Origin of the sequence: Halomonas maura (assembly GCF_030409305.1) — a bacterium.
In the GTDB taxonomy this organism is placed as follows: domain Bacteria; phylum Pseudomonadota; class Gammaproteobacteria; order Pseudomonadales; family Halomonadaceae; genus Halomonas; species Halomonas maura.
This window is the reverse complement of the sequence record NZ_JAUFPQ010000012.1, coordinates 111,807-169,477: the sequence shown is the minus strand read 5'-3', so window position 1 is coordinate 169,477 and position 57,671 is coordinate 111,807. Positions and strand designations below refer to the sequence as shown.

Sequence of the window (57,671 nt, the reverse complement as noted above, 5' to 3'; positions counted from 1 at the left end):
CTCACGCCTCGGACTTCTGTTACATGACCGCCCACGACAAGCTGTCGTGCTACACCACCACCTACAGCCGGCATTTCTATGAACGCCGGGGACACTATGCGCGGATCGGCGGCCTGGAGGTGGCCCGGGTCGGCGACGACGCGCGCATGGCGGAACTCGCCCGCAAGGTCGACTCGGGCAAGGCCTTCGGCACCCGGGCCCGGCTGATCGGCCCGGACGAGGCCGCCGAACGCTTCCCGCTGCTGGACAAGACGTGCATCCAGGGCGCCCTCTGGGACCCGGACGCCGGCCTGGTGGTGCCACGCTCCCAGCAGGTCGCCGGCGAGCTGATCGAGCAGGCGAAGGCCTCCGGCAGGCTCACCACCTTCGCCGACACCCCGGCACTGGACATCGATGTGCGCGACGGCCGGGTCTGCGGGGTCGAGACCCCCAAGGGCTACATCGCCACCTCGGTGGTCATCGTCACCAGCGGCATCTGGGGCCCGATCCCGGCGGCGCTGGGTGGCGCCGCCCTGCCGCTGATGCCCGTCGAGCACCCGCTGCTGTTCTTCGGCCCCTTCGACGCCTTTGCCGGCACCGGCAAGGAGATCGGCTACCCGCTGCTGCGCGACCAGGGCAACTCGGCCTACCTGCGCGACACGGGCGACCCCGTCACCACCGAGGGCGGCCAGATCGAATGGGGCTACTACGAGACCACCACCCCCAGGCTGGTGCGCCCCACCGAGATCCTGGAGCGCCATCAGGCGCGGCTCTCGCCCTCCATGCGTGACCTCGAACTCGACCAGGTCATGACCGCCTTCGAGCGAGCCATCGAGCTCACCCCGCTGCTCGGCGAGCTGGGCTGGGACGAGAAGCACTCCTTCAACGGCCTGCTCTCGGTCACCGTGGACGGCGGGGCGCTGGTCGGCGAGTCGCCGGAGACCCGCGGCCTGTGGCTCTGCGAGGCGGTATGGGTCAAGGACGGCCCGGGCATGGGCAAGGTGCTGGCCGACTGGCTGACCACCGGGCGGACGGAACTCGACCCCCACGGCATCGACATCGCCCGCTTCTACCCGGTGCAGACGACCCCGGACTACGTCTACGGCCGCTGCGGGGAGATCGCCCGCAAGATCTACGACCCGGCGGTGCATCCCCGTGAGCCCTTCGAAACCGGCCGCAACCTGCGCCGCGGCCCCTTCTGGCCTCGCGAGGTGGAGCTCGGCGGTCACTTCATGGAGACGGCGGGCTGGGAGCGCGCCCACGGCTATGCCGCCAACGACCACCTGCTGGAACGCTACGGCGACCGCGTGCCGGAGCGCCCGGCCGAGTGGGACGCGCGACACTTCTGGCGAGTCTCCAACGCCGAACACCTGGCGATGAGCGACGACGTGGGCATGATCAACCTGTCCCACTTCGCCATCTACGACCTGCTCGGGCCCGATGCCGAGGCCCTGCTGGAGTACCTGTCGGTGGCCAAGGTCGGCGGCGAGACGCCCGCCGGCAAGGGGATCTATACCCACTTCCTCGACGACGTCGGCGGCGTGCACTCCGACCTGACCATCGTGCGCCTGGCGGCCGACGCCTTCCGGGTGATCTGCGGCGGCGACACCGGCCCCCGCGACCGGGTGTGGATCACCCGCCTGGCCGAGGACCGCGGCCTGACCCGCTGGCGCCTGGAAGACCGCACCGACGGCCTGGCCACCCTGGGCGTCTGGGGACCCAATGCGCGCCAGACCCTGCAACGGGTGGCCGATGACCCCGGCGCGCTCGACGCGGAGGCCTTCCCCTTCGCCACGGCCCGCGAGATCCGCCTGCGCGGCCTGCCGGTGTGGGCCTTCCGCATCTCCTACGTAGGCGAGCAGGGCTGGGAGCTCTACGTGCCCTTCAGCTATGGCCTGGCGCTGTGGGACCTGCTCTTCGCGCAGGGCGTCACACCGGTGGGGATCGAGACCTACGCCAACAGCCGGCGCCTGGAGAAGAGCCTGCGGCTGCAGAACGCCGACCTGCTCACCGAGTACAACCTCTACGAGGCCGGCCTCGCCCGACCCAGGGTCAAGGCCGAGGACTTCCACGGCAAGGCGGCCTACCTCGAGCAGCGCGACCGTGAGCGCCAGCCGGCCTACCTCTGCACCCTGACCCTGGAGGACCACCACGACCCCCGCGGCCTGCCCCGCTATCCGGTGGGCCATGCGCCGATCCTCGACCCGGAGAGCGGCGAGGTGCTGGTGGATGCCCTGGGCCGGCGCTCCTACGTGACCAGCTTCGCCTTCGGCCCCTCGCTGGGCAAGACGATCGCCCTGGGCTATCTGCCGGCGGAGGTCGCCCGGGAAGGCGACCGGGTATTCATGGAGTACTTCGGCGAACGCTACCCGCTGCGCATCGCGGCGGTGGGCTACCAGCCGCTCTTTGATCCCGAGAACCTGCGACCCAAAAGTTAACGAAACGTGGATCCAGTGTTCCTTGAACGACCATGGATGGGCTAGTCCGGCGCCCATCCCGGTGGGGAAGCAGTAATGAGCGACTAGATGCCCAGGCGGTCGCGGGTCGCGTAGTACCAGGCGCCCATGGCCGAGAGCGGCACCCGCAGCATCCGCCCGCCCGGGAACGGCAGGTGCGGCAGGCCGGCGAAGGCGTCGAAGCGGTCCTCGCGGCCGGTCATGGCCTCGGCGATCAGGCGCCCGGCCAGGTGGGTGCAGGTCACGCCGTGGCCGGAATAGCCCTGGGCGTAGTAGACGTTGTCGTTGAGCACCCCGAACTGCGGCAGCCGATTGAGCGTCATCAGGAAGGTGCCGCTCCAGGCGTAGTCGACCCGCACCTCCGCGAGGCCCGGGAAGGTCTTCTCCATCTTGGGCCGGATGACCGCCTCGATGTCGGCGGGGTCCTGGCCGCCGTAGTTGACGCCGCCGCCATAGATCAGGCGGTGGTCGGCGGTCAGCCGGAAGTAGTCCAGCAGGTAGTTGCAGTCCTCGACGGCGAGGTTGTTGGGCAGCAGTGCGCGGGCGCGGTCCTCGCCCAGCGGCTCGGTGGTGATGATCTGGGTGCCGCAGGGCATGGACTTGCCTTCCAGCGCCGGCATGATGCCCTGGTGGTAGGCGTTGCCGGCCATCACCACTCGCTCGGCCCGTACCTCGCCGCGGGGCGTGGCGAGGCGCACCGGCTGGCCGTGCGCGACGGCCGTCACCGGTGTGCGCTCAAAGATCACGCCCCCCAGGGACTCGAGCGCCGCGGCCTGGCCCAGCACCAGGTTGAGCGGATGGAGGTGGCCGCCGGAGTGGTCCACCAGCGCGCCCACGTAGCGGTCGGAGGTCACCTCGCGCTTGACCGCCTCGCCCTCCAGCAGCTCGAGCTCGCGGTGGCCGTAGCGCTCCCAGAGCGCCTGGTGCTCGACCAGCCCCTGCATCTGCCGGGCGTTGCAGGCGGCAAACAGGTTGCCGTCGCGCAGGTCGCAGTCGATGGCGTAGCGCTCGATGCGCTCGCGGATGATGCGATTGCCCTCGAAGGCCATGTCGCCCAGCGCGCGGGCCGTGTCGGCGCCGTACTTGGCCTCGATGACGTCCATGTCGCGGCTGTAGCTGTTGACGATCTGGCCGCCGTTGCGCCCGGAGGCCCCGAAGCCCACCCGGGCCGCCTCCAGCACCACCACCCGGTGGCCCTGCTCGGCCAGGTGCAGGGCCGCGGAGATGCCGGTGAAGCCGGCCCCCACCACGCAGATGTCGCAGCTCACCTCGCCCTCCAGGGCGGGCCGCTCGGGGGTCGGATTGGCGGTGGCGGCGTACCAGGATGCGACGTGCTCCGACTCGTTCGGGACGCTCATGAGGCCTCCTTGATGGTTATTTTATTCAACACACGAACCCCATGATACGGCCAAACCACCGGAATATCCAAGACTTCAGCCATGCTTTTCTTTCCATGCGATTGACAGCCCATACGCAAAAGGGCGCCGGCATGGCCGGCGCCCTTGGCGCGCACGAGGGATGAGTCCGAGAACCGGAGCAGGTGCTCGCGCTCCCGGGAGCCGATCACCGGGAAGCCTAGACCCGGAGCAGCAGCTGCTCGCGCTCCCGGGAGCAGATCACCGGGAAGCCTAGACCCGGAGCAGCAGCTGCTCGCGCTCCCGGGAGCTGATCACCTGGAAGCCTAGACCCGGAGCAGCAGGTGCTCGCGCTCCCAGGAGCTGATCACCTGGAAGTACTCGCGGTGCTCGGCGCGCTTGACGGCCAGGTAGCTGTTGGTGAAGCGCTCGCCGAGGATGTCGCCCAGCGGCTTGCAGTCGTGCAGCAGGTCCAGCGCCGGGCCGATATCGTCGGGCAGCTTGTTGCCGCTCGACCAGGCCGAACCGACCATCGGCGGGCGCGGCTCGAGCTGGCCGAGCATGCCCAGGTAGCCGCAGGCGAGCGAGGCCGCCATCACCAGGTAGGGGTTGGCGTCTGCGCCGGCCAGGCGGTTCTCGACGCGGGTCGCCTCGGCGGACGAGACCGGCACCCGCAGGCCCACGGTGCGGTTGTCGGTGCCCCACTCGACGTTGATCGGCGCCGAGCCGCTGGTCTCGCTGCGCATCAGGCGCCGATAGGAGTTGACGTTGGGCGCCAGCAGCGGCATGGCGGCCGGCAGGTAGCGCTGCAGGCCACCGATGAAGTGGTGGAAGAGCTTGCTCGGCGTGCCGTCCTCGCCGGCGAAGACGTTGCGCCCGCTCTCCACGTCCAGCAGGCTCTGGTGAAGATGCATCGAGCTGCCCGGCTCGCCCGCCATCGGCTTGGCCATGAAGGTGGCGTACATGCCGTGGCGCAGCGCCGTCTCGCGCAGGGTGCGCTTGAACATCACCACCTGGTCGGCCAGCGTGAGCGGGTCGCCATGCTGGAAGTTGACCTCCATCTGGCCGGCCCCCTCCTCGTGGATCAGGGTATCCAGGTCCAGGTTCATGGCCTCGCAGTAGTCGTACATCTCCTCGAACAGCGGGTCGAACTCGTTGACCGCGTCGATGGAGAACGACTGCCGGCTGCTCTCCTGGCGGCCGGTGCGGCCGATCGGCGGCTCCAGGGGATAGTCCGAGTCGGTGTTGGTCTTGACCAGGAAGAACTCGACCTCGGGGGCCACCACCGGCTTCCAGCCGCGCGCCTCGTAGAGCGCCAGCACCCGCTTGAGCACGTGGCGCGGGGCCAGCTCGACCGGCTCGCCGGTCAGGTAGTGGCAGTCGTGGATGATCTGGGCGGTGGGATCCTCCGCCCAGGGCACCAGGTAGATGGCATTGGGATCCGGGACCAGCTCCATGTCGCGCTCGGCGGGGTTCCAGAAGTGGATGTCCTCGTCGTCGGGATAGCCCCCGGTGACGGTCTGGATGAAGATCGAGTCCGGCAGCCGGGGACGCCCCCCGCCCAGGTACTTGCTCGCGGGCATGATCTTGCCCTTGAGGATGCCGGTGAGGTCGGTGACCAGGCACTCGACCTCGGTGATGCCGCGGGTCTGGAACCAGTCATTGAAGAGCGGCTGCTCCTGGCGGTTACTCATGGGATATTCCTTCGCTCTGGGGTGGGGCCCCGGCGATGGCCGGGGCCCTTTGTCTCACCGCGCCTGGACCTCGGCCCACAGCTGCTGGAAGGTCTGCAGCTGCTGGCCTTCCAGGCTGGGGGTGAAGCGCAGACGCTCCATGTCGGCTTCACTGGGCTGCACCGGCGGCTGGGTCAGCACCTCGTCGAGATGCGGCACGGCCGCGGCATTGGGACTGGCGTAGTAGTTGTAGTTGGAGAGCTGGGCGCCGATCTCGGCATCCAGGATGAAGTCGATGAACTTGTGGGCCAGCTCGGGATTAGGCGCCTGGGCGGGGATCATCATGGCGTCCACCCACTTCTCGGCCCCCTCGTCGGGGATCATGAACTCCAGGTTGGCGAAGGAGTCCGGGTTCTCCTCCTTGAAGTAGAGGAAGTCGCCGTTGTAGGAGAGGCCGGCGTGGGTCACTCCGCGGGCCAGCTGCTGCAGCGCCGGGGTGCCGTCGGAGAAGCCGCTGAAGGTGTCGCGGTTCTTGGTCTCGATCAGCAGCCGGGCGGCCTCCTTCCAGGCGTCCATGTCGCTGCAGTCGTAGCCGTTGCCAAGGAAGGCGCAGGCGCCGCCCATGGTCACCTGGCCATCGCCCATCAGCGCGAAGGGATGCTGCGGGTTGACCTCCGGGTCGAACAGCAGCGACCAGCTCTTGGGCGCGTCGGGGAAGGTCTCGGCGTTGTAGATGATGCCGGTGGTGCCCCACTGGTAGGGGGCGCTGTACTGGCCGCCGGGATCGTAGCTCGGGTCCTGGAACTGCTCCATGACATTGCCGAGGTTGTCGAGCCTGGCCTTGTCCAGCGGCTGGACCAGGCCGGTCTCGATCAGCCGCGGGATGTAGTAGTTGGACGGCACGATGATGTCGTACTGGGAGACGCCCCCGGCGTTGAGCTTGGCGAACATCTCGGGCAGCGAATTGAAGTAGTTCTGCACCACCTCGACATCGTACTTGTCCTCGAAGGCCTCGATGATCGCGGGGTCCATGTACTCGGTCCAGTTGAACAGGTAGAGCTTGCCCTCCTCGGCCTGGGCCTGGCCGGCCAGGGCCAGCCCGCCCAGCGACAGAGCCAGTGCGATCTTGTTGATTTTCATGATGCTCTCCTCGATTCCCTTGGGGATGGTGGTGCCGGTCAGGTCAGCCGGCGGCGACTGAATGCAAGACTGATGGTGGCGGCGACGGCCACGGCGCCGATCATCAGCGCGGCGATGGCGTTGATCTCCGGCGAGACCCCCTTCTTGATGGCGCCCCAGATGTAGATCGGCAGGGTCGCGCTCTCCGGTCCCGAGGTGAAGAAGCTGATGACGAAGTCATCGATGGACAGGGTAAAGGAGAGGAAGAAGGCGGAAATCAACGCGGGCTTGATGGTCGGCAGCATGAAGTGCACCACCCGCTTGAGCGGCGTCGCATAGAGGTCCTTGGCGGCCTCGAACAGCGTCGGGTCCAGGCCCACGAAGCGCGAGTAGACGATCAGCGCGACGAAGGGGATCTGGAAGGTCACGTGGGCGATGATCATGGTGCCGAGCCCCGGCTGGAGCAGGCCGGTCCAGTCATGGATCTGCACGAAGAAGGCCATCTCGGAGATGCCGAAGACGATGTCGGGGAGCACGATCGGCAGGTAGATCAGCACGATCAGCCAGCCGAGCTTGCGATGCCGGTGCCGGTACATGCCGTAGCCGATCAGGCAGCCGATGGCCAGCGCGATCACCGAGGAGGTGATGGCCAGTACCATGCTGTTGGCGAAGGCCGAGAGGATCTCCTCGTTGCCCAGCAGCCGGTGGTACCAGCGCCACGAGAAGCCGGAGAAGCTGGCCGCGCTGTTGGAGGCGTTGAAGGAGAACAGCACCACCACCGCCAGCGGCAGGTAGAGGAAGGCCACGGTCAGCCACCAGAAGCCGGTCAGGCCGCGTTGCAGGGTCCGCTTTCTCATATCACCACCTCCTCGCCGCCACCCAGGCGCTTGCCGATGCGACGCATGGCGAACAGCCCCACGAAGGTGGCGATCAGCATCAGGATCGCGCCGGCCGCGCCCAGCGGCCAGTTGGCGCCGCCGGAGAACTGCGTGGCCACCAGGTTGCCGAGCATCATGCCCTTGCCGCCGCCGAGCAGCTCCGGGATCACGTACATGCCGAAGGCCGGGATCGCCACCAGCACGATGCCCGCCAGCAGCCCCGGCAGGGTCTGGGGGAAGACCGCGTGCCAGAAGGCCCGCACCGGCGAGGCATAGAGGTCCTGGGCGGCCTCCACCTGGGCGGTATCGAGCTTCTCGAAGGCCGCGTAGAGCGGCAGCACCATGAACGGCAGGAAGTTGTAGACCAGCCCCAGGGTGACCGCGAAGTTGGAGGGATAGAGCCCCATGTTGGGGGCGATCAGGCCCAGGCTCTCGGCGAGGCCGGACAGCGGCGTGCCCGGGGCCAGCAGGTTCATCCAGCCGAAGGTGCGGATGACCTGGTTGGTCCAGGAGGGCACCACCACCAGCAGCAGCATGATCGGCCGCCACTTCTCGCGACAGGTGGTGATGTAGTAGGCGATCGGATAGGCCACCAGCACCACCAGCCCGGTGGAGATCAGGGTCTGCCACAGCGAGCGGAGCAGGGTGTAGAGGTTGCCCGGGCTCCAGCCCAGGAAGCCGAAGCCGGCCAGCCGCTTGAACGACTCCAGCGACAGCGGCATCTCCGGCAGCCCGTAGGGGCCGTTGCTCATGAAGGCCACGCCCATCAGGTAGGCGCTGGGCAGGACCAGGAAGACGATGATCCAGGACGCCCCGGGGGCCACGGTGAACAGCAGGTGCCGGGCCTCACGGACCATGGCACGACTGCGCGCGGTAGGCGTTACGCCGGTATAGGACATGTCCGCCTCCTCACTCGCCCAGGGTGACCAGGTCTTCCGGCGCCACCACCACCGTGACCCGGTCGCCCACGTCGGGCAGGTGCCGGCCGCGGTTGTTCACCGTGGCCTGCAGGGTGGTCTCGCCGATCTCCAGGCGGAACTCGGCGTGGCTGCCGCGATAGAGGCGCTCGGCCACGACCGCCTGGAGGTGGTTGGCGCCCTCCACCGCGCCCGGCAACAGGTCCAGGGTCTCGGGGCGGATCAGCAGCAACTCGCCCTCGCCGCCTTCCTCGGCGGTCAGCTCGCCCAGCGCCGTGGACAGCCGGTCGCCATGGCGGGCGCTGACCGGGTAGAGGTTGTCGTGGCCCATGAAGCGGGCGACGAAGGCGTTGACCGGCCGCTCGTAGACTTCCCGCGGTGCGCCGACCTGCTGGATGTTGCCGCCGTTGAGCACGGCGATGCGGTCGGACATGACCATCGCCTCCTGCTGGTCATGGGTGACGAAGACGAAGGTCATGCCGAGGCGCTTCTGCACCCGCAGCAGCTCGACCTGAAGCTGGCTGCGCAGGCCGGCATCCAGCGCCGACAGCGGCTCGTCGAGGAGCAGCACGTCGGGCTCGCAGACCAGGGCCCGGGCCAGGGCGATGCGCTGGCGCTGGCCGCCGGAGAGCTGGTCGACGCGCCGCTCGACGAGATCACCGAGCTTGATGAAGCCGGCGATCTCGTCGACCTTGGCGTTGCGCTTCGCCGCCGGGAGGCCCCGCATCTTCAGGCCGAAGGCCAGGTTCTCGCGCACCGAGAGGTGCGGGAAGAGCGCGTAGGACTGAAAGACGGTATTGACGCTGCGACGGTGCGGCGGCACCTCGGTGACCGTCTTGCCACCCACCACCAGCGAGCCGGCATCGGGCTCCTCGAGGCCGGCGAGGATGCGCAGCAGGGTGGTCTTGCCGCAGCCGGACGGCCCCAGCAGGGTGAAGAACTCGCCGGCCTGGATCTCCAGGTCGACCCCATCGAGCGCCACGGTGTCGCGCCCGAACCGCTTGTGCAGTCCCTGCATCTCGATCGATGACGCCTTGCGGGTGGCGGCCTCCTGTTGCCGCTCCGCGGTGGCCGGGGTCGCACCCGGCTGGTCGGCGACATCCGCCGTGATGGTCTCGCTCATGGGGGGCCCTCTTCGGTTGTCGGCGGTATCGGCTCTCAGAGCCGGTCACGCAGTTTGTAGAAATGGGTGGCCAGCACCAACAGTGGCTTGCGCAGGGCGCGGCCACCGGGAAACTGGCGATGCGGCATGGCGGCGAAGGCGTCGAAGCGCTCGCTCTGGCCGGCGATGGCCTCGGCCAGCAGCTTGCCGGCCAGTCCCGCCAGGGCCATGCCGTGGCCGGAGTAGCCCTGGGCATAGAAGAGGTTCGCGCCCAGGCGGCCGAAGTCAGGTGCCCGGTTCAGGGTGATGGCCACGTCGCCACCCCAGCGGTAGTCGATGGGCACTCCCTCGAGCACCGGGAAGAGTCGCGCGATCTTGGCGTCCATGCGGGCCTGCAGACGCGGAGGCTCCCGTCCATCGTAGCTGACCTCTCCCCCGTAGATGAGGCGGCGATCCGCGGACAGGCGGTAGTAGTCGAGCACGAAGTTGGCGTCCGACAGGGCATCGTTGCGCGGCAGTACCCGGGCCGCCTGGTCGGCGCCGAGGGGGGCGGTGGCGATCATGTAGTTGGCGGCGCGCATCACCCGGCCCGACAGCTCCGGCACCAGGCCGCCGTGATAGGCGTTGGTCGCCAGCACCAGGAAGTCCGCGGTGACGCGGCCACCGTCGGTGACCACGGTGGCCGGCGTGCCGCGGCGGATCTCCCGGGCGGCGCTGCGGGCATGCAGCCGCACCCCGGCGCGCTGGGCGGCCCGGGCCAGGCCCAGGGTATAGTTGAGGGGATGCAGGTGGCCGCCCTCCCGATCGCGCAGGGCCGCGGGATAGGCATCGGTGACCACGTGCTGGCGCAGGGCGTCACCCTCCAGCCACTCCAGGGCCGGATAGCCGTAGTCCCGGGCCAGGTGCTCGCGGAACGCCTCGAGCTCCCTGACGTGGCGCGGCTTGACCGCGGCATGCAGGTAGCCCCAGGCCAGCTCGCAGGGAATGGCATGGCGCTCGATCAGCTCGGCGGTGAGGCGAACGGCCTCACGACTCATCTCCCAGATCTCCCGGGCCCGGGTCAGGCCCAGGGCCTGCTCGACGGTGCCGATATCGGTGCCGAGTCCGGGCAGTATCTGGCCGCCGCTGCGGCCGGAGGCCCCGTGCCCCACCTCGCCGGCTTCCAGCAGGACCACCGAGTAGCCGCGCTCGGCCAGGTGCAGGGCGGCCGAACAGCCGGTAACCCCGCCGCCGATCACGCAGACATCGGCGCGGACCTCGCCTTCCAGGGGGCCGCTGGGCTCGAGCTCGACGGCGATGGAATCGCGATACCAGGAGGCCGGGCCGTCGATGGAAGAGCTGCGCATACGTCACTTCCTGTTATTGTTGTTGAATACTTTGACCGCGAATCGTCTGCACGGGGTCCCGCTTCCGACCACGATCCGCTCACCCCTAGTCTGACACCACCTGCCGGCATGATGTCAAGTATTCAACACCTGCCCCGGCAAGAAAAATCGATAAACACCTATTATCATGAACTTATGCAATCCAACAGGAGCATGTCGTCAAGAAAAAGCTGTCGCACCACCCCTTGAATACCGGCCCCGCCGCGGGCGGGGACGGCCCTGCCACGGACGGCGACGAACGTTGAATATACGATAACCCGACACGGCTTGGCCCGGAGCGGCCACGAACCGCTCGACGCAGGCAATTGATTATCTTTGCTGAATCGAGGCCGACCAGGCAGCCACCGGCAAGGCCGGATGCAAGGGGAAACGGCCCGGAAGGGAGTGCCTCACCACCTGGCGAGGGTCGGCGGGGCGGCATCAGGAGGGGCGCCGCACCGGCGGCGCCCCGAGGATCATCGCGGGGATCCCATGCTAGGCGCTGTCGCCCAGTCCCAGGCGTTGCTTGACCCTTCCGAAGGCTTCCAGGGCGGCCTCCAGGTCCTCGCGGGTCAGGGCCGCCGAGACCTGGGTGCGGATGCGCGCCTTGTCCTTGGGCACCACCGGGTAGGAGAAGGCGATCACGTAGACGCCCTCCGCCAGCATCGCCTCGGCGAAACGCGCCGCCAGGGCGGCGTCGTGGAGCATCACCGGCACGATGGGGTGCTCGCCGGGCAGCAGTTCGAAGCCCAGGTCCTCGAGCCCCTGGCGGAAGAAGGCGGTGTTCGCCTTCAGTCGGTCACGCAACTCGCTGGACTCGCCGGCGAGTTCGAGGGCCTTGAGCGCCCCGGCGACCACCGGCGGCGCCACGGTGTTGGAGAACAGGTAGGGCCGCGAGCGCTGGCGCAGCAGCTCGACGATCTCCTGGCGGGCGCTGGTGTAGCCGCCGCTGGCGCCGCCCAGGGCCTTGCCCAGGGTGCCGGTGAGGATATCCACCCGGTCCAGGCAGCCGCGGTACTCGTGGGTGCCGCGGCCGCCCTCCCCCAGAAAGCCGGTGGCGTGGCAGTCGTCGACATGTACCAGGGCCTGGTAGCGCTCGGCCAGGTCGCAGATCTCGTCCAGCCGGGCGATATAGCCGTCCATGGAGAAGACGCCGTCGGTGGTGATCAGCTTGTAGCGCGCGCCCGCGGCATCGGCGGCCTGCAGCTGGGCCTCCAGGTCGGCCATGTCGCTGTTGCGGTAACGGTAGCGCCGGGCCTTGCACAGCCGCACCCCGTCGATGATGCTCGCGTGGTTGAGCTCGTCGGAGATCACCGCATCCTCGGGGCCCAGCAGGGTCTCGAAGAGGCCGCCGTTGGCGTCGAAGCACGACGGGTAGAGGATGGTGTCCTGGGTGCCGAGGAACTCGCTGAGCCTGGCCTCGAGGGTCTTGTGCAGGGTCTGGGTGCCGCAGATGAAGCGCACCGAGGCCAGCCCGTAGCCCCACTCCTCCAGGCCGGCCATGGCGGCCGCCTTGACCTCGGGGTGCTGGGCGAGTCCCAGGTAGTTGTTGGCGCAGAGGTTGAGGACCTCGCGCTCTTGACCTCCCCCAGTCCGCCCAACGCCCACATGGGCGCCCTGGGGCGTGGAAAGCTCGCGCTCGCGCTTGGTCAGGCCGGCCGCGTCGATGGCCGCGAGCTCGTCGCGCAGATGCCGTTGAAAGTCGCCGTACATGATGTCGTGTCCTTCTCGTTCCGTCGGCCCACCCCTAAGGTGGTGTGGTTTCCAGACCAGATGAGCGCCGGGGCAAGGCGAAGCGCGGGTCTTTTGACCATGGGCGAGGCGGAAAGTGAAGAACGTCCAGAGAATGTTCTTCCCGCCGAGCGGGCTGGCCACGGATGGTCAGCCCAGGCCCTGCAAGCGACGCAGGATGCGTTAGCGATGCAGGGCAAAAGTAGCGCCCATGGTGGGGTTTACAGCGCCCTCGCGCAGGCTTGACGCCGGGACAGCTCATCACCTCCCTCGAGCAGAGAAGCCTCTCAGTCCCAGTTCAGGATCACCTTGCTGGCCTCCCCGGCCAGCATGGCCTGGAAGCCCTGCTCGAAGTCGCTGTAGGGCAGTCGGTGGGTGATCACCGGCGAGATGTCCATCCCCGATTCCACCAGCACCGACATCTTGTACCAGGTCTCGTACATCTCCCGGCCATAGACCCCCTTGATCGTCAGCATGTTGAAGATCACGGTATTCCAGTCGATAGCCAGCTCCTCGGTGGGGATGCCGAGCATCGCCACCCGGCCGCCATGGCACATGTTGGCGAGCAGGTCCTGGAAGGCCGCGGGGCTGCCGGACATCTCCAGGCCGACGTCGAAGCCCTCGGTCATGCCCAGCGAGCGCTGCACCTCGGCCAGGCTCTCCTCGGCGACATTGACGGTGCGCGTCGCGCCCAGCGTCTCGGCCAGCGCCAGGCGCCGGGGATTGAGATCGGTGATCACCACATGGCGCGCCCCGGCGTGGCGGCACACGGCCGCGGCCATGGCGCCGATCGGCCCCGCCCCGGTGATCAGCACGTCCTCGCCCAGCACATCGAACTGCAGGGCGGTGTGCACGGCATTGCCCAGCGGATCGAACAGCGCCGCCACGTCCAGGTCGATGCCGGGGCGGTGCTCCCAGACGTTGGACATGGGCAGGACCACGTACTCGGCGAAGGCGCCCGGGCGGTTGACGCCGATTCCCCGGGTATGGGCACACAGGTGGCGGCGACCCGCCAGGCAGTTGCGGCAGCGCCCGCAGACCACGTGCCCCTCTCCCGAGACGATCTGGCCGGGATGGAAGTCGTTGACGTTGGAGCCCACCTCGACGATCTCGCCGACGAACTCGTGGCCGACGACCATGGGCACCGGGATGGTCTGCTGCGCCCAGTGATCCCAGTTGTAGATATGCAGGTCGGTGCCGCAGATGGCCGTGCGCTTGACCCGTACCAGCACGTCGTTGATGCCGACCTCCGGTGCGGGCACGTCCTCGAGCCATAGCCCCGGCGCCGCCTCTCGCTTGACCAGTGCCTTCATTTCACCTCCTCGATGCCGGGAATGAACTTCCTCCCTGGCAATCCTTGCCTGAATGCTTACCATGAAGGAATTAATTCCAGCATAGTGGATGATATCCACTATGCAAGAATTTATTCCTAGATAGTGGATATCCCGGAAGGACTCACGCAGCCATGAAGGAACCGACAACGCCTGACGACGGCGGCCAGCTGCTCGGCGTTCGCGTCAGCGAGCTGCGCAAGCGGCGCGGCCTGACCCTGGACCAGCTGGCCTCCGCCTGCGGGGTCAGCCGCTCGATGCTCAGCCAGATCGAACGCGGCCGCGCCAACCCGACCCTGGCGGTGACCCTGCGCATCGCCCAGGCCTTCGGCCTGAGCATCGGCGACCTGGTCGACCAGCCGTGGACGGCCTCCAGCATCGAGGTGGTGCGCGGCGACGACGCCACCCACCTGTTCCGCGACGACCGGGAGTGCCGTATCCGCACCCTGTCGCCGCTGCATCTCGAGAAGCATGTCGAATTCTACGAGTTGCGCATCGCCCCCCATGCCAGCCTGCGCAGCGCCCCGCATTTCGAGGGCACACGGGAATTATTGACCATTACCCGCGGCAGCGCCCGGGTGGTCGCCGGCGACAACGAGTGCCGGCTGGCCACGGGGGATTCGGCGCACTACCACGCCGACCTGCAGCACATCATCGAGAACGCCAGCGATGAGGAGCTGCTGGCCTTCCTGGTGGTCACCTATGAGTAGGGCCCCGGCCTATGGTGGCCAACGGTGATGGGGCGAGCAGGCGACGACACGGCGAGGGTGCCGCGAAGCAAGGAACCGGGGCCTCAGCCGCCGCACACCGGGCAGGCCGGGTCCCGCGGCACGCGGAAATGCCGCCATTGACCGGTGAGGCCGTCGAAGGTGGAGAGCCCCTGGTGCCCCCGGCCGGCCCCGCTGACCAGCTTGAGTGCCTCGAGGGCCTGGAAGCAGCCGATCAGTCCGACCAGCGGTGCCACCACGCCGTTCTCGGCGCAGCGCAGCTCCTCGTCGGCGCCCTCCCCCGGCGGATACAGGCAGGCGTAGCAGGGTGACTCGGGATCCCGGGGATCGAAGACCGCCAGCTGGCCGGAGAAGCGGATGGCCGCCCCGGAGACCAGTGGCACGCCGGCCTCGCGGCAGGCGGCATTGATGGCATAGCGGCTCTCGAAGCGGTCGGTACAGTCGAGGACCACGTCGGCCTCGGCGGCCGCGGCCGCCAGGGTCTCGGCCTCGAGACGCGCGGTCACCGCCCTGACGTCGCAATCCGGGTTGACCGCCAGGGCCGCCTCCCGGGCCGACTCCGCCTTGGCACGGCCGAGATCGGCCATGCCGTGGGCGATCTGGCGCTGCAGGTTGGACAGCTCCACCCTATCGTCGTCGGCCAGGGTCAGCCGACCCAGGCCCGCCGCGGCGAGATACAGGGCCACCGGCGAGCCGAGGCCGCCGGCGCCCACCACCAGGGCGTGGCCGGCCAGCAGGCGTTCCTGGCCGTCGATGTCGATCTGCTCGAGCATGATCTGACGGCTGTAGCGCAACAGCGCCTCGTCGTTCATCAAGGGACTCACTTCTCGTCGAACTCCTCGATGTCCGGGACATTCAGCGTGAAGTCCTCCTTGACCTCTTCCATGACCACGTAGCTCTTGGACTCCTTGACCCCGGGAAGGGTCAGGACCACGTCGCCGAGCAGCTGGCGATAGGCCGACATCTCGGGGATGCGGCACTTGAGGATATAGTCGAACTGCCCCGACACCAGATGGCATTCCTGGATCTGGGGCAGCTTGGCCACCGCACGGCGGAACTCGTCGAACACCGAGGGCGACTGGGTCTCCAGACTGATCTCGACGAACACCAGCAGGTTGGCGCGCAGCGCTCGGGGATCGAGCAGTGCCTTGTAGCCGCGGATCACCCCGGAGCGCTCCAGGCGCTTGACGCGCTCCAGACAGGGCGTGGTGGAGAGCCCCACCTGGGAGGCGAGGTCCACGTAGGAAATGCGGGCATTCTCCTGCAGGCAACGCAGGATCTTGAGGTCGATACGGTCGAGCGAGCGGGTCTTGGTTTTCATTGTCGTCCTGGCTGGCGCGCCGGAAAGCAGTGAGTCTCCGGCCGCCGCGGCGGAGTCTTCGCCTGAAAATCACCGTAAATCGGATGATTGATGGTATTCACTCACGAAAAGGCGGCGGCCAATGGCGTTTTTTACTGTTATCAGGTGTAACACAGCCACCGGTCCGGCTCCAGCCCCGCCTCAACGAGATCCCAGGCTGACTCGCTCGTGGCCGGCGAGATCGGTGCGGCTGGTCACGGCCGCATAGCCGCCGGCGCACAGCGCCTCGCGCACCGCCGGCCCCTGGGTCGCGCCATGTTCCAACAGCAGCCAGCCCCCCGGGACGAGGTGTCGGCGGGACGCCTCGATCAGGTGATACAGGTCGGCGAGGCCCTCGTCGGCGGCCACCAGGGCGCTGCGCGGCTCGAAGCGCACGTCGCCCTGGCTCAGATGGGGGTCGTCATCGGCCAGGTAGGGCGGATTGGCCACGATCAGCGCGAAGCGTTCGCCGGTGAGGGCCGCGAACCAGTCGCTGGCCCGGAAATCGGCGTTGCCGATCCCCAGGCGCGTGGCGTTGTGCCGGGCCAGGGCCACCGCCTCGCGGCGCAGGTCGACGCCGACCACCGTCCAGGCCGGGCGCTCGGAGGCGAAGGCCAGGGCCACCGCGCCGGTGCCGGTGCCCAGGTCGAGCAGCCGGCCCGAGGCCTCGGGCGCCAGGGCCAGCGCCGCCTCCACCAGCGTCTCGGTATCCGGCCGGGGGATCAGCGTGCTCGGCGAGGTGGCCAGGGACAGCCCCCAGAACTCCCGCTCCCCGGTGAGATGCGCCACCGGCCGGCCGTCCTCCCGCGCCGCGACCAGGGCTTCGAAGCGCACCGCGGCGTCGGCTGCGGCGTCGCGATCCCCCCAGGTATACAGCCAGGTCCGGTCGACCCCCAGCACGTGGCACAGCAACACCTCGGCGTCGAGACGGGCACTGGGAGAGCCGGCGGCCTCGAGCCGGCGGCTGGCGTCACGCAACAGCTCGTCCAGGCGCATCAGGCCTCCTGCTGGAGGGCGGCCAGCTGCTCGGCCTGATACTCGTGGATCAGCGGCTCGATGACCTCGTCGAGCTGCTCGCCGCCGACCACTTCGCCCAGCTTGTAGAGGGTCAGGTTGATGCGGTGGTCGGTGACCCGTCCCTGGGGGAAGTTATAGGTGCGGATGCGCTCGCTGCGATCGCCCGAGCCCACCAGCGAGCGCCGCTCGTCGGCCTGTTGCCGGCGCTGGCTGTCCTGGGCCGCCTGCTTGAGGCGGGCGGCGAGCAGCGACATGGCCTTGGCGCGGTTCTTGTGCTGGCTGCGTTCCTCCTGGCACTCCACCACCACCCCGCTGGGCAGGTGGGTGATGCGGATGGCCGAGTCGGTGGTGTTGACGTGCTGGCCGCCGGCCCCGCTGGACCGGTAGGTGTCGACGCGCAGGTCGCCGGGGTTGATGTCGACCTCGCCGACCTCGGCGGCCTCGGGCATCACCGCCACGGTGCAGGCCGAGGTATGGATGCGGCCCTGGGACTCGGTGGCCGGGACCCGCTGCACCCGGTGGGCGCCGGACTCGAACTTGAGCCGGGCGTAGACCCCCTCGCCCTTGACCCGCGAGATGATTTCCTTGTAGCCGCCCTGGTCGCCGTGGCTGGCACTGATGACCTCGACCTTCCAGCCGTGCTGCTCGGCGTAGCGCGAGTACATGCGGAAGAGGTCGCCGGCGAACAGGGCCGCCTCGTCGCCGCCGGTGCCGGCGCGGATCTCCAGGAAGACGTTGCCGGCATCGTCCGGGTCGCGGGGCACCAGCAGCTGCTTGAGCCGCTCCTCCAGCGCGGCGCGGCGCTCGCGGCCCTCGTCGCGCTCCATCTCGGCCAGCTCGCGCATCTCGGCGTCCGCATCGTCGACCAGCGCCTCGGCGGCCTCGATGTCGCCCTCCACGCGCCGGTACTCGCGCCACGCCTCCACCAGGGCATCGAGCTCGGCGTACTCGCGGGAATAGTCGCGGAAGCGCGCCTGGTCGGTGATCACCTCGGGGTCGGCCAGCAAGGCGGCGAGCTCCTCGAAGCGCTCGGCAAAGGCATCGAGACGCTGACGCAGGGAAGCTTTCATCAACGGAGTCCTATCGGCAAGTATCGGAATCGAAAGGCACGCCCGGCGGGAGCACGGGAGCCATCGGCACGCGCGTCGCCACGCTGACGCAGGAATGCCTTCATCGTCGGGTCCCTAGCGGGACGTCTTGGCGGCGTCATCCAGCAACAGCTCGGCGGCGGCGTCCAACAGCTCCTGGCGCTCGTCGCTGGCGGCCTCGCGCAGTGCCACCGTCGGCCGGTGCAGCAGCCGGTTGGTCAACTGGTGGGCCAGGCGTTCCACCACCCCGGCGGGATCCTCGCCCCGGGCCAGGCGTGCCAGCGCCTGATCGCGGGCCTGGTCGCGCAGCGTCTCGCCCCGGGCACGGACGTCGCGGATCAGCTCGCCGCCACTGCGCAGGCGGCGCTCGTACAGCCAACGGCCGACGCCATGCTCGATCAGCGACTCGGCGTGGTCCGCGGCGACCTGGCGGTGGCGACGGTTCTCCTCGATGACCTCCTCGAGGTCATCGACGGTATAGAGGAAGACATCGGAGAGCTCGCCTACCTCGGGCTCGATGTCCCGGGGCACGGCGATATCGACCATGAACACCGGGCGGTGGCGCCGGCGCTTGAGGGCCCGCTCCACCATGCCCTTGCCGAGGATCGGCAAGGGCGCCGCGGTGGAGGCGATGACGATGTCGGCCTGGACCAGCGCCTCGGGGATCTCGTCCAGGGTGATGGCCCCACCGCCCAGGGGGCCGGCCAGCTGCTCGGCGCGTTCCCGGGTGCGGTTGGCCACCGTCAGTTGCTTCACCCCGGCCTCGTGGAGATGGCGTGCGACCAGCTCGATGGTCTCGCCGGCGCCGATCAACAGCGCCCGGGAGCGCGAGAAGTCGTCGAAGATCCGGCTGGCCAGGCTGACCGCGGCGTAGGCCACCGAGACGGGGTTGCGCCCGATGCCGGTCTCGGTGCGGACCTGCTTGGCCACGGCGAAGGTCTGCTGGAAGAGGCACTCCAGCTCGCCGCCCATCCCCCTGGCGCGCCGCGCCACCTGATAGGCATCCTTGAGCTGACCAAGGATCTGCGGCTCGCCCAGCACCATGGAATCCAGGCCCACGGCCACTCGCATCAGGTGGCGGGCGGCCTCGTTATCCAGGAAGTGGTAGGCACAGCTCGTCAGTGCCTCGACCTCGAGGCCATGGAACCGGCCCAGCCACTCGAGGATCGCCCGCTCGCCGGCCTCGCCGGTGACGCAATACAACTCCGTGCGATTGCAGGTGGAGAGCACGGCGGCCTCCTGCACCCCGGGCAGGACGCGCAGCTCGGCCAGCGCCGACTCCAGCTGGGTCGGCGTGAAGGCAACCTGTTCGCGCACCTCGACGGTCGCGGTCCGGTGGTTGATTCCCAGGGCAAGCAGCGTCATGCGTGTCGGCGTCTTCGGGTAGTGGTCCGGCATCTTCGGGATAGCGGTGGAGAGGTCCCGGGCGGACAGCCGCCTCGTCTCCACGGCGCAACATTCTACCACAGGCCGACCCGGCGCGGCGCCCCGCCGAGGGCGTTGTCCTTTGCCCCACGGAACCAAGCCGTTATGCTGGCGTCTCGGCCTTCACCTCGAGACTCGCATGCCCCGCCGATCCCCCATGACATTCGCACGCCGTCCGCTCGCCGCCCTCGGCCTGAGCCTGTTGCTCGGCGGCTGCCAGAGCCTGTCGCCCCAGCCGGTGACAGCGGATCCCATGGTCGGGGCGCCGCCCATCACCCAGGGCCTGGATGCCCAGGGGCTGTCCTCGCTGCTGGTGGCGGAACTCGCCGGGCAGCGTGGCGACTATCGTCGCGCCACCCGCGGCTACCTCGAGACCGCCGAACGCTACGGGAGCGTCGCCCTGGCCGAGCGCGCCGCCCTGGCCGCCCGCTTCGACGAGGACCCGCAGCTGCTCGAGGAGGCGGCCCGCCGCTGGCAGGCCCTGGCGCCCGAGAGCAGCGCCCCGGCCCGGCTGCTGGCCAGCCTCGCCATGCAGCGTGGCGACTGGACCACGGCGCTGGACCAGCGGCTCGCCGTGGTCGACCGTGGCGGCGAGGGCGAACTGCTGGACTTCGCCGAGAGGGCCCTCGAGGCCGGTACCGACCCGCTCCCGCTACTGGCCCTCCTGAGGCGCCACCTGGCCGATACCACCGCCGCCCCGCCGGATGCCGAACTCGCCACCGCCCTGCTCGAGGCGGCGGCGGGCGAGTATCGGGCGGCACGCCAGCGACTGGAGCGGCTGGCGGCTCGCGCCCCGGAGCTGCCGGCGCTGTGGCGCATCCGTGCGGTGGTGGCCCTGGACAGCGAGGCGCCACAGCAGGCCAAGGCGGCCGCGCGGCGCGGGCTCACGCTGGCCCCCGGCGACCCGCGGCTGATGCTGCTGACGGCCCAGGCGGAGATCCGGCTCGGCAACCTCGCCGCCGCCGAGGCCAACACCGACGCCCTGCTCGAGGACCACGGCGACACCCCGGAGCTGCGCCTGGCCCTGGCCCGGCTCTACCTGGAGGAGGGGCATCCGCGACCGGCGCGCCGCCTGCTGCTGCCGCTGATCGGCGACGATGCCGCGCCGCCCCTGGCCTTCCTGCTGCTGGGCAGCATCGCCGACGAGGAGGGCGAGGTGGACAACGCCCTCCTCTATTATCGCCAGGTCCCGGAGGGCGAACGCTTCCTGCTCTCCCGGGCCCGGGCCGCGCGCATGCTGGTGGAGCACGACCGCCTGCTCGACGCCCGGACCTTCCTGCGCATCGAGCGGCTGCGCCATGAGGCCGTCGCTCCCGAGCTGGTGGCGCTGGAGGTGGAACTGCTCGACGAGGCCGGCGCCCGCGACCAGGCCGATGCCCTGCTCGTACGCAGCATCGACCAGTACCCGGACGCCACCCGGCTGCGCTACCAGCGCGCCATGCGCGCCTACGAGGACGGCGACCTCGCCGCCATGGAGAGCCACCTGCGCGCCATCATCGAGCGGGAGCCCGATAACGCCAATGCCCTCAACGCCCTGGGCTTTACCCTGGCCGACATGAACCTGGCCGGTCGGCTGGACGAGGCCCAGCGCCTCATCGAGCGCGCCCATGAGCTGGCGCCGGACAACCCGGCCATCCTCGACAGCCTCGGCTGGGTGTATTATCGCCGTGGGGATCCCGAGGCCGCCCTGCCCTGGCTGGAACGCGCCTGGACCGCCATGCCCGATCAGGAGGTCGCCGCCCACCTGATCGAGGTGCTCTGGCAGCTGGGCGAGCGCGAGCGTGCCCGGGACCTGCTCGAGACGGCGCGGGACCGCTTCGATCCACGCCCGGCCATCGAGGCCCTGCGCGACCGCCTCCCCGCGCTCACCCCCTGAATCATCCGCGAAGGGAATCGACCATGCGACGCCATCGACCGAGACACCTGTTATGGCTGGCCCTGGGCCTGGCCCTGCTGGCCGGCTGCGCCACCCGCCCTCCCACGGGGGAGATGGAACGCAGCACCGGCCAGTGGGAGGACCAGCGCGAACGTCTGGAGACTCTCCAGGCCTGGCAACTGACCGGCAAGGCCGCGCTGCGCACGCCCGAGGACTCGACCAGCGCCAACCTGGACTGGCGCCAGACCCCCTATCATTACCGTATCCTGCTCAGCGGCCCCTTCGGCAGCGGGCGCAGCGTGCTCGAGGGACGCGAGGGCCGGGTATCGCTGACCACCGGTGAGGGCCGCTTCGAGGCCGACAATCCCGAGGCCCTGATGCAACAGCAGCTGGGCTGGTCGCTGCCGGTCTCGGCACTGACCGACTGGATCCGCGGCCTCCCCGCCACGCAACGTCCCCACCGCCTGGAGCGCGACGCCCGCGGCTTCCCCCAGGCGCTCCATCAGGACGGCTGGAGCATCGTCTACCGGGACTGGACCCGGGCCGAGGACCTGTGGCTACCGCGCCGCATGACCATGACCTACGACGAGCTCCGGGTCACCCTGGTGGTGACCCGCTGGCAGCCGGAGCCCGGCGATGCCTGACACGCGCCTGGTGCTGCCGGCCCCGGCCAAGCTCAACCGCCTGCTGCACATCACCGGACGCCGCGCCGATGGCTACCACGAGTTGCAGACGCTGTTCCAGTTCCTCGACCACGGCGACACCCTGTCGCTTGGCCGCCGCGATGACGACACCCTGCACCTGAGCCCGGCGCTGGCCGGCGTCACCGCCGACGACAACCTGATCGTGCGGGCGGCCCGGCTGCTGCGGGAGGCCACGGGCACCCGCCAGGGCGCCGACCTGCACCTCACCAAGCGCCTGCCGCTGGGCGGCGGGCTGGGCGGCGGCAGCAGCGATGCCGCCACCACCCTGCTGGGACTGGACCGGCTGTGGGGGCTCGATCTCTCGCTCGACACCCTGGCCGAGCTGGGCCTGGCCCTCGGCGCCGACGTGCCGGTCTTCGTCCGCGGTCACGCCGCCTGGGCCGAAGGGGTCGGCGAGCGGCTGACCCCCGTGACGCTGGACATGCCCTGGTTCGTGGTCGTCCATCCCGGCGTCACGGTCGCCACGCCGGCGGTGTTCCGGGCCCCGGAATTGACACGGGATACCCCCCCGATTACCATGGCGCGCGCACTGCAGGGGGGAGCGGCGAGCTGGCGCAACGACTGCGAGCCCACGGTCCGGACACTGTATCCCGAGGTCGCCCGCGTCCTCGACTGGCTACAAGACCGGGCACCGTCGATGCTGACGGGCACCGGGGCCTGTGTCTTTGCCAGCCTGGATCGCGAGGTCGACGCCGATGCGCTGCTGGCCGAGATGCCGGCGGGCTGGCACGCCTTCAAGGCGCACGGCCTGAACCGTTCTCCTCTTCACGATGCCCTGGATCGATGACCGCCCCCTTCCCCTGGGCACGGCGGCACCTGGGTCGATCCGGCATGGTTAAGGTTGCTGGGGTATAGCCAAGCGGTAAGGCAGCGGTTTTTGGTATCGCCATGCGCAGGTTCGAATCCTGCTACCCCAGCCATTTCCACCCCGGAACGGCACCGATCCGACTCCTGAAGACCCAACACTGCAAAGGTGGCTGCGCGTGTCAAAATTGATGGTTTTCGCCGGGAACGCCAATCCCGAACTCGCCCAGAAAGTGGCCGAGAGCCTGGACAACCGGTTGGGCAACGCCACGGTCGGCCAGTTCAGTGACGGCGAAGTCGCGGTCGAGATCAACGAGAACGTGCGCGGCAAGGATGTGTTCATCCTGCAACCCACCTGTGCACCGACCAACGACAACCTGTTGGAAATGATCCTGATGGTGGACGCCCTGCGCCGGGCCTCCGCCAGCCGGGTCACGGCGGTGGTGCCCTACTTCGGCTACGCCCGTCAGGACCGTCGCGTGCGCTCCGCCCGGGTGCCGATCTCCGCCAAGATCGTCGCCGACATGATGGTCAAGGCCGGCGTCGACCGGGTGATGACCATGGATCTGCATGCCGATCAGATCCAGGGCTTCTTCGACGTGCCGGTGGACAACGTCTACGGCTCGCCGATCCTGCTCGACGACATCGAACGCCAGAACTACGACGACCTGGTCGTGGTCTCCCCGGACGTCGGCGGCGTGGTGCGGGCCCGGGCCATCGCCAAGCAGCTCAACGCCGACCTGGCGATCATCGACAAGCGCCGCCCCCAGGCCAACCAGGCCCAGGTGATGCACATCATCGGCGAGATCCAGGACCGCACCTGCGTGGTGGTGGACGACATGATCGATACCGCCGGCACCCTGTGCAAGGCCGGCGAGGCGCTCAAGGAACATGGCGCCCGCCGCGTGGTGGCCTATGCCACCCACCCGATCCTGTCCGGCCCCGCCGTCGACAACATCACCGGCTCGGTGCTCGACGAGGTGGTGGTCACCGACACCATCCCGCTGTCCGAGACCGCTCGGCGCAGCGGACGCATCCGTCAGCTCAGCGTGGCCGGGCTGATCGCCGAGGCGATCCGGCGGGTCAGCAACGAGGAATCCGTCAGCGCCATGTTCCACTGAGACCGACTCAGCGGGACGTGGCGCCGGAACGTGCCCTTCGGGGCGTCCGGAAGCGCCGAGAGGTTGTTCAAGATCTCGCGAGCGAGGGGCAGACAAGGCGAATCGTGTGAAGAAGCGCAGTTTACGTGTTGTAAATGAGCAGTCTGAACACGCTTTCAACGATGTATGCCCGACGCGCAGCAGATCTTGGGCAGGCTCGAAGGGTCTGGTCGCGGACCCCGGCGTCTTTCCTTACTTCTAGCAAGAGGCAATACCATGTCCGATTTCAAACTCAACGCCAGCGTTCGCAACGACCTGGGGAAAGGTGCGAGCCGCCGCCTGCGTCGTGCGAACGAGCAAGTGCCGGCCATCATCTATGGTGGTGAGCAGGCCCCCCAGCCCATCGCCGTCGACAAGACCAGCTTCTACAAGGCGATCGAGGACGAGGCCTTCTTCTCCTCCGTGATCAACCTGACGGTGGACGGCAAGGCCCAGCAGGTAGTGGTGCGTGACCTTCAGCGTCACCCCTACAAGCCGCTGGTGTCCCACGCCGACTTCATGCGCGTCGATGCCACCCACGAGCTGACCCTGAACGTGCCGCTGCACGTGATCGGCGAGGATGCCAGCAAGGCCATCAAGGATCAGGACGGCGAGCTGCACGTCCTGACCTCCGAGGTCGAGATCAGCTGCCTGCCGAAGGACCTGCCGGAGTACCTGGAAATCGACATCAGCAACGTCGAGCTGGGCACCACCCTGCACCTGTCCGACCTCACGGTGCCGGCCGGCGTGACCCTGGTCGCGCTGACCCACGGCGAGGACCACGACAACGCCATCGTGAGCGTCACCAAGGCCAAGGTCCGCGCCGAGGCTGAGGAAGAAGGCGAAGAGGCCGCCGGCGAGGAAGCCAAGGGCGAAGCGCCCAAGGGCGAGGAAGCCAAGGGCGAAGGCGAAGGCGACACCGAGTAATCGGCCGTTGCCGGCGGGCATGCCGATCCCTCGGCATGCCCGTCCCGCCTTCACGGATCAAGCGCCTCGGCGCTTGATTTTTTTTGCCATCACGCCGCACGCGAGGACACCGGCATGAGCCAGTTGAAAGCGATCATCGGCCTGGGCAATCCCGGCGCCGAGTACGACGCCACCCGTCACAACGCCGGCGCCTGGCTGCTCCACGCCCTGGCCCGGGACGCCGGCGGCGAGCTGCGCCCGGACCGGAAGTTCCTGGGGCGCTACGCACGCGTCCACGTGGCCGGCCAGGACCTGCACCTGCTCGAACCCACCACCTTCATGAACCGCAGCGGCGGCGCCGTGGCCGCGCTGATGAAGTTCTTCAAGCTCGCCCCCGACGAGCTGCTGGTGGCCCACGACGAACTGGACATGCCCCCCGGCACGGCCCGTTACAAGCAGGGCGGCGGGCACGGCGGCCACAACGGCCTGCGCGACATCATCCGCGCGCTGGGCAACGACAAGTCCTTTCACCGCCTGCGCATCGGCATCGGCCACCCCGGCCAGGCCCACCAGGTGACCAACTATGTGCTGGGCCGCCCCGGCAAGGCCGAGCGCGCCGCCATCGACGCCGCCATCGACGAGTGCCTGGCCACCCTGCCCCAGGCCGTCGCCGGCGACTGGCCGCGCGCCATGCAGCGGCTGCACAGCTTCAAGCCCTGAGGCGCGTCGCATGGCACGTGCTCCCCGGGCGTGGCGGCGGTAGAATGCCTGCCAGTCGCCATTCATGAATTCGCTTTCCAGGAAGATCCCATGGGTTTCAACTGCGGTATCGTCGGCCTGCCCAACGTCGGCAAGTCCACCCTCTTCAATGCCCTGACCAAGTCGGGCATCGACGCCGAGAACTTCCCCTTCTGCACCATCGAGCCCAACGTCGGCATCGTCCCCATGCCGGACCCGCGCCTCGACCGGCTGGCCGAGATCGTCAAGCCGCAGAAGGTGCTGCCCACCACCATGGAGTTCGTCGACATCGCCGGCCTGGTGGCCGGCGCCTCCAAGGGCGAGGGGCTCGGCAACCAGTTCCTGGCCAATATCCGCGAGACCCAGGCCATCGCCCATGTGGTGCGCTGCTTCGACAACGACAACGTCATCCACGTGGCCAACGAGATCGATCCGCGCGCCGATATCGAGACCATCAACCTGGAGCTGGCGCTGGCCGACCTCGACACCGTCGAGCGCGCCATCCAGCGCCTGGTTCGCGTCGTCAAGGGCGGCGACAAGGAGGCCATCGCCACCAAGGCGATCCTCGACCGCATCCAGCCCCACCTGGCCGAGGGCCAGCCGCTGAGAAGCTTCGGCCTCGACGACGACGAGAAGCGCCAGCTGAAGAGCTTCGGCTTCCTGACCCTCAAGCCGACCATGTACATCGCCAACGTCAACGAGGACGGCTTCGAGGACAACCCCTACCTCGAGGTGGTCAGGGAGATCGCCGCCGCCGAGGAGGCCGTGGTGGTGCCGGTGTGCAACCAGATCGAGGCCGAGATCGCCGAGCTCGACGACGAGGAACGCGCCATGTTCCTCGACGAGATGGGCATGCAAGAGCCCGGCCTGGACCGGGTGATCCGCGCCGGCTACGAGCTGCTGGGCCTGCAGACCTACTTCACCGCCGGGGTGAAGGAAGTCCGCGCCTGGACCGTCAAGATCGGCGCCACGGCGCCCGAGGGCGCCGGCGTGATCCACACCGACTTCCAGAAGGGCTTCATCCGCGCCGAAGTGATCGCCTACGAGGACTTCGTGGCGCTGGGCGGCGAGCAGGGCGCCAAGGACGCCGGCAAGTGGCGCCTGGAAGGCAAGGACTACGTGCTCAAGGACGGCGACGTGGTGCACTTCCGCTTCAACGTCTAGGGCCACGCGCCTTGACGCCACGGTCCGACCCGGGTAGTATTCGCCCCCGTCGCACGGCTACGTAGCTCAGCTGGTTAGAGCACATCACTCATAATGATGGGGTCCCCTGTTCGAATCAGGGCGTAGCCACCAGATACCGAAAAGCCCGCCTGGTTCGCCAGGCGGGCTTTTTCGTTCGGCTTCGGGCTTCGGTGAACGCTCGAGGGCGGCTTCGGGGTCGGGGCGCGCGGGCGGCCAGCCGATCTCTTGCCGCTGGTCGCCCGTGGCCCGTGGCCCGTGGCCCGTGGCCCAGCGTCAGGGCAGCTCGGCGCGGTCGAAGAAGGCGGTGAGCACCCGGGTCAGCTGGGCCACGTCCTGGCTACCCGCCGTCTCGCGGATCGAGTGCATGGCCCACTGGGGCACGCCCACGTCCAGCGTCGGCACGCCGAGTTCGGTGGCGGTGATCGGCCCGATGGTGCTGCCGCAGCCCATGTCGGCCCGGGTGACGAAGGTCTGCACCGGCACCTCGGCCTCGCGACACAGCTCCCGGAACAGCGCCGCGGTGGCACTGTTGGTGGCGTAGCGCTGGCTGGCGTTGACCTTGATCACCGGCCCGGCATTGAGCGCCGGCCCGTGGGCCGCATCGTGCCTGTCCTGGAAGTTGGGGTGCAGGGCATGGGCGTTGTCGCAGGAGATCATCCGCGAGGCCTGGATCAGGCGGATCCACCCTTCCTCGCCGCCCTCCCCCAGCTGGGCGTTGACCCGCCGCAGCACGTCGCCCAGGAAGGGGCCCTGGGCGCCGCAGGCACTGGCGCTGCCGACCTCCTCGTGATCGTTGGCCACCAGCAGGGCGCCTTGCGTCCCATCGCATGCCAGGAGGGCCTCGAGGCCGATGAAGCACGACAGCAGGTTGTCGAGCCGCGCGCCGGCGATCAGCTCGCCCGCGACGCCGACCCGGGCCGGCGGCTGCACGTCGTAGAGGGCCAGTTCGAAGTCGAGCACCTCGAGCCCCTCGACACCGTGCTGCTCGGCCAGCCAGTCGCGCAGCAGCCGCTCGACGTCGGTATGCCCGCCGCCCTGCAGCAGCACCGGCGGCATCTCGGTCTGGGCGTTGATGGCCCGGCCGTTGTTGGCCTCGCGGTCGAGGTGGATCGCCAGGCTGGGGATGATCGCCACCGGGCGGTCGACGGTCAGTGGCAGGCCTTCCAGCCGGCCGTCCGGATGGCGCACCTGGACACGCCCGGCGAGCCCCAGGTCGCGGTCGAACCAGGGCGCCAGCAGGGCGCCGCCGTAGACCTCGACGCCGAGCTGCAGCCAGCCGGCGGCGGTCTGGGCGGCGTTGGGCTTGAGGCGCAGGCCCGGGCTGTCGGTATGGGCACCGATCATGCGCAGGGCCACCAGCGGCGAGCTCGGCAGCTGCAGGGCGATGATCGAGGAGTCGTTGCGGGTCACGTAGACCCTGTCGCCCGGCGAGAGGCGCCAGGCCTCGGTCTCCTCGAGGCGCCGATAGCCGGCCTCCTCGAGACGCTCGGCCATGTTGGCGGTGGCGTGCCAGGGGGTGGGAGAGCGGCGCAGGAAATCGAGCAGCCGCTCGAGTCGGGCATCCTGGGGCATGGGATTCCTCTGTAGCGCGGGACATTCGGGGGTCTTGGGATCTCGAGCGAGCTGCTACAATAGCCCCTCGGTCCATGCAACTCGCGAGCCGAATCGCAGTCTGGACTGAAGAGTGTACATGAATCCGGGAGTGCTTCATCGATGAGCCTGTTTGTCACCCTGGGGCGCGCGGCGGCCCTGGCCCTGCTGCTGGTCGCCGGTCCCGCCCTGGCGGAGCTCGTCCCCAGCGACGCCCAACGCCAGGCGGCCGCGGAAGTGGCCGAATCCCTCCGCTATGGCCACTATGCGGACGTCAACCTGGACGACGAGTGGTCGCGCCAGGCCTTCGACCGCTACCTGGACATCCTCGACGGCCAGCGCGCCTACCTGCTGCGCCGCGACGTCGATGCCTTCGACGACCTGGCCACCACCCTGGACGACGCCGTCCTGGACGGTGACCTGTCGCGTCCCTTCGCCCTCTACCGCCGCTATCACGAACGCGCCGAGGCCCGCCTGAGCTGGCTGCTGGCGCGCCTCGACGAGGGCCTGGACTTCGGTTTCGACGGCGACCAGCGCATGCTCCTGGACCGCGAGGACACGCCCTGGCCCGGCAGCGAGGCGGCCCTCGACGCGCTGTGGACCAAGCGCCTGCAGAACGCCGCCCTGACCCTGTCGATCAGCGACCAGTCCCCCGAGCAGGTGGAGGACACCCTGCGCCAGCGTTACGAGGGCCAGCTGTCCCGCCTGCGGCAGACCAACGAGGAGGACGTCTTCGGGCTCTTCATGGCCGCGGTCACCGGCAGCATCGACCCCCACAGCGAGTACCTGTCGCCGCGCCAGAGCGAGTCCTTCGACATCCAGATGCGGCTGTCCCTGGAGGGCATCGGCGCCCTGCTCCAGGCCGACGGCGAGTACGTCAAGGTGGCCAGCCTGGTGCCCGGCGGCCCGGCGGAACGCGCCGGGGTGCTCCAGCCCGCCGACCGCATCGTCGGCGTCGGCCAGGAGGACGAGGAGATCGTCAACGTGGTCGGCATGCGCCTGGACGACGTGGTCGACATGATCCGCGGCCCCAAGGGCTCGGTGGTGCGCCTCGACGTGGTGCCCGCCCAGGCCGTGGACATGACGCGCTCCAAGGAAGTCGAGATCACCCGCGACACCGTCAACCTCGAGGATCAGGCCGCCCGGGGCGAGGTCATCGAGGTGGAACGCGACGGCGAGATGCACCGGCTGGGCATGATCGAGGTGCCGACCTTCTATGTCGACTTCGATGCCTGGCAGGCCGGCGAGGAGGACTACCGCAGCACCACCCGGGACGTGGCCAGGGAGGTCGAGCGCCTCAAGGCCGAGGGGGTCGAGGGCATCGTGCTCGACCTGCGCGATAACGGCGGCGGCGCCCTGCAGGAGGCCAACTCGCTGATCGGCCTGTTCATCGACCGCGGTCCCACCGTCCAGGTGCGCGACGCCCGGGGACGCATCAGCCTGTATGGCGACACCAACAGCGGCACCCTCTATGACGGCCCCCTGGTGGTGCTGGTCAACCGGCTCTCGGCCTCGGCCTCGGAGATCTTCGCCGGCGCCGTCCAGGACTATGGCCGCGGCCTGGTGGTGGGCAACGACACCTTCGGCAAGGGCACCGTGCAGACCCTCGACGAACTGAGCCACGGCCAGATCAAGCTGACCCGCGCCAAGTTCTACCGCATCTCCGGCGAGAGCACCCAGCACCGCGGCGTGACCCCGGACATCCGCTTCCCGAGCCTGATCGATCCCGAGCTCATCGGCGAGAGCAGCCTCGACAACGCCCTGGCCTGGGACACCGTGCGCCAGGTCCAGTACCGTCAGTACGGCGAGCCGCAGCGCTATCTCGAGACCCTGCGCGAGCGCCACCGTCGGCGCGCCGAGGACCACCCCAACTTCCACTACCTGGAGCGCCAGGCCAAGCTGGCCGAGCGCCTGCGCGAGCAGCACACCAGCGTCAGCCTCAACCGCGAGCAGCGCCGCCGGGAAGTGGAGGCCCAGGAGGCCGAGCAGCTGGCGCTGGAGAACCAGCGCCGCGAGGCGCTGGGCCTGGAGCCCCTGGAGGAGTGGATCGACGCCCGCGACGCGCCCCAGGACGAGGTCGACGGCGACCCCGACGCGAGTACCGACGCCGGCACCGCGACGGGTCCCGACGCGGAGCCGATCGATCGGGCTCAGGTGGTGGAGGCCGCCGAGATCCTGCTCGACTTCGCCCGCCTCGACAGCGGCCTGCGCCTCGCCGAGTACGACTGACCCCTCCCCTTCTCCAACCGTGACGCCGGGCCCCAGTGGCCCGGCGTCGTGATACGGGTCATCCCGCCGACCGTTCGCAGTCGGCCGGCCCGCGGAAGTCACAGATCGTGCAGTGGTAGCGCCGGCCGCGAGCCGCCTCGATGCCCACCCCGCCGAGCAACTCCTCGAGATGATGCCCCTCGCCCGCCACCCGCTCCTGTTCCCGACATACCGGACAAGTCAGGACGATGACGTCGTCCACCCGCTCGATGTAGAACATGTACGCCTCCCGTTAACAACCGCCTGACATGCCAGCTTAGACGCTGTTGCCGGCGTCATGGCAGGCTTGGCGATTCCCGCCTTCGTACCGCCGATCCGCCAGGGCCTTCGCGCTCGAGCGCCTCGCCGACAGCGGGCCCATCGGGCGCCCCTCCTCGAAGCCAATCAGCGGCGCGCCGACCGGCGCGTCCTGCCGTCGCAGGCACCCGGGATCGCGCCCGGCAGGCCCGCCCCGTCCGCCTCAAGGCCAGCCGCCGCCGACCCGGCCTTCCCACCGCCTCATGGCCCTGCCGCGCGACTCCATCGACGACGGCCGATCTTCACGGCTCGCTGGAGCACCGCGCCGGGCGCTCCGGGTAGCGCCCACCGAATCCCGTGGCGAACATCTCGCGAGCAGCGAGCGACATCGCTCACACGGCACTTGACCATGTAACAAAAGAAACCTAACGTTACAAATATTAACATTATGAGAGGCGGCTAAGCCGGATGGCGTATCGAATCCGCCCTTTGGCGCTAGATGACAACGAAGCATGCATGAGACATGCCTGACCACCGCCTCGAATGCCTCCACCGCAAGGGACGTCGCCTCGGGGCTCATCGCGACGCATTCGAGGCCGATCGGAAACAACACAACCGGGATACCAGGGAGTGCCAAGCGTGCTGAACACACACACTTCTCAACGCAAGAATGCCGCTGGCCTGCGCAGGGGGCTGGCCATCACCCTCTCGGGGCTGCTGCTGGCCATCGCTCCGTTGGCGACCGCCAGTACCTCGCCCCACGCGGGAGGCGAGGCGGACATCCAGCGGTCATCATGGATGAACAACGTCGAGGCCTTCGTGATCCCCGATCAGGTGGGGCCCGAGGATGCCTGGCTGCATATCGACCTGGTCAGCCGGCAGCTGGTGTTGTTGCGGGGAGCACGCCGCTTGGCGACGATCCCGTACGTGGCCTATGGCTCACAAGGCTATCGGCGGGTGCGCGTACAGGGCAGCCGGCAGACACCCGTCGGCCAGTTCACCATCCAGCGCATCAACCCTCACAGCAAGTTCCGCACCTTCATGGAGTTCGACTACCCCACGCCGGGTGCCGCCTGGGACGCACGGGCGACGGGACTGCTGAGCGATGCCGAGTACCGGTATTACCGCTCCTACCGATCGAAGCATGGCATGTCTCCCCCGAACACGCGCCTGGGAGGCCATATTGGTCTCCATGGCCTCGGCAGTTCCGATGAGTGGATCCATAAGCGTCGCGACTGGACACATGGCTGTATCGCCGTGACCAATGAGGAAATCGACCAGATCAAGGGCTGGATCGACATCGGTTCCCGGGTGGTGATCCGGGGCTGACCGGTCCGCCCCCCCTGGCTCGCCATCCCCCTGGCGTCTCGACCAGCGACGACAGGCAGCACGGTCAGGCAAGTCTCATCGACGCCCGTCTCACGCACGCGACCGACGACATTCGCCGATCCTCCTTGCCCTGTCCTGCGGGGTGGGCAAGGGAGCATCGCCGCCGGCGGGACTGCGTCATCAGGCCGCTGACACGCCCGGACGCCGGGTTACATGTGAGGAAGGTGTCGATGCCAGGGCCAGACCAGGGGGACTGTCAGCACCGCTCCCCCCTTTTCCCACTAGGTTTTGTATGAAAAGTCGGTACTCAGGAGACATTCAGTTTAGGGACTGACATGCGTCTCCAGTTCCAGGAACACCCGGTAACCATGAGGATGCCTCTGTGATCTGGACCTCTAAGCTTTGTCTGAAAAGTCGACGAGCGATGGCCAAACAAGGCAAAAATCGGAGAAAAGACGGAGTTTACGCGGTGTACATGAGTACTTTGATCCGATTTTTAACGCCGGATGGGCGAGCGCAGGCAGTTTTCAGACAAAGCGTAAGGTGATTCCTGTCGCCCAGCTGGGCATCCCCTGCCAGGCCTTCGCCACCCAGGCTCGAGGCCGCCTTGCTTCGGAATACACCATCACCCCTGGCACGCCCTACCCCAACACCGCCACCTCAGCGATCAGAGCCACGCCCACAAGCAGATCTGCTACCAGATCTCTCGATGCGCCCGCGCATCAACGGCGACCAGCATTTCAAGCCCTTAGCAGCGGGTCAGCCAAAGGTGCCAACCCTCTACGACTTTTTTCCCAGGATCCGACTACGCATACCGAAGCATTCTTTAGTAAGCTGAGTGTAAGCGTATGTTTCCAATCGGATACTAATGTTATTCCGATGGAGCCACGCTGGCGGCCTGCACCGCCAGGAAGGAGGGCTGGTGATCGGCCACTCTCGGCGGTAGCGTGCCTGATCGAAAATTGCGCCCCACGCTTGTCAGGGCAACGGTTTTCGTAGGAACGCAGACATTTTGAGCGATTAAAGGTCTGCATTTGACCCACCATACGCACCATTGGCTGTATCGAGTTGTAGAAAAGAGATGTACATCGCGACAGGCAGATATCGACCCATAGCCGACATTTAACACAAGATGCCAAACTAGAGGTGTTGTATGGCTGCAGTAACTTATATGAAGAGGGGGTGATTAATGGCATTGTTTGGTTGCATATAAGACGCAGGATTGCCGATGTTCAAAAAAATTTCTCGATGGTATAGAAGGCCTAAAGATCCTGCCGGTTACGTCTATTATGTAAGACTTAAAACCTCTGATGGACCTTTCTACAAATTGGGGTTTACGAGTAAGTCGAGCTTAGTTGAGCGAATGGCATATGGGAATAGTGGCGACGAAAATTTGATTGACCGCCAGCTTGTCTTTACATTTCGCCATGATGCTTGGGATGTCGAGCAAACATTGCTTGATCATTTTGACAAATATCGTGCATTTGGAAAATACAGTAGAGATCCGACGAAGCCCCTTTGTGGCCGAGGTCAATCCGAGTTGTTCGCCAACGACATATTAGGTCTTGATGATGAGCTATATGCCGCTCCCAGCGAAGAGAAGTTAAAAGAATGGGAAGAAGAGAATGAGCAGGCGAAAGATGGCTGTTTGATGATTTTGATCGGTCTGGTTTTAGCTCCTTTTACATTTGGTTTGTCGTTGTTTTTCATTATAGGGGGGCTTTCTGGCTTTTGGAGTATCGGTAAAAGCCATCGAGCGGGTGTGGTAGGACAAACTCGACCAAAGCACCCTCCAACTATACAGGACCTGGTTGACTCTATAAGCAATGGAAAGAATGTAGCCTAAATGATGATTGAGTATCGTGATTTACTAGCTGGTTTTATGATGAAAGGTGATGTTGTATCTGTAAATATGATGATTGACTATTTTGGCCTGAATCTGAATTTAGGCTATGCTGATAAAGCTTGTGTGGCAGTTGACGACCCAAAGCGGCCATGTTGGCAAAGGCCGCCAGCACGTTCATCGGTGTTAGATAGCCGGCACGATGAAATGTTTTTCAGTAGGTTGTGGAGAGTACAGCGTGCAGTATAATATTGTTGAACGTGTCGGCGCGTTCATTAAATATCAGAGCGTTCCGTCTAATACCTGTTCAATCGCTCCGCAGGCTAGGAGGTGGTTTAAGCGTGGGAAAGAAGACTCCTAATCCGACTCCAGATGACGCTACTTGGTTTGATCATCAACAACTTCTTTTCTGGCTTCAGGCTTGTCTGAGGGATGCAGAGGTATATTTTTCGTCGAGCAACGCTTCAAAAGCGGCGTTTGACAAAATGTTCTCAGGCGGTTTTGAAGCTATAGAGCAGCACAAAGACGAACACCAAAAGCTCTCTGACCAACAAACGCTAGACGCATATCATTTTATAGTTGTTACTGGTAACTTACTCCGTCTGCTTAAAAGAGCGAAGCATCTCTTTCCCGCTATTCAGCCCCCATACAGCAGAGCAAAGCATCTGCTATCGGAAGGCAAGGAACTGCGTGACATGATAGAACATTCACATGGAAATGACGGGTATCTTGCAGGTGGCGGAAATCATCCTGAAAAGTTCGTTCGTGATGGCGCGCCAAAGCCAGGTATTACCGCTGACGCCACCTCAACCATCATTGATGAAAACGGACACTGGCTGGGTGGCCGACTCTGCGTTGAGCGTGTGTTGAAAGAGGTTTCAGAAATCTATCAAGAGGCGAGAGAAATACCTCCGCCTACTGATGGTGGTGGGAAGAAAGCAGATTGAACAACGCAATTAAATTCGCTCCCTGCGGTCGCCGGACGCTCGTACCTCGCGCCGTTTATCGCAGGCGTTAACCAGATTAAAGGAGCCTCGTGTGTTGCGAAGCCTTCGGAAAGGTAACTCTAGCGTCTATTTTCAGCACGAGAATACCGGTCACAGCATCGGCGCTGAGAAATTTGAGTCAGCTGTAGTCGATGGTGCCGTAGTGTTGAGGTTCGCCGTAAAACCAGTGGATGAAAATCAGCGCCAGGATGAAAGCTACTTACACGAGGAAGATCTCGTATCTATCACCATTGATGATGAAAGGGTGATAGAGGGTTTCATATCCCAGGTAAAGGCGAGCGGATCAATATTTTCTAACTGCGAGCTAGAAGTTATTTCTCGTAATAAGGTCTTTACCTTTGAGGTCCGACCGCAGCTCGTAGATCATGGTGCCGTCAAGCATCTGGAATTTCAGATTACATCGCAACATGGTTAACAATTCGCGTCACATTGATGCCCTTTACGCCGCTTCGCTCTGTAAAGGTCACCGGTGCGCTCCGCGTTATGCCCAGTTGAGGGATCGATGAGTTTCGAGAGACTTAGAAGCAATTTTAGATCTTATAAAAGATTACTGGAGTCGGACACGCTGGGCTCTTTCGACTTTTTTACATGTATGGTGTGTTTGGATAGCATCGATAGCTCTAGGTTTGACCAGTTCTTGGGAGCTATAGAAGCTAAAGATTACGCTGTTCTATGCAAGGTAATACCGCTTGCCGTTCATGAGTTTACGCATTTCATTGATTCAACCTCCACGGTTTGGGGCATGAACCATTTAAATAAAATGAACGAGGCATATTGCTCCAACAATAGAATGGGCGGCAAAGAGGAAGAGTTTTACAAGGCAAAGAGCTTTTTAGAACATGCAAGGTCATTACGCCTGCCTGACTACTACACAGTGATTGATAGGGCAAAAGGACCGGATAGACCATGGCAGTCAAGAATCACTATGGGGAAAAAATTTGGTCTAGATGGAAAGCTATCAAAAGATCCTATTCTATTTTCTCAGTTTCTAAATGCCCATGGTGATTTAATAGCACGATCTCCTGTTTCAACGGTTTCGATTCTTGAAGCTTCGGCCATGTCCAATGAAATGTTAATAATAACATCATTAATTAATGGGCTAAGTGAAGAAGAAAAGCTGGTTGAAAGCGGAATTTACCAGCGCGAATCACTTGACTTCATTTACAATCAGAATATTACGGAATACTCCGTTTGCGTGCATGTAGTTGCTAACCATTTGCAGTGCAAGGATGTTTTTGTAGCGTCCCAAATATGCTCAATTATTACGCGCCTAGTATTGAACTTTCCCGAGTCACTAGTTGAAAAAGTACTGTCGTCAGACATACATCAGGTAGTAGACCTTCCCAAGGGAAGTGAGTTTGAAAGCAGGGTGAGGACAGGTATACAGAATCTAAATCTTGGAATATTGTACTTTCTAATGTGCAGTGCTCTACCGAGTAATACAGCGGAAAGCCCGGGAAAAATGATTGCTGGCGTTGGTGAGGCGCTAGAAAAATTGAACCTTTCGTTAGACTTGCTTAGCGAAGAGGCAAGCAAAGAAATTGAAGGGATAGCTAACAATTTAAAAGACAGCAGGCTAAATGCAATTCGATTGCTGTCTAGAGTTGGCCTTGATAACTTTTTCAAAATACCCATGACTGCTCGAGGGCTTAAGGTTGAAGAGTTGTCACTGCCCCGCGTATATCTTGGTGATGGGACAGAAGTCTCTATTTTCCAAAACGATAAAAGTCTTCTTAAAGACGTCGGAATTGAAGAAATATTCGAGGAACTTTACGAGGGACAAGAATGGGTCGAGAGATTCTCAGAGGGCTGCACAGCATAACCAATGAATCGAGCCGACCAATTTTCCGCTGTCGCTTCAAATTGGCGGCTTATTCAAGGCGTTCTGTTTCTCTAAAGCATCGGATGCCGCGATGGAATTAACATGGTTACAAGTTATTGATACGGCGGTTAAAATCGGCCTTGGAGCTTTGATTTCAGGCGGAGCCACCTTTTTTACGCTCATAAAAAGCCAACAACATGAAGATCGAAAGGAAGCGAAGGCGAATTTTTATAGGCTGCAGGAAGAGAAGAAAACAAAATACGTTGATCTGTTGGCCAAGTCACAAGAGCTGATTCAGCAGCATCTTTATAGTACTTGCGCTCCCGGTTCTGATTCCTACGGCGACTATCTCCGTGCATTTAATGAAGTCCAGATAATTTCAAGTGATCCCATACGAGTGGCAGCATTCAACATGGTCTCTGACGTTCAGGCATTCATTTTCCTGAACAAAAATAATCAGGAATTAGAGTTGGTTGACAGAATGGTTGCGTCTGCCCGGGAAAAAGTATCTGTTTTCCAAAAGGTAGCCCAGCAAGAAGTGACCAAACCCTATGAAAAAACATAACAAGTCATTGCAGTTCGTTCCGGCCATAACGGGACTCCACCGGACGGCCTTTTCTCCGCTTCGCTACGCAAAGGCCGCCGCTGAATATTGGCGTTACATGAGGACTCACCGAAAGTCCGCTTCTGGCCGAGTGAGGAACTTTAGTCTATGCTGATGGGGGTGCTGGGGCAGTTGATGACCCAAACTTGGCACTCGACTTGTTGAAAAGTTAGGTTTCGATATTGAGTCCGCACCGGCAACTTGATCCTATACAGCACGATCCGTTAGCTTGTTAAATTCCGGTTAGTTACAGCGAATCCGTGTAACCGTACATACATAATGGCGAAACGCAAGAATAGAGACGATTTCACTGAGAGGACCAGGCTACAGATCGCGAAGCGGGCTGGCTGGCTGTGCTCGTTTCCAACGTGTCGCACGCCGACGGTCGGTGCAACGTCGGACGGCGAAGGCGAAATCAACATCGGCACGGCGGCCCACATCTGTGCGGCTGCGCCCGGCGGCCCACGCTACGATGAGACTATGTCACCAGAGGAGCGCTCTTCCGCGAGGAACGGCATCTGGATGTGCCGCGATCACGGCAAGGCGATCGACTCCACCGATCCGGAATTCACTATCGGGCAGCTCCGCGAATGGAAGAGACAGGCGGAAATCGAGTCATGGCGTCGCGTGCTGCGTAACGAAGTGCCGCGTGGGCCAGCGGTTGCCGGAGACACCCAGTTGGCGGCACGTATTCGGACCGCCGCAGAAGCAGATCTCAAGGTCTTCCAACAGACCGTGAAATGGCCATCCACGTCAGTTGCTCTCACGTTGGAAGTAGATGGGTTTGATGACCCAGTGACGACAAACGCGCTCGCGAGGGCGGTCACGTCGCTGGATGATCTGATCCTCGTTGCCGGGCCCGGCATGGGCAAGACCACGACACTCTTCCAGATCGCCGAAGGCATGCTGGCCAGCAGCAAGGACATGCCCATCGTCGTGCCACTCGGCGATTGGGCGACGGAAGGTGCGACGGTTCTGGAGTCGGTCCTCAAGCGTCAGGCGTTCCGTGGAATCTCGGAAGATGACTTTCGCAAGGCTGCCGTCCAGCACGGAATCGTGCTGCTACTCGACGGCTGGAACGAGCTGGACACGCAATCGCGGGCCCGTGCGCGCGTGCAGGTCTCCAGGCTCAAGGCGGAGTTACCGGAACTCGGCCTCGTCGTGTCGACGCGTAGGCAAGTCCTCGACATTCCTTTCGGAGGAACACGCGTCGATCTCCTGCCGCTCAACGAAGAGCAGCAAATGCAGATCGCTGTCGCCATGCGCAGCGACGCAGGTGCGAAGGTTTTGGATCAGGCTTGGCGCACGGCGGGCGTGCGCGAGCTTGTGACGACTCCCCTCTATCTGACATCGCTACTATTGCTCCCTGAACACGCCCCGTTCCCGACGACCAAGGAGGAGGTGTTGGGGCACTTCGTGTCTGCGCACGAGAAGGACGCGAGCCGCGCGGAAGCGCTGTGCGCCACTGTGCAAGACTTACAGCAGGACTATCTCGACGGTCTCGCCGTCTTCGCCACGCAGACGGCAAACACGGCCATCGCCGAGAGTAATGCGCGGCGATCGATCTTCATGACGGAAACTCTTCTGGCCGATAACGGGCAGATCACGATCAAGCCACAGCCCGACGCGGTGCTCGATGTGCTCGTCAGCAACCACGTGCTGACGCGTATGGGCGACACGCCCGGCTACTCGTTCCAGCACCAGCAGTTTCAGGAATGGTACGCCTCTCATTCGGCCGAGCGCCGGATCATCACCGAGATCGACGATCCTAAAGCGCGTGAGACACTGAAGGCGGAGGTGTTCAACCTCCCCGCATGGGAGGAAGCCATCCTCTTTGCTGTCGAGCGTCTGACACGCGGCGACATGCACCAGCGTACCGCGTGTGGCAGGGCGATCAACGCCGCGTTCGAGGTGGATCCCATCCTCGCCGCCGAGATGATCTTCCGTTCCACTGAAGAAGTGTGGACGCAGATTGCTGCGACCATTCAAGGACTCGTGGCGCGCTGGCACGCGCCCGGAAAAGTGGATCGCGCTTTCCGCTTCATGCTGACGTCGGGCCGACCCGAATTCCTCGATGCGGTCTGGCCGCTCATTACCGACGAAAACAAGCAGATCAGCCTCAACGCACTGCGCAATTGCCGACGGTTCAGACCGTCGATCCTTGGAAAAGACGCCAAGAAGAAGATCAGGTCCTTGTCTCCGAATGCGCGAATTATCGTACTGAGCGAGATAGCCTCGCACAGCGGCATGGATGGCCTCGATCTTGCGACTGCGATTGCTATGAACGACCCTGACCCTGAGGTGCAGGCCTCAGTTGTCGATGCGCTAGCATTCCGGCGCGCGGACCGCCATGTTGCCGATGTGTTGCGAGAGGCGGGCGACAAAACTTTCGACCTGATCGCGAGCAAGGGCCTCGTCGATGAGGTGACGGACGAATTGGTCAGAAAAGGACTCGTGGCGGCGCAAGAGCGGCAGGAGGTGGAAAAAACGTCGGCCGCTGATCGGTTGCGTGTGATTGTGTACTCGCGGAGCACTGAGGACCACAGCGCCGAGCTGTCCAACATCATCAGCACGATGGAAATCGAACAGAGGCAAGACGCCAGGGTACAACTCATCTATGAAGCGCGCAGCCGTTATCCGTGTGCGGTCGTGGACGGCCTCCTGGCGCGCGTACGCGCGGGCCGCTCACTGTTCTATGGCGCGGACGATATTCTGGCGTCCGCCGGGTTCACTCTGGAAGATGAAGCGCTGCTTCAACTGGCGCTGGCTAATCCCACCTGCCATGACGATCGCGCGGTAGCTGCCGCCTCAGTGCTTGGGCCGGAGGCCGTCGGCCGCTTGGTTGACGCGTTGCTCGACGTTGGATCGCGTCTGCGAGTAGGCGACAAATACGATCGCGCAGCAGGTGAAACTTACAGAGGGATGGAAACCCGCATCGCACATGTGCCGGGTCCAAGCCTCGTTGCCGCGGTACTTGCGAGCTCGACGCAGGCGGACAACGGAGGGATAGTGCGCTTGGCGGATCTGCTCTCACGCCATCCCGACGGCGCGACCGATCGCGGCAGGTCCTTCGACGCGGATTCGGTTCGGGCTATTCAGAGCCTAGTCGAAGACTGGGGCAACCGCCTGCTCGCTTCGGGCGACGCGAAGCGCTGGCAGAAGGCCCATATCGCTACGCTTGCGAGCCGCGTCCCGTCGGTGAAGCTGTTACCCCTTTTGAAGCGGCTGCTTGACGACAATCTTGAGCGCTACAGAGCTTTCCGGAAAGAGGCCGAGGCCGCCAGATGGCGGCCGTGCAAGGCCGTGAACGAGGCTCGTTGGCCATTGACTCATGAATATCAGCGCGCCTTCCTGGCGATCAAAGCGTCGGAAACAGCCGCAATAATGCAAGAGTATCTAACGGACGAGCATTTTGGTGCGCTCGCCGCACGGGTGCTTACCGATCAATGGAGAACCGTGAACGAACCACCGACAGAAAAGCACATTCTCGGTGGCATTGACTTCTCGGGTGTGAAGGAGAAACGCACGGCTCGCGCTATCAATCCTGACGAGACTTCGGCGGAAGCGGAAGTGATATTCTCCGCGATCGAACCGCTGATCGTGGAAGGCGTCACGGACGAGCAGAAGAAACTCGCCGTCGAACTTGGCATCGTCGCCTCGCAGCTGCCGCACGGAAGGTGCGATAGCACCATCCGTAAGCTCATCACCATCGCGTCGAGGCGAGCACGCGCCGATCTACTCCTCAGCCTTGTACTTTCTGGCGAGGATATCGACACGAAGGCTGTGACCGATGGCATTGCCGAGACCTTCGAGGCGGCCAAGACTGAGACTTGGATAATGACGCAAAGTGAGGGCTATGAGCTCAAAGCGTGGTTGCGCCTCTTGCCGTTCGTGAACCGCCCCGCAGAGGCTTTGGCCGTCGTTCACGGCATGCCCCCTGCGCAACGTGAACCTCGCTTCTTGGAGGAAATGGTAGGGGCCTTCGCCGATTCACCTTTGGAACAAGCTGAAGATGTCTTGTTCAAGCTGGCCGAAGAAGATGCGCGCTTCTATGCGAGCCACCGATGGCGAGCGACCGCCTTCCGGCTTGGGACAAGGTCTTCAGCGCGTCGTATCCTCGATCTGACCGCCCAGGGCGCCTTTGAAGACAAGTCACTGGATAATTGGCACCTGGCAAGGGAGCTCGGGAGCCTGCTTGATGCTCACCCCGATTTGCGGGCTCATGTGTACGGCCTGTTGAAGGACGGGCCGACCTCGCCCGGAATTGCGACGCTTGCCCGCGTCGTCGCTGAAACCCCCGACGAAGAGGGGCTGCTCTTGCTGGTCAGATTTGAGAACGATCACAAGCGTTCCTTTATCGGCTGGCGAACCATGGAAAGAGTCATCACCGAACACGTACCGTCCGAAAGTTGGGAAGGCGCGTACAACGTCGTGCCGGTCCCTGTTGCCGAACTTCGCCGGAAGCTACTCGCGATGGCCACAGATGGTAGCGGGTCGGAAGTCGCTGCTCGCTGTCTGAATCAAATTGACTTGATCAGGGATGAATACGGATTGCCCGAAGCCGAGCCTCGTCATCCCGATCTTGTATCTGGAAAGTCGTGGCCGATCATGATCCCTGACCCCCATATGAATGAAGCAGAGTAAATCATAGAGCGAACGCTGTCGGGACGTTTCGTGATTGGCTTGGAGCGATAACTCAGAAGCATCAGCAAAGTCTGTTATTGGCCGAATGGGGAGTGTTAACCTATGCTGATGGGGTGGCTACAGAAGCTGACGACCCAAAGCTGACATGTCGGAAAATGCTGCTGGCACGTTCATCCAATCATAGGCTGGGCAGTCTAATCACTGTAAGCCCTTTCGGAATTCGGTATGCGCTCTCAAGGAAAGATAACAAATTGGAAGGATGACAAAGGCTTCGGGTTCATCACCCCGAGTGGTGGTGGACAGCAAGTCTTCGTTCACATTAAGTCGTTTCTAAATCGACAACGAAGGCCCGTCGGAAACGAAATCGTGACCTATGAACTCAGGGCCGATGCCAAGGGGCGAGCGCGAGCTGAGCAGGTTGCGTTCGCCGGCGAGCATCCGCCTTTGTCGGCTACTTCATCTGGACGTGGCAATGTCTCACTCTTATGGGCCGCCGTCTTTCTCATCTTTGTAGCCGTGTCGGCCTTTGCCGGTAAGTTGCCGTTTTCCGTCCTTGGGCTTTATGTCATTGCTAGTACCGTTACGTTTGTTGCCTACGCACTCGACAAGTCAGCCGCAAGAAACGATAGATGGCGAACCCAAGAGAGCACCTTGCACTTTTTCTCGCTGGCAGGTGGTTGGCCAGGTGCTTTAGTTGGACAAAAGCTGCTTCGTCATAAATCCAAGAAACCGTCTTTTCAAGTCGTATTTTGGGCTACTGTGATTTTTAATTGCGGTGCTCTTGGCTGGCTATTATCTTCTCCGGCAGGTGCTGCGGCGCTTCGTTCCATTCTTGGTGCGACGTGAGGGCAAACCATGCCATCAACACGGACAGAAAACGTTAAGCTTTGTCCGAAAAGTCAGCGAGCGATGGCCAAGCAAGGAAAAAATCGGCAAAAATACGGAGTTTACGCGGTGTAAATTAGGTCTTTGATCCGATCTTTAACGCCGTATGGGCGACTCAGGCACTTTTCAGGACAAAGCGTAATCACTGTATAGGTGACAGAAGACCATGGATTCCTCACTGATCATCAATGAAGCCATTAGGATGTTGTGGTGGCTGATTCCCGTGCTCATTCTAATTGGCTTCCTCAAGTCCCCATGGTTCAAGGGTATTGTCGGAGAAACCTTGGTCAAGATAGTGGCCAAGTTCCGGTTGCCAGCAGAGACTTACTATCAAGTCCATAACGTCACGCTTCCAACACCTGACGGTACAACCCAGATCGACCATATCTTTGTCTCCCGATTCGGTATTTTCGTCGTGGAAACGAAAAACATGAAAGGGTGGATCTTCGGTAGCGAGAAGCAGGCACAATGGACTCAGAAAGTGTATCGGAAATCATTCAGATTTCAGAATCCACTGCGTCAGAATTACAAGCACGCTAAAGCCTTGGAAGCCGCGCTTGATGTTCCCTCGGACGCCATCCACTCGGTTGTAGTTTTTACTGGAAACTCTACATTCAAGTCCAAGATGCCAGCCAACGTCACAATCGGTGGCGGTTACGTCAATTATATTAAATCGTTCCGTGAGGCAGTGCTGTCGGAGGCTCAGGTTCAGGATGCGTTAGAACAGATCCAAACTGGTCGGCTTGCACCCTCTCGCGAGACGCATCGCCAACATGTGGCGCAGCTCAAGGCTCGCTCTGGCCCTAGCGCTGAACGGAAATGTCCGAAGTGCGGAAGCAGCATGGTGTTGCGCACTGCGAAACGAGGCGAAAGTGCTGGGAAGCAGTTCTGGGGGTGCTCAGCGTATCCACAATGTAGGGTGATGCAGAATGTCATCTGACATGGAGGTGCATGGGAGATTCGACCGTTCTCGACCCGAAGCAGACAAGTTCAAAGGGCAGCAAGATCGTTCGTCGGTGTTATGCAGCGGTATGATGATTAGTGATAAGTTGTCAAGAAATGTTTGATTCCCATGTATTTAGGTTGGTTAGGGGCGTGAAACATTACATTGTTGAACGCGCGAGCGCGTTCATCCAATTTCAGAGCGTGCGGCTTAATACTTGTTAGAACTACGAGCTACGTATGGACCTTGAATCAGCAATATCCGACGCCAATCAGCGAGCGAGAGATTTACATGCGCTTCGTCTCAAAAATGATGATCGAAGTCGCATCGCGGCGTCATTGTTCGCAATTGCCCAGCAGCACCAAAGTGCAATTCTTATACTCCTAAGCAACAAAACTCCGGTGGAAGCCACGGCGTTTTCTTTGCTCCGCCTGTTGCTAGAGACCACAGTTAGGGGTGTGTGGACATCGCATTGTGCAACGGAGGAACAAGTGAAAAATATAATTGGAGGAACGCAGCGACAAATTGACATAGCAACTATTTTTACCTCTGTAGAGCGCGCGCTCAGCGAGAGCGCTGGGCGTGATGTCAAGGCAAAATCTCTATACGAAAAACATTGGAAACCGTTGTCTGCCTATACACATGGGTACGAGCAACAAGTACAGCGATGGCTAGTCGCCAAAGACATTGGGCCAAACTATTCGGAGGATGAGGTCGAGGAGCTAATTTGTCGCTCCGACCTTGTCGCTAATTTAGCCTTTGCATGTACAAGATCATTAGCATTGGAGTAGAGCCAATGAGTTCTAACCAGGCGGTTAACCGGACCGCTTTTCTACTGCGCCTTTGACTCCGCTCCAAAGCGATCAGTTACCTCAGTGTTAGGCACAGTTAAATTCAGCCTCTTCGGTCATGTAAGGAGCGAACGTGACAACTCTTCTCGATAGAATTGTTGAATTACGTAACAATGCAAATGTCTACGCCGACGAACTTCATGAGGCTTGGAAAAAGCTAAACGAAAGCAAAAGCCCTACTCTGCAAGATTTAGAGCAATGGCTAGAAGTTGGAAAGCGCTTTTGTTCTGCGCAAGATGCATTTGAGGAGAAGCTACCCTCTTTTCTTTAAAGTGGTCTCAATGCCTAGCCCTAACGTAGGTGCCCTAGCCATAAAGGAGAAAGGTAAATGAGTGATCGCAGTTATGAAGAGGCGGCCGACGAATTTGAAGAGCTGAATTTCTTCCAGTCCGTCTCTCGGTTTTCACATTGCTTTTCTGAGCTATCGCTTGGCGAACTCATGGCAATGGGTGGGCGGTTCCTAGAGCTAGCTCATGGAGACGCTGAGGTCGAAGACGAACGGGAAACGTCCCGGTTCCTTGCCGCAGCGATCGAAGAAGTCATCGTGTTTCGTCTGCGGGGCAACGAAGATGGCCTTCAGAAATATCTTGCGGCGAAGCAGGCCCATCTGGAGTACCTACAGCAGAACATACCCCATGCATCAGACCGTGACACCGCTAGCCCCAAGCCCTCCTCGTCCACCAAAAGGGGGCTTTTTGCTTGGTTTGGTGGCCGGCGGTGAACCTCTATGCGGTCAGACGGGTGCCTAATTCAAACGTTATACGGTCACAAAGAGGAAGTGAATGACATGCTAATCGTGCACAAAGATAAAATCCTGGAGTGGGCCGTAGTAGTTCTATTGCTTGGTGGTGTCTTATATGCAGCCACGACGGCCTGGAAAAATAAATCTCGGCTTACGATAGTCGGAGAAGACGTAAAGAGCATTAAGCGATCAATGATTAGCCTCCTGCTCGAAGATGACCCGGGCAAAAGTGGTATAGCAAAAGATCTGGTCGGGAGCACGCAATTTCTCAAGGGGATCGAGAGTTTCAAGGCTGAAGCCTTTGAAGCCGCATACCATAATTGGGAAATGGCAGCAGAAGTGGGTGATCGGGATGCAGTATATGCGATTGCGGTGGCAAACGAATCCTTGCGTGAAAAAATAGCGAACCCGGAAACCTCCGAGCCACAAAGAGAGGAGCTTCAACGAGTCCTAGAAAGCGCCCCCGAAGTAGAAGTGGAATCCGGCGTATACATGCTCCGTGCTAATGAGAGCGAGCAATAGCCACATGTATAACACCGCTATCCAGCCGGCGCTCATACCTCGCGCGGTTGATAGCCATCGCTATACATATACATCAGAAAAAAACTCAATGGCCGCTTCTGGCCGAATGCGGAATTTTAGCCTACGCTTATGGCTTGATCTCGGCAGGTGACGATACATGGCGGTAATGCTGGTAAAGAATGTATGCGCGTTCATTCGTTATCGGAGCTAGCCGTCTAATGTCTGTTGAACTGGGAGAATTGGGTTGCGTCCCCGATTTCCTTTGCTCCTTTAAAATTGCAAAAGGAAAGGCGGGTGCTTGTCAAGAAATTATGTCCCCTATCGTGTGTGAGACGTAACAGTACATTTAATGAGGTGCTGCGTTACAATGTGGTTTAATTAAGGGGTTAGCAATGACTAAACCAAGATCCCCATCGGTTGAAGAGCTAGAAATAGGGATGGAGCGCTATCGCTCCGGTGATCGGCCGTGGCAGTTCAAACCTTCTGATTGGCACATCGCAGCAGATGATGGAGGGCTCTATCCACTTAAGTATACATTCGGACTTGCGATCAACGAGAAGCCATCGAAGTACACGACCAACCAGATTAAGGCCGCAATCAAGAATCTATCGGTTCCGGTTGTATGTCTTAAGAGCGAATCAGGTATGGTCGCAGGTTTTGATGCACAAGTTGCTGAAGCTCGTCGTGATTCAGCCGGAAGAAAAGCACGCTTGCAACAGGCTTCAGGAAGCCCGGAAAGAACGTGGGTCGCTACATCAGTATTTATTCGGAATCCTGACGTAGTAGCGGAGGTGCTTGAAAATGCTAATGGGGTTTGTGGAAGTTGCAAAAAACCGGCGCCGTTCTTGCGCGCGAAAGATGGATCTCCGTACCTAGAGGTACACCATAAACAGACACTAGCGGATGGCGGCCTTGATACTGTGGAAAACGCAATCGCGTTATGTCCAAACTGCCATCGTCGAGCGCACTATGGCTAACATGAGAATGCGTCCGCTCCCCTTCCCCGACGCCTTCGGCTTCGCTACAAATGGGCGGCAGCTGGCGGGAGTTATATCAATGCTAATTGAACGTCCGCTTCGGCCGAATTCGGAATGTTAGCAAATTCTTACTTAATGAATTTATTAGCCTTGATCCAACACAGAAGTCCCAGCAAAATCTGCATGTGCATTTATCGGGAATTAGGCTACTGAGGCTTGCTTAATATCCTGAATTTAGACAATAAGCGTAGCGCTTTGGAGCAGCAAGTTGACCTCCAAGGCCGCCTACATCGTCGCACCGATATCGCCGGCCTCGCCGGTGTCGACTACCTCCGCGTCATTGCCTGGTGCGAGGGCGAGACCGGCATGACCTCCCCCGAGCAGTAGGTGATCGAGAGAACGATCGCCGAAGGCCGGCTGGTAGACCTCACCGAGCTCCAGGGCTCACCGACGTCGGAACGCATCCGAGACTCGTGCGAGACCGCCGGCATTACCATGGCTCGCGCAGCCGCCCTGGTGCGCAGCCACACAGTGGGCGCCGCTGGGAGACTGCCGACCGGCCCATGCCCTCGTCCTATGGGTGCTGTGGTGCTACACGCTCCGCGCCCCCCTTCCGCTGTCCCCCTTCCGCTGTCCCCTCCCCTTGCCGATTACCCCTCATCTCTCCGATACTGTATAAACAGCCAGCATTAATAGCACGGGGAGAGACACCATGGCCAAGAGTCCCAAGGCGCCGGCGACACCGACCAGCTACCAACGGCTGGGAGACGGCGGAGGACGACTGCGCCGGAGCGCCGAGGAGGTGCTGACATGAGCCTGGCGGTGGAGATACTCGGCCGGGTCGACGAGGCGGCGGTACCGGTCAAGCTGCCGCTGGCCGCCGATGCGGTGCGCACCGGGTTTCCGAGCCCGGCGGACGACTACCTGGAGCGCGATCTCGATCTCGTCGAACACCTGATCCCCCACCCCAGCGCGACCTACTATGTGCGCGGTAAGGGCGACTCGATGCAGGGCCTGGGCATCTACGACAACGACCTGCTGATCGTCGATCGCTCCCTGGAGCCCCGCCCGGGGCACGTGCTGATCGTCAGCGTGGACGGCGAGATGACTTGCAAGCAGCTCGGTCGCATCGGCAGCCGGCCCTACCTGCTGGCCGCCAACGATGCCTACCCACCCATCCCCCTACACGGGCACGACTGCGAGGTGTGGGGCGTAGTCACCCACAACGTGCACGCCCTGGTGCCGGGGAGCAGCCAGTGATCGCGCTCGCCGACTGCAATAATTTCTACGTCGCGTGCGAGCGGGTCTTCAATCCGCGGTTGCGCGGGCGCCCGGTCGGCGTGCTCTCCAACAACGACGGCTGTGTGGTGGCACGCAGCCAGGAGATCAAGGCGCTGGGCGTCGGCATGGGCACTCCGGCCCACGAGATCCCTCCGCTGGTCCGCCGGCGGTGCACCCTGCTGAGCTCCAACTACGCCCTCTACGGCGACATGAGCCGGCGCGTCACCGCGGTCTATCGACAGCACACGCCCCACGTCGAGGTCTACTCGATCGACGAGAGCTTCTTGGGCTGGCACGGTTTCGCCCCGGAAACCCTCGAGAGCCGCTGCCAGGCGATGAGGGCCCAGGTGTCGCGGGACACCGGCATCCCGATCAGCGTGGGCTTGAGCACCAGCAAGGTGCTGGCCAAGCTGGCTAACCACCTGGCGAAGCGGGAACCGGCCCATGAGGGCGTGGCCACCCTGTCCCCCGACAGTCAGATCACCCGCCACCTGCTCGAGCAGCTGCCGGTGACCGAGCTATGGGGCGTCGCCGGACGCATGGCGCTGCGCTTGCTGCCGCTGGGCATCGAGACAGCCTGGGATCTGCGATGCGCCGACCCCAAGCGGATTCGGAGGCAGACGTCGGTAGTGATGGAGCGCATCGTCTGGGAGCTACGCGGCCAGGACTGTATCCCGCTCGACGACATGAGCCAGCCCAAGAAGCAGATCATGACCAGCCGCTCATTCGGCCACCTCACCAATGACCTGGGTGACCTGCGTGAGGCGGTGCGCACCCACGCCAGCCGGGGTGCCGAGAAGCTGCGGCGTCAGCAGAGCCTGGCCCGGGCGGTGCTGGTGTTCGTGCGCACAAACCCCTTCCGGAATGATCTGCGGCAGCACTCGGAGAGCGTCATCGTTGCCCTGCCCAAGGCCACCGACGACAGTCGGCTGATCGTGCACGCCGCCGCCCGCGGCCTCGAGGCCCTCCACCGCCAGGGCTTCTTATATCAAAAGGCAGGGGTGATGCTGATGGACCTCTGCGATCGCGCCAGCGAACAGCTCGACCTGATGGCCGGTCCCGAGGACGACGCCCAGCGGCAGCGACGCGACCGGCTGATGGCCACCCTGGACAAGCTGAACCGCGAGCACGGCCGAGGCACGGTCTCGATCGGGCTGTCCCGGGCCGGCAGCGCATGGCACCTGCGCTGCGCCAACCGCTCGCCTCGCTACACCACTCGCTGGGACGAGCTGCCCGTCGTCAGACTGTGACGCCAGTGCTTGACGGCGATCCCTTACACAGATCGGCGCGTTCGTTCACAGCCTGAGCTGATCGTAGTCGTTACCCTGCGCAGGTCTCCCCACGGTGTACGCATCATGCGAAGCTGTGTCTTCACTTTTCGATCGACGGAGGTCGAGCTGTGACTCACGCGAGACCCGGTCACAAGGGAGTGGCTCGCGACCATGAATTGGCATCTGGACGAGTCGCCAGCTCCGAAGCCGCATCCGATGCCTCCACTGGCCGCCACGCTCGACGAGCACGTGGCTTGGGACTGCGCCCTGGACTGGGCGAGCCACAAGATCGACGACGCTTGGTTGTCCATCACGGAGGCTCACGTCGACGTATGACGAACAAGAGAAGCCCCGGCTCGTGGCCGGGGCAACGCAAGGTACCACATGATTTACGGACCCGATGAGAACTGGTGGCTGTCCATAGCCGTAGGCTCTCCCTGCTCTTGGACGCTGATTACACACCCGATGGGGGTTGGGGACATGCTGCGCGTCACACCTCTACCCTAACTGCTGCGCTTCCCACCTGGTATGCGACATCGCGGCGTCCCGCTGTAGGAAATCGCCTACCCTAGGCGTCGGCCGGCTCGATCAGAGCGGGGTCGACAAAGGTAGGTCGCTTGACGCGCGGGCTCACCGCCCGGTGCCTCAACACCTCGGCATCCCAGTGCCGCACCACCTGGCACCGCCTCGCGATCGGTCAGGTGCGAATCGAGCCAGGACCCCAGGCTATCGGCATTCGGGGGCAACGGCATCTGGCAAGCGACACCAGAAAGTGCCTCCCCCTGCCCTGGCTATGAAATGCCTGGCCAAGGATAGGGACGAACTGCTGGCGTTCTATGACTTCCAGGCAGAGCTGGCATTACTGTCCCATACTACAAACAGACACCATCTTCACATTTTGTTACACCAAGGTTGATTTGAACACTTGACAGGAAAGTGCACAGGGATGCAGGGACGCACGAATGAATGCCAAGAGCATGTCCCTCGAAGGGAAATCGCCGCTCGCAGCACATCGGGGGAAGCATGGATCAACTGCAGCAGTTAGCACCGGGCCTGCGGCTGGAGATCCACGATGCCGAGTGGCGCCTCATTCGAATGGATCAATCGAACGACGGCGGCTATCTGCTCCGTTGTAGCGGGCTCTCAAAGTTGGTGCTTGGCCGCGAGGCCCGATTCCTCAGCCGGCTGGATGACCAGATCCGTATTCTCGACACGGCTACCACTGGAGTGGTCGATGCCCTCCCCCAAGGCTACCGCGCCGGCCAGCTCAACCTAGCCACTCAGCTGCGCGACACCGCAAGCGCTGACGAATGCATCCATCTCGGCCACCACGCCGCAATGGACACTCTCCCATTCCAGCTCCAGCCCACCCATCAAGCACTGGGCCAGCCATTGGCACGAACCCTGATCGCGGAGGCCGTGGACGTGGGCAACACTCTGGATCTTCGCGACCAGGCCGGTGTTTTCCCCGTTCTCGGGATCACCCGACATCGTGCGCCGGCCAGCCCCGAGCAGGAGCATGCCTTCGGCGAGTTGATGAGTGATTGCTTTCATACCCTGGACGGCAGACCCGCCGCCTGCCTCTCAACCAAAGAGAATCGCCTGACAAGGCTGCAGACGCAGGAGCGCAGCCCCGAGCGAGACGCCGACATTTCCAGCCTCGAAGGTCTGGCCTTGGTAGTGCGGGCGGTCACCCACGAACACTTCGGAAAGTATCAGGCCCCTCTCGAGCTCCTTGGCCGAATGGCCGGCCAGGGTAAACTGGACTGGGGCCTGGACAGCGACGGCCGGCTGGTGATCTTCACCGAGAGCCTGGTCACTCTAACGTTCCTTGAGGAACACTTCCCCAATGATGCCGGCCTCAGCGCCAAACAGGTCGGCGTGCTACGCGGCATCGATCTCGACCGCGACATCATGGCCACCGTGGAAGCCTTCAACCGAGGCGACAACCAACTGCGTCAGCAGCTCTGGTCCGACTTAGCCACCGAAAGCATCAACCTGCACCACCCCGACCATCGACTGGTGCACTGCGATATTCCCTGTTCGCTGTTGGTTCTCCGGCAGCGCATCGACCGTCACGGCCGAAGCCAGTCACCGCAATTCTGCCACCTCCTCACCGAGTCACAGCCTCCCAAGGTACACAGCGACCAGCGTGTACTCGAGGTACTGATCGACAAGGGCGACCAGGCCAGCTGCAACATCGGCGCCCCCTCTGAGTTCAGCAGCGGTCGCACCCAAGAAGAGCAGGAGGCCCTAGTGATAGTGGTGCTGGAACGCGACGACGGCTCAAACGACTTAGCCAGTTTGCTCGACGACCCGCTCGCGCACAGCGAGGCACCGCTGGAGACCTTCATCTCTGAAGTCCCTCCCGCCATAGGCCTGGCTTCGCTGCCCCCCCAGCCACTGCGACCCTATCCAAGCCCTCTTGCCTGGCCCCGCGCCGCCGACGAGCTGGGCCTGGCCATGTGTGACCAGAAACAAAAGAGGAAGCGTGGGCATTTTTGAAGAGGACCGAACATGAGCCGTCTCACCACTCCGTAACAGCTGTAACTGTTGTTTATATTATGAGCATAAGAAAATCGGCTTGAAGACTAATGAGTATAGGTGACTTATGGAATGGCCATCACAAGACATAATGCCGGGGGGGAAAGTCAGGCTCAAGGCAAATCCTTCCCGAGTTGGCATTGTCGGGAGAGAGCTGGATGGTCAGGGTAGAAGGCAGCGGGTCTTGGTTACCTTTATGGATGGAGCTGAAGAATTTATAATTTTTTCAGCTCTAGAGCCCGCAAACTCTAAAGCCTTAAAGCCCTATGACCTGTTTAGACAGGGAAAATTTGGAACTAGCGACCAGCTAAGGCGGTCAATGACCTTCCACAGACTGAGTGGTAGATTGAGCAACATTATCTATAGCCTTAATACCACTAACACCCAGTTTATGGCATATCAATTTAAGCCCGTTATCAATTTACTCGACTCTCCAAGCAATGGCATCATCATCGCTGATGAAGTGGGCCTGGGAAAAACGATCGAAGCTGGGTTGATATGGACAGAGCTGAAGGCAAGAGTTGATGCCAAACGTCTTCTTGTACTCTGCCCAGCGGCATTGACAGAAAAGTGGAAGTTCGAACTTCTCGAAAGATTTGGGGTAAGGTCTGACATTGTCAACGCTGACTCATTACTGAAAACCTTACAGTCATCTGCCAGAAACCCTTATGAAGAATTTGCTGTGATAGGCAGCATTCAAGGCTTACGCCCTCCGAGGGACTACGAAAGCTCCGATAACAAATTAGCTACAGGAAAGTTAGCCCTATTCATGGAGAGTGCGGCTACCGATAATCCCCTCCTCGATCTTGTGATTATTGATGAGGCTCACTACCTGAGGAACGAGGGGACACAGACTCATAAGCTAGGCCGACTCTTCAGGGCAATCGCTGAAAGCCTTATCATGCTATCGGCAACACCAATTCAGTTGCGTAGCCGCGACTTGTTCAACCTTCTAAATTTGCTGGATGAAGGCTCATTTCCGTATAAATCATCATTCGATGAGGCCCTTGAAGCCAACAAACCACTGGTAAAGCTGAGAAGTCTTATACTTTCTGGAAAGGCCTCTCCTGAAGATTACCATGAGTTGATTCGAGAGGCTAAAAACTCACCCATATTCAACAAAAGCAAACAGTTAGAGCATTTGTCATCCTGTTCGCCAAAAGGTCAGGAACTCCAATCCCCCACCTTCATATCGCAAATTACCTTTGACCTTGAAAAGGTAAACCCTCTTAGCAAAGTTCTAACTCGCACACTGAAAAGAGATGTACAGACAGACAGAACACGACGGTACCCGACGGCTATAAGAGTAAATATGACACCCGTGGAAAAGCAGTTTTATAACCTTGTTACAGAAGAGGTTAGAGATTACTGTATAGGCCACGGACTTTCGACAGGTTTTATCTTAACTACGCCACAACGGCAAATGTCAAGCTGTATAGCAGCTGCTTGCAAGAGATGGCATGATGTAGGATATGGCGTCGATAAACTTATTGAAAAGGACGATTATGTAGTTTCAGACACAACTTACAGAGACGACAAGGAGAGATGCAGCAGTCAAGGCGATAGTATTGGGAATCTTGTACAACGCCTAGTGGAGATATCGAGAGATGTTGGCGACTATCCTTTGCTGGAAAAGCAGGATTCAAAATTCTTTGAACTTCATGGAAATTTGGAACAATACTGGAGAGACAACCCAGACAGCAAGGTAGTGCTATTTGCTTTCTTTAAAGGAACTCTTTCTTATATCCACGATAGACTTAAAGAAAAAGGAATAAGATCAATAGTTCTCCACGGCGGGATGAATAAAAATGAAGAGCTTACTAGATTCAAAGAAGATCATGATATCAAGATTCTTCTTTCCTCGGAAGTAGCTTCAGAGGGTGTAGACCTGCAGTTTTCAAGCCTGCTTATTAACTATGATCTCCCTTGGAATCCTATGCGGATTGAGCAGAGAATTGGTCGAATTGATCGAATCGGTCAGACCAAAGAAAGAATTTTGATCTGGAATTTCGTATATGCAGACACAATCGATGAACGCATTTATGATAGGCTTCTGAATCGATTGAATGTTTTCGAGGGATCTTTGGGAGAGTTGGAACTGATATTGGGAGAAGTGACCAACCAGATCACAAGGGAAATATTTACACATAAATTAAGCAAATTAGAGGAGGAGGATAAGATTGAGCGCGCAAGAGTGGCTATCGAAAGAAACAAAATAGATCAAGAGCTTCTCGAGAAAGAGGCCAACCACCTCATCGCTCATGGCGACTTCATTCAAAAGCAAGTTAACTCAGCAAAAGAAGTAGGAAGATTCATCAGGGGCGAAGATCTTTATTCCTATATTAGGGACTATTTGTCCTCACACCATGAGGGCTCGCGGCTTGTATCATTAGAAAACGAACCCAACAAATATCATTGTGAGTTATCGGTAGATGCCAAGGCCAACTTCAACGAATATCTTCGGCAAAATCACCTTCTAGGAAAAACCAGAATCCTAGCAAATTCACCGCCTCCCTTGCTGTTTGATAATCAACACATGGAGAGTTCGCCTCGCTTTGAACGCATCACACAGGAACATCCTCTCGTCAGATTTATCACACAAAATATCTCAAAACTTGATGCAGATAACAGGCCCTATACAGTAAATGCCATACAAGTAAGATCATACAAAGAGCCTGATATAAAAGAGGGAATTTTTGCATTCTCTATACACATGTGCTCAGTCTCTGGCGCCTTGGATATAGAAAGGATGGAGTACGCTGTGGCTAGAATTGGAACCGACCATGTACTCTCTCCTGATGAATCAGAAATGATCATCAGTAAAGCAGCAATGAACGGCGATGACTGGCTATCGGCCGGAAATGAGATTGATCTAGCTACTGCTGCTGATGCATTTGAACTTTGCCGGGAAGTTGCAGAAGATAGGCTGAATACTTATCAACATAGCATGCAGCGGCAGAATGACGACAGAATAAACCTAATGGTGAATTCTATTGAAAGGAGAAGAACCATTGAAATAGGAAGAATAGAACAAACCATAGCAACACTATCCTCTTCATCTGACAATAAAAAGCATCGAATGATACCTGCCAACAAGGCCAGACTTGAAAAGCTCCATCATTCTTTTGACAAGAAGATTTCAGAAGTAAGGCTGAAATCCAAGATCGAGCCAAGAACGCTTTTTGTTTCTAGCGGTGTAATCAAAGTCTTTTGATACCAGAGGACTGAAGATGATAAACAAAACAATGAAGCTAGCATTGATGAAAGCAGGGATAAAGAAGGCTGAAGATAGGCAAGAGCGCGGAAATAACATCAGAAAGCCCTTTAATAATAACAAGAGAAAGGAAAAACAAAATGCAAACCTATTTGACCGCAGCGATAAAACAAACGAAAGGAGGAGGAGTGGACCTGGAAAACACCACAACACTCCCAGCACCTTACTAGAAAGTGAAAACAAGAAATTTGGTTACCGGCCAGTTGGGAGAATATCTAAAGATATAGACGAGGGGATAAAAAGAGTCGACCTTGGCATTTATGATGGTGTTGGGACGAGGAGAAAACATACCATCAAAGACGCAGAAGAAGAAAACAATCCTAAACTAACACCCAGAGGCGAGATCTCCCTTACCATCGACAATCAAGACAATGTACACATTTATGATCTAATTAAACTCCCTAGCACCGGAATAAACTTCCAACCTCGAGATGCTTTTAAAAGCAAAGGTGATCATGAATTAATAATTGGATTGGACTTTGGAACTTCATATGTGAAAGCCGTTGTTGGTGATAGGGTATTAGACAAGGCATTTGCAGTCCCATTTTTATCTGCACCGGGTATAAAGGCATATCTACTTCCCAGCAATTTATACAAGAACTCAAGGGGAGAGTACTCACTCCATCCGGATGAAGTGAAAATAGATGACATAAAAACAAAAATCATCGACAATAACTACCATGATGATAGAGAGTTAATTGAGCATGCTGTGGCCTTCATTTCACTTGTACTCAGAAGGATTCGCGCATGGTTCCTAGATCATAATGCCGACATCTACTCAGGATATTCGTTGTTATGGCGTCTTGCTATAGGAATTCCTTCAGCGCACAAAGACGAAAAGTCCGCTTTCTATGATCTACTGTCTACTGCTGCTTGGATTCTCTCAACTTCAAATGTGATAAAAATTCGTTCAGAGCATGTGTCCTCATCCATATTTAGGGCCAAGCAGGTTCTGGATGGTGCACATGCAGAGGAACATGAGGATATTGTAGTTGCATCCCTCCCAGAAATTGCTGCTCAAATACATGGCTACGTGCTTTCTGACAGCTTTGACCCAAAAGCCGATAATATTTACTTAATGGTTGATGTGGGCGCCGGAACAGTAGATGCCTCATTGTTTAGAGTGAAAGTGGCGAAAGGGAGAGACAACTTCTCCTTTTTCACTACTTCAGTTGAAAATAACGGCGTCTACAATCTTCATTATGAGCGTCTCTCATGGTGGCAGTACTGGCTAAGTAACATTTTGCCACCGGACAGTCATATCCTTAAAGATCTACAAAGGCATTTTAATAGCAGGCCCTCCTTAGAGAAGGCGCCTGAGTCTTTCAAAGCTTACGTCGACAATGTTAGCGTTACTTCACTTTGCGAGAAGAGCGACCCGGATGTGTACTTTTATCGGAAGCGTTTACTTCCACAAGTCCGTGCTAGGGCATTCTATAGGGCCCAAAAAACTTACGGGATTCCTGTGCGTCAGTTAAACGGCATCCCGCTCTTTCTCTGCGGAGGCGGAAGCCGAATGCGTTATTATAATAGACTGAAGAATGACTTGGAAAGCTTTCCGAGCATATCGTGGCTCAAAGCATATCCAAGATCGCTACGACGACCGAATAACCTGATTGCTGTCGGTGTTCCCAAGGCACATTACGACCGGCTTTCCGTCGCCTATGGACTCAGCTTGATTGAGCCTGGAAAGTTCTCATATGTGATTCCTGAACCAGAGGTTAATGTCAGCGAGGTCAATGATAGCTGGAAAGATAGATACATTGAAAAGTAGACTTCCCAGGCAATGTGGCAGTTCCTTGAAGCAATTGATATCCTGCGACAACGTAACGCACGCTGCGCATTGCAGTATGAGAGCTGATCGAGAGAATCGGCATCCCGGTCGTCGCCTAGATAGCATCTCTCCTAGCCGGCCATGAACGGTCCGTACGCAACTACCGGATTCTCAACTGACGGGTACGAGTCCTGCGAATGCCGCAGCCTGCCAGACAGCTATGACGGGATTTATGCAGCGTTTTCCTAAAGGAACTAACAAACACAACGACGGGGCGAGCTCTGCCTCGGGCAGCGCTCGCCCCGACATATCGTTGGATATAGCCGTTGCGGGGGCTCTTTCTACAACCCATTCTACGAATTTTTCGGCATCATCTCTGGGTGCTCTTTGAAGTACTTAACTAAAAACT

Annotated in this window: 46 protein-coding genes and 2 tRNA genes (2 of these 48 cut by a window edge); 31 read left to right on the top strand and 17 right to left on the bottom strand. The window is 61.6% G+C overall.

Translation table 11 applies throughout. From position 1 onward, the window contains the following. On the top strand, window positions 1-2,417 hold the 3' portion of the coding sequence (locus QWY76_RS06215) for a GcvT family protein (RefSeq protein WP_290310240.1). 151 nt of this gene lie to the left of the window's left edge; the window shows 2,417 of its 2,568 coding nt (coding positions 152-2,568); its start codon lies beyond the left edge, outside the window; its stop codon occupies window positions 2,415-2,417. A gap of 83 nt (window positions 2,418-2,500) precedes the next feature. On the opposite strand, the gene QWY76_RS06210 is transcribed toward QWY76_RS06215, so the two are convergent. The 9 genes from QWY76_RS06210 to tdh form a co-directional block, all read right to left on the bottom strand. Then, a complete protein-coding gene (locus QWY76_RS06210; RefSeq protein WP_290310239.1) occupies window positions 2,501-3,793 on the bottom strand; it encodes an NAD(P)/FAD-dependent oxidoreductase in 1,293 nt (430 codons plus the stop codon). A gap of 323 nt (window positions 3,794-4,116) precedes the next feature. Continuing rightward, entirely contained in the window at window positions 4,117-5,484 is a 1,368-nt protein-coding gene (locus tag QWY76_RS06205) for a glutamine synthetase family protein (RefSeq protein WP_290310238.1), read from the bottom strand. 54 nt (window positions 5,485-5,538) lie between these two features. After that, the gene (locus QWY76_RS06200; protein WP_290310237.1) at window positions 5,539-6,603 is read right to left on the bottom strand and encodes an ABC transporter substrate-binding protein; all 1,065 of its coding nucleotides are present in this window, start codon (window positions 6,601-6,603) and stop codon (window positions 5,539-5,541) included. A 38-nt stretch (window positions 6,604-6,641) separates the two neighbouring features. Next, window positions 6,642-7,439: an ABC transporter permease gene (locus QWY76_RS06195; RefSeq protein ID WP_290310236.1), complete on the bottom strand. Its 798-nt coding sequence runs from the start codon at window positions 7,437-7,439 to the stop codon at window positions 6,642-6,644. Continuing rightward, on the bottom strand, window positions 7,436-8,359 hold the full coding sequence (locus QWY76_RS06190) for an ABC transporter permease (protein WP_290310235.1): 924 nt from the start codon (window positions 8,357-8,359) through the stop codon (window positions 7,436-7,438). The genes QWY76_RS06195 and QWY76_RS06190 overlap by 4 nt, the downstream gene beginning before the upstream one ends. 10 nt (window positions 8,360-8,369) lie before the next feature. After that, on the bottom strand, window positions 8,370-9,500 hold the full coding sequence (locus QWY76_RS06185; RefSeq protein ID WP_290310234.1) for an ABC transporter ATP-binding protein: 1,131 nt from the start codon (window positions 9,498-9,500) through the stop codon (window positions 8,370-8,372). A 35-nt stretch (window positions 9,501-9,535) separates the two neighbouring features. Beyond that, on the bottom strand, window positions 9,536-10,825 hold the full coding sequence (locus tag QWY76_RS06180) for an NAD(P)/FAD-dependent oxidoreductase (RefSeq protein WP_290310233.1): 1,290 nt from the start codon (window positions 10,823-10,825) through the stop codon (window positions 9,536-9,538). Window positions 10,826-11,338: 513 nt separating this feature from the next. Beyond that, a complete protein-coding gene (gene kbl, locus QWY76_RS06175; RefSeq protein ID WP_290310232.1) occupies window positions 11,339-12,556 on the bottom strand; it encodes a glycine C-acetyltransferase in 1,218 nt (405 codons plus the stop codon). Window positions 12,557-12,861: 305 nt separating this feature from the next. Then, entirely contained in the window at window positions 12,862-13,887 is a 1,026-nt protein-coding gene (gene tdh, locus QWY76_RS06170) for an L-threonine 3-dehydrogenase (protein WP_290310231.1), read from the bottom strand. A 152-nt stretch (window positions 13,888-14,039) separates the two neighbouring features. Here tdh and QWY76_RS06165 point away from each other — a divergent pair, with 152 nt between their 5' ends. Further along, window positions 14,040-14,615, top strand: a complete 576-nt coding sequence (locus QWY76_RS06165) for a helix-turn-helix domain-containing protein (protein ID WP_290310230.1) — start codon at window positions 14,040-14,042, stop codon at window positions 14,613-14,615. An 83-nt stretch (window positions 14,616-14,698) separates the two neighbouring features. On the opposite strand, the gene QWY76_RS06160 is transcribed toward QWY76_RS06165, so the two are convergent. The 5 genes from QWY76_RS06160 to hemA form a co-directional block, all read right to left on the bottom strand. Then, the gene (locus QWY76_RS06160) at window positions 14,699-15,445 is read right to left on the bottom strand and encodes a HesA/MoeB/ThiF family protein (protein ID WP_290310366.1); all 747 of its coding nucleotides are present in this window, start codon (window positions 15,443-15,445) and stop codon (window positions 14,699-14,701) included. 8 nt (window positions 15,446-15,453) lie between these two features. Beyond that, window positions 15,454-15,954 carry an Lrp/AsnC ligand binding domain-containing protein gene (locus tag QWY76_RS06155; RefSeq protein WP_290310229.1) on the bottom strand — a complete coding sequence of 167 codons (501 nt, stop codon included), beginning with the start codon at window positions 15,952-15,954 and terminating at the stop codon, window positions 15,454-15,456. 180 nt (window positions 15,955-16,134) lie between these two features. Beyond that, on the bottom strand, window positions 16,135-16,968 hold the full coding sequence (gene prmC, locus QWY76_RS06150) for a peptide chain release factor N(5)-glutamine methyltransferase (protein ID WP_290310228.1): 834 nt from the start codon (window positions 16,966-16,968) through the stop codon (window positions 16,135-16,137). Continuing rightward, complete coding sequence (gene prfA / locus QWY76_RS06145; RefSeq protein ID WP_290310227.1) at window positions 16,968-18,059, bottom strand: peptide chain release factor 1; 1,092 nt, start codon at window positions 18,057-18,059, stop codon at window positions 16,968-16,970. Before prfA ends, prmC begins: the two co-directional genes overlap by 1 nt. Window positions 18,060-18,173: 114 nt before the next feature. Further along, window positions 18,174-19,442 (bottom strand): glutamyl-tRNA reductase, encoded by a 1,269-nt coding sequence (gene hemA / locus QWY76_RS06140; RefSeq protein ID WP_290310226.1) that lies wholly within the window; start codon window positions 19,440-19,442, stop codon window positions 18,174-18,176. 217 nt (window positions 19,443-19,659) lie between these two features. Between hemA and QWY76_RS06135 the strand changes: the two genes are divergently transcribed. From QWY76_RS06135 to QWY76_RS06095, 9 genes are all read left to right on the top strand, one after another. Then, entirely contained in the window at window positions 19,660-21,378 is a 1,719-nt protein-coding gene (locus QWY76_RS06135; RefSeq protein ID WP_290310225.1) for a tetratricopeptide repeat protein, read from the top strand. A 23-nt stretch (window positions 21,379-21,401) separates the two neighbouring features. Beyond that, window positions 21,402-22,022 carry a lipoprotein insertase outer membrane protein LolB gene (gene lolB / locus QWY76_RS06130; protein ID WP_290310224.1) on the top strand — a complete coding sequence of 207 codons (621 nt, stop codon included), beginning with the start codon at window positions 21,402-21,404 and terminating at the stop codon, window positions 22,020-22,022. Continuing rightward, window positions 22,015-22,869, top strand: a complete 855-nt coding sequence (gene ispE, locus QWY76_RS06125; RefSeq protein WP_290310223.1) for a 4-(cytidine 5'-diphospho)-2-C-methyl-D-erythritol kinase — start codon at window positions 22,015-22,017, stop codon at window positions 22,867-22,869. Before lolB ends, ispE begins: the two co-directional genes overlap by 8 nt. A gap of 58 nt (window positions 22,870-22,927) precedes the next feature. Then, window positions 22,928-23,002: transfer RNA gene (locus QWY76_RS06120), tRNA-Gln, on the top strand. Between the two features lie 63 nt (window positions 23,003-23,065). Next, window positions 23,066-24,007 (top strand): ribose-phosphate pyrophosphokinase, encoded by a 942-nt coding sequence (locus QWY76_RS06115; RefSeq protein ID WP_290310222.1) that lies wholly within the window; start codon window positions 23,066-23,068, stop codon window positions 24,005-24,007. 255 nt (window positions 24,008-24,262) lie between these two features. Next, window positions 24,263-24,952 (top strand): 50S ribosomal protein L25/general stress protein Ctc, encoded by a 690-nt coding sequence (locus tag QWY76_RS06110; RefSeq protein WP_290310221.1) that lies wholly within the window; start codon window positions 24,263-24,265, stop codon window positions 24,950-24,952. Between the two features lie 114 nt (window positions 24,953-25,066). Further along, a complete protein-coding gene (gene pth, locus QWY76_RS06105) occupies window positions 25,067-25,651 on the top strand; it encodes an aminoacyl-tRNA hydrolase (protein WP_290310220.1) in 585 nt (194 codons plus the stop codon). A gap of 90 nt (window positions 25,652-25,741) precedes the next feature. Continuing rightward, window positions 25,742-26,833: a redox-regulated ATPase YchF gene (ychF, locus tag QWY76_RS06100; protein ID WP_290310219.1), complete on the top strand. Its 1,092-nt coding sequence runs from the start codon at window positions 25,742-25,744 to the stop codon at window positions 26,831-26,833. Between the two features lie 55 nt (window positions 26,834-26,888). After that, window positions 26,889-26,965, top strand: a tRNA-Met gene (locus QWY76_RS06095). A gap of 162 nt (window positions 26,966-27,127) precedes the next feature. Here the strand turns inward: QWY76_RS06095 and QWY76_RS06090 are convergent. After that, a complete protein-coding gene (locus QWY76_RS06090; protein ID WP_290310218.1) occupies window positions 27,128-28,426 on the bottom strand; it encodes a M18 family aminopeptidase in 1,299 nt (432 codons plus the stop codon). Between the two features lie 141 nt (window positions 28,427-28,567). Here QWY76_RS06090 and QWY76_RS06085 point away from each other — a divergent pair, with 141 nt between their 5' ends. Further along, complete coding sequence (locus QWY76_RS06085; protein ID WP_290310217.1) at window positions 28,568-30,673, top strand: carboxy terminal-processing peptidase; 2,106 nt, start codon at window positions 28,568-28,570, stop codon at window positions 30,671-30,673. Between the two features lie 58 nt (window positions 30,674-30,731). Here QWY76_RS06085 and QWY76_RS06080 read toward each other — a convergent pair whose 3' ends face one another. Further along, the gene (locus QWY76_RS06080) at window positions 30,732-30,932 is read right to left on the bottom strand and encodes a hypothetical protein (protein ID WP_290310216.1); all 201 of its coding nucleotides are present in this window, start codon (window positions 30,930-30,932) and stop codon (window positions 30,732-30,734) included. A 647-nt stretch (window positions 30,933-31,579) separates the two neighbouring features. Here QWY76_RS06080 and QWY76_RS06075 point away from each other — a divergent pair. From QWY76_RS06075 to QWY76_RS05985, 19 genes are all read left to right on the top strand, one after another. Further along, the gene (locus QWY76_RS06075) at window positions 31,580-32,278 is read left to right on the top strand and encodes a L,D-transpeptidase (protein ID WP_290310215.1); all 699 of its coding nucleotides are present in this window, start codon (window positions 31,580-31,582) and stop codon (window positions 32,276-32,278) included. A 1,228-nt stretch (window positions 32,279-33,506) separates the two neighbouring features. Next, on the top strand, window positions 33,507-34,124 hold the full coding sequence (locus tag QWY76_RS06070; RefSeq protein WP_290310214.1) for a hypothetical protein: 618 nt from the start codon (window positions 33,507-33,509) through the stop codon (window positions 34,122-34,124). Window positions 34,125-34,462: 338 nt separating this feature from the next. Then, window positions 34,463-35,068, top strand: a complete 606-nt coding sequence (locus QWY76_RS06065; protein WP_290310213.1) for a hypothetical protein — start codon at window positions 34,463-34,465, stop codon at window positions 35,066-35,068. 562 nt (window positions 35,069-35,630) lie between these two features. Further along, window positions 35,631-36,950, top strand: coding sequence for a hypothetical protein (locus tag QWY76_RS06060; RefSeq protein ID WP_290310212.1), 1,320 nt, complete (start codon window positions 35,631-35,633; stop codon window positions 36,948-36,950). 91 nt (window positions 36,951-37,041) lie between these two features. Continuing rightward, window positions 37,042-37,515 carry a peptidase M14 gene (locus tag QWY76_RS06055; RefSeq protein ID WP_290310211.1) on the top strand — a complete coding sequence of 158 codons (474 nt, stop codon included), beginning with the start codon at window positions 37,042-37,044 and terminating at the stop codon, window positions 37,513-37,515. A gap of 318 nt (window positions 37,516-37,833) precedes the next feature. Continuing rightward, window positions 37,834-42,198, top strand: a complete 4,365-nt coding sequence (locus QWY76_RS06050) for an NACHT domain-containing protein (protein WP_290310210.1) — start codon at window positions 37,834-37,836, stop codon at window positions 42,196-42,198. 225 nt (window positions 42,199-42,423) lie between these two features. Then, the gene (locus tag QWY76_RS06045) at window positions 42,424-43,044 is read left to right on the top strand and encodes a DUF1294 domain-containing protein (protein WP_290310209.1); all 621 of its coding nucleotides are present in this window, start codon (window positions 42,424-42,426) and stop codon (window positions 43,042-43,044) included. A 205-nt stretch (window positions 43,045-43,249) separates the two neighbouring features. Next, the gene (locus tag QWY76_RS06040) at window positions 43,250-44,023 is read left to right on the top strand and encodes a nuclease-related domain-containing protein (RefSeq protein ID WP_290310208.1); all 774 of its coding nucleotides are present in this window, start codon (window positions 43,250-43,252) and stop codon (window positions 44,021-44,023) included. Window positions 44,024-44,265: 242 nt separating this feature from the next. After that, the gene (locus tag QWY76_RS06035) at window positions 44,266-44,817 is read left to right on the top strand and encodes a DUF6988 family protein (RefSeq protein WP_290310207.1); all 552 of its coding nucleotides are present in this window, start codon (window positions 44,266-44,268) and stop codon (window positions 44,815-44,817) included. 133 nt (window positions 44,818-44,950) lie between these two features. Further along, window positions 44,951-45,148 (top strand): hypothetical protein, encoded by a 198-nt coding sequence (locus QWY76_RS06030; RefSeq protein ID WP_290310206.1) that lies wholly within the window; start codon window positions 44,951-44,953, stop codon window positions 45,146-45,148. A 57-nt stretch (window positions 45,149-45,205) separates the two neighbouring features. Beyond that, the gene (locus tag QWY76_RS06025) at window positions 45,206-45,598 is read left to right on the top strand and encodes a hypothetical protein (protein WP_290310205.1); all 393 of its coding nucleotides are present in this window, start codon (window positions 45,206-45,208) and stop codon (window positions 45,596-45,598) included. 66 nt (window positions 45,599-45,664) lie between these two features. Beyond that, entirely contained in the window at window positions 45,665-46,141 is a 477-nt protein-coding gene (locus QWY76_RS06020) for a hypothetical protein (protein ID WP_290310204.1), read from the top strand. 392 nt (window positions 46,142-46,533) lie between these two features. Then, complete coding sequence (locus QWY76_RS06015) at window positions 46,534-47,118, top strand: HNH endonuclease (RefSeq protein ID WP_290310202.1); 585 nt, start codon at window positions 46,534-46,536, stop codon at window positions 47,116-47,118. A gap of 810 nt (window positions 47,119-47,928) precedes the next feature. Next, window positions 47,929-48,378, top strand: a complete 450-nt coding sequence (locus QWY76_RS06010) for a LexA family protein (protein WP_290310201.1) — start codon at window positions 47,929-47,931, stop codon at window positions 48,376-48,378. Next, entirely contained in the window at window positions 48,375-49,649 is a 1,275-nt protein-coding gene (locus tag QWY76_RS06005) for a Y-family DNA polymerase (RefSeq protein WP_290310200.1), read from the top strand. Before QWY76_RS06010 ends, QWY76_RS06005 begins: the two co-directional genes overlap by 4 nt. 192 nt (window positions 49,650-49,841) lie before the next feature. Then, window positions 49,842-50,006, top strand: a complete 165-nt coding sequence (locus tag QWY76_RS06000) for a hypothetical protein (protein WP_290310199.1) — start codon at window positions 49,842-49,844, stop codon at window positions 50,004-50,006. A gap of 687 nt (window positions 50,007-50,693) precedes the next feature. After that, entirely contained in the window at window positions 50,694-52,175 is a 1,482-nt protein-coding gene (locus QWY76_RS05995; RefSeq protein ID WP_290310198.1) for a P-loop NTPase family protein, read from the top strand. Window positions 52,176-52,281: 106 nt separating this feature from the next. After that, the gene (locus QWY76_RS05990) at window positions 52,282-55,428 is read left to right on the top strand and encodes an SNF2-related protein (protein ID WP_290310197.1); all 3,147 of its coding nucleotides are present in this window, start codon (window positions 52,282-52,284) and stop codon (window positions 55,426-55,428) included. A gap of 16 nt (window positions 55,429-55,444) precedes the next feature. Beyond that, the gene (locus QWY76_RS05985; RefSeq protein WP_290310196.1) at window positions 55,445-57,262 is read left to right on the top strand and encodes a hypothetical protein; all 1,818 of its coding nucleotides are present in this window, start codon (window positions 55,445-55,447) and stop codon (window positions 57,260-57,262) included. A 353-nt stretch (window positions 57,263-57,615) separates the two neighbouring features. On the opposite strand, the gene QWY76_RS05980 is transcribed toward QWY76_RS05985, so the two are convergent. Next, window positions 57,616-57,671: the end of a hypothetical protein gene (locus QWY76_RS05980; RefSeq protein ID WP_290310195.1), read on the bottom strand. The gene runs 355 nt beyond the window's last position; 56 of the gene's 411 nt are visible here — the last part of the coding sequence; its start codon lies off the right edge, out of view; it ends in the stop codon at window positions 57,616-57,618.

Excerpts from the sequence above, each read along its gene's own strand:
- QWY76_RS06110 (WP_290310221.1), top strand. The coding sequence starts at position 24,263 with ATGTCCGATTTCAAACTCAACGCCAGCGTTCGCAACGACCTGGGGAAA.
- QWY76_RS06135 (WP_290310225.1), top strand. The coding sequence starts at position 19,660 with ATGACATTCGCACGCCGTCCGCTCGCCGCCCTCGGCCTGAGCCTGTTG.
- QWY76_RS06185 (WP_290310234.1), bottom strand. The coding sequence starts at position 9,500 with ATGAGCGAGACCATCACGGCGGATGTCGCCGACCAGCCGGGTGCGACC.
- QWY76_RS06020 (WP_290310204.1), top strand. The coding sequence starts at position 45,665 with ATGCTAATCGTGCACAAAGATAAAATCCTGGAGTGGGCCGTAGTAGTT.
- QWY76_RS06080 (WP_290310216.1), bottom strand. The coding sequence starts at position 30,932 with ATGTTCTACATCGAGCGGGTGGACGACGTCATCGTCCTGACTTGTCCG.
- QWY76_RS06045 (WP_290310209.1), top strand. The coding sequence starts at position 42,424 with ATGCGCTCTCAAGGAAAGATAACAAATTGGAAGGATGACAAAGGCTTC.
- QWY76_RS05990 (WP_290310197.1), top strand. The coding sequence starts at position 52,282 with ATGGAATGGCCATCACAAGACATAATGCCGGGGGGGAAAGTCAGGCTC.
- QWY76_RS06180 (WP_290310233.1), bottom strand. The coding sequence starts at position 10,825 with ATGCGCAGCTCTTCCATCGACGGCCCGGCCTCCTGGTATCGCGATTCC.
- kbl (WP_290310232.1), bottom strand. The coding sequence starts at position 12,556 with ATGTACGGCGACTTTCAACGGCATCTGCGCGACGAGCTCGCGGCCATC.
- QWY76_RS06160 (WP_290310366.1), bottom strand. The coding sequence starts at position 15,445 with ATGAACGACGAGGCGCTGTTGCGCTACAGCCGTCAGATCATGCTCGAG.
- prfA (WP_290310227.1), bottom strand. The coding sequence starts at position 18,059 with ATGAAAGCTTCCCTGCGTCAGCGTCTCGATGCCTTTGCCGAGCGCTTC.
- QWY76_RS06090 (WP_290310218.1), bottom strand. The coding sequence starts at position 28,426 with ATGCCCCAGGATGCCCGACTCGAGCGGCTGCTCGATTTCCTGCGCCGC.
- tdh (WP_290310231.1), bottom strand. The coding sequence starts at position 13,887 with ATGAAGGCACTGGTCAAGCGAGAGGCGGCGCCGGGGCTATGGCTCGAG.
- QWY76_RS06200 (WP_290310237.1), bottom strand. The coding sequence starts at position 6,603 with ATGAAAATCAACAAGATCGCACTGGCTCTGTCGCTGGGCGGGCTGGCC.
- QWY76_RS06010 (WP_290310201.1), top strand. The coding sequence starts at position 47,929 with ATGAGCCTGGCGGTGGAGATACTCGGCCGGGTCGACGAGGCGGCGGTA.
- prmC (WP_290310228.1), bottom strand. The coding sequence starts at position 16,968 with ATGCGCCTGGACGAGCTGTTGCGTGACGCCAGCCGCCGGCTCGAGGCC.
- QWY76_RS06205 (WP_290310238.1), bottom strand. The coding sequence starts at position 5,484 with ATGAGTAACCGCCAGGAGCAGCCGCTCTTCAATGACTGGTTCCAGACC.
- QWY76_RS06190 (WP_290310235.1), bottom strand. The coding sequence starts at position 8,359 with ATGTCCTATACCGGCGTAACGCCTACCGCGCGCAGTCGTGCCATGGTC.
- QWY76_RS06195 (WP_290310236.1), bottom strand. The coding sequence starts at position 7,439 with ATGAGAAAGCGGACCCTGCAACGCGGCCTGACCGGCTTCTGGTGGCTG.
- QWY76_RS06000 (WP_290310199.1), top strand. The coding sequence starts at position 49,842 with ATGAATTGGCATCTGGACGAGTCGCCAGCTCCGAAGCCGCATCCGATG.
- QWY76_RS06155 (WP_290310229.1), bottom strand. The coding sequence starts at position 15,954 with ATGAAAACCAAGACCCGCTCGCTCGACCGTATCGACCTCAAGATCCTG.
- QWY76_RS06015 (WP_290310202.1), top strand. The coding sequence starts at position 46,534 with ATGACTAAACCAAGATCCCCATCGGTTGAAGAGCTAGAAATAGGGATG.
- QWY76_RS06040 (WP_290310208.1), top strand. The coding sequence starts at position 43,250 with ATGGATTCCTCACTGATCATCAATGAAGCCATTAGGATGTTGTGGTGG.
- lolB (WP_290310224.1), top strand. The coding sequence starts at position 21,402 with ATGCGACGCCATCGACCGAGACACCTGTTATGGCTGGCCCTGGGCCTG.
- QWY76_RS06050 (WP_290310210.1), top strand. The coding sequence starts at position 37,834 with ATGGCGAAACGCAAGAATAGAGACGATTTCACTGAGAGGACCAGGCTA.
- QWY76_RS06035 (WP_290310207.1), top strand. The coding sequence starts at position 44,266 with ATGGACCTTGAATCAGCAATATCCGACGCCAATCAGCGAGCGAGAGAT.
- QWY76_RS06060 (WP_290310212.1), top strand. The coding sequence starts at position 35,631 with ATGAGTTTCGAGAGACTTAGAAGCAATTTTAGATCTTATAAAAGATTA.
- QWY76_RS06085 (WP_290310217.1), top strand. The coding sequence starts at position 28,568 with ATGAGCCTGTTTGTCACCCTGGGGCGCGCGGCGGCCCTGGCCCTGCTG.
- ispE (WP_290310223.1), top strand. The coding sequence starts at position 22,015 with ATGCCTGACACGCGCCTGGTGCTGCCGGCCCCGGCCAAGCTCAACCGC.
- QWY76_RS06210 (WP_290310239.1), bottom strand. The coding sequence starts at position 3,793 with ATGAGCGTCCCGAACGAGTCGGAGCACGTCGCATCCTGGTACGCCGCC.
- QWY76_RS05995 (WP_290310198.1), top strand. The coding sequence starts at position 50,694 with ATGGATCAACTGCAGCAGTTAGCACCGGGCCTGCGGCTGGAGATCCAC.
- QWY76_RS06055 (WP_290310211.1), top strand. The coding sequence starts at position 37,042 with ATGGAATTAACATGGTTACAAGTTATTGATACGGCGGTTAAAATCGGC.
- hemA (WP_290310226.1), bottom strand. The coding sequence starts at position 19,442 with ATGACGCTGCTTGCCCTGGGAATCAACCACCGGACCGCGACCGTCGAG.
- ychF (WP_290310219.1), top strand. The coding sequence starts at position 25,742 with ATGGGTTTCAACTGCGGTATCGTCGGCCTGCCCAACGTCGGCAAGTCC.
- QWY76_RS06070 (WP_290310214.1), top strand. The coding sequence starts at position 33,507 with ATGTTCAAAAAAATTTCTCGATGGTATAGAAGGCCTAAAGATCCTGCC.
- QWY76_RS06025 (WP_290310205.1), top strand. The coding sequence starts at position 45,206 with ATGAGTGATCGCAGTTATGAAGAGGCGGCCGACGAATTTGAAGAGCTG.
- pth (WP_290310220.1), top strand. The coding sequence starts at position 25,067 with ATGAGCCAGTTGAAAGCGATCATCGGCCTGGGCAATCCCGGCGCCGAG.
- QWY76_RS06165 (WP_290310230.1), top strand. The coding sequence starts at position 14,040 with ATGAAGGAACCGACAACGCCTGACGACGGCGGCCAGCTGCTCGGCGTT.
- QWY76_RS05985 (WP_290310196.1), top strand. The coding sequence starts at position 55,445 with ATGATAAACAAAACAATGAAGCTAGCATTGATGAAAGCAGGGATAAAG.